The sequence below is a fragment of the Rhizobium phaseoli genome, from assembly GCF_010668805.1.
Taxonomy (GTDB): domain Bacteria; phylum Pseudomonadota; class Alphaproteobacteria; order Rhizobiales; family Rhizobiaceae; genus Rhizobium; species Rhizobium phaseoli_A.
Genome location: NZ_WUFT01000005.1, coordinates 168,926 through 224,734, shown reverse-complemented (window position 1 = coordinate 224,734; position 55,809 = coordinate 168,926). Strand labels below are relative to the sequence as shown.

Here is a 55,809-nt window from a genome sequence, read left to right as displayed (position 1 = left end):
CATCATGTTCATCCCTGCTTGCCGGAGGCGCCAGACGGCACATTTGGGCAAATGCCCGGCAAGCGAACGTGCGTTGCAACAAGCCGTGGTTAGCGCAGCCGAAGCCCCGGCGCAAGAGATTTACAGAGGCAATTCGACGCGTGGCGCGCGGACATTATCAAGCAGATGCAACGATGTCGCGACAAATCCGCCCAAGCCGTGTGAAGCTGCATGTCTGACCACTGGAAACTGCATGGCTTGATGAAGAGAATGGCGCGAGTGACGGGGCTCGAACCCGCGACCTCCGGCGTGACAGGCCGGCACTCTAACCGACTGAGCTACACCCGCGCATTGATCGGCCATTTGCGGCCGCGAGGATGAAGAAAACCGGACAAACGACAAATCGCTTTGCGTTTTTACAAGACTTGAAATGGCGCGAGTGACGGGGCTCGAACCCGCGACCTCCGGCGTGACAGGCCGGCACTCTAACCAACTGAGCTACACCCGCAATTCATTTCAAGCAGTCCGGATGCCTTCGCATCCTTACCAAAACGGCTGCCCGTTTCGATGAGCGGCTAACTACGGGGTTCGCCATTTAGTGTCAAGCAGGTTTGGAGACAAAACCATGACAGCCGTTGAATTGTTTTGGTAAGGTCGCGCGGAATGGAGGAAAAGCTGGCAAATCCGTTTCCTGCTGCAGCACCGAGGCCGGATCGAAGCCGCCGGGACAGTCGAAGCCTGCATGCCCCTCCCCTTTATCCACAGCCTTGCCGCGCCCACCTGCCCCGCAAGGAACAGGAGCGTTGCCAAAAAAATCAAAAAATCTTCACAAACGCTCTTGCGGTTTTGCCGCGATCCGCATAGATCACGGCCACCAACGCGGCAGGCCGATCCGGCTTCGCTCGCGATGGGCGATTAGCTCAGTTGGTAGAGCGCCTCGTTTACACCGAGGATGTCGGGAGTTCGAGTCTCTCATCGCCCACCATTTTTTCTTCCCATAAAGTGTCAAATAGCTGGCTGATGTTGAGGCTTCGCAGGTAGACGCCCGTATTGTTTCGTCACCTATCTGGAATGCCGATTGGCCACTGATCCAGGTGAAGCGCCCGGCAGCTTCGGATGCGGCGCGTCGCCTGAACCAGCACTCCACCAAAACGGACTACTCCCGGCCCGCCGTGCCACCTCCTATTGGGCGAATGGATGGGGGCCGGCAAAAGTGGGAGAATTCGCCGCCCGGAAATCTCCGCGCTTGAAGGCTTACAATGCCTGGAGGTGTGCCATGAGGACTCTCTGCTCCGCATTGACGCTGTGCATCGCGATCGCCCTTTGCACGCCAAGCGCCAGATATGTCAGCCTGCCCGGATACGCATTCAAGACGAATCCGAAATGCGAGCGCCACGAGCCGAAGACGCGATTCGACAGGAGGTGTGACTGGCCGAGAGTGGGCTTCAAGGACTTTACGCCCCCGCTGGTGACCGTGCTTGGGATCTGACGATTTTCAGCGTCTTTGCGAATCATCGCGGTCCACTCGCGCTTGCCAGCCCGACGGCATCCATTGCTTTTTGACTGCGACAGAGGGTCGAATGCCTTCGCTGTGAACTCCCCACCAGACTCTATATAGCCCTTCGGAATCCCGAAATTGGTCGCGGGATTGAAATCATTGCATGTTTTTTTCTGTCGGCGCCTCGCGAAGCGCCGCGGATTTCGGAATCCCGAAGCGGGGAATTTCGGGATCCCGAAGTGGCGTTCTGAAGCATGTCGCGCAAAAGTGCGCAGCGGTTTTGCGGCAGCGACATGCGCAAAACAAAGAACTAAAGCGCGAGAAGCGAAGCTGAAAGATCGCGAAGCGCTTTAGAAGCGTGACGGTTGGGGTTCATCGCCGACCATTCACCCCTTCGCCAGTTCTTTCTCCACCGCCGAAACCAGCCGCGAATCATCCGCCGTCACATCAGGCGCGAAGCGGGCGGCGACTTTGCCGTCGCGGCCGATCAGGAATTTTTCGAAATTCCAGAGAATATCGTCCTCGTCGCCACCTGCCAGGCCATGGGACTTCAGCCGTTCACGCATCGGGCCCTCGCCTGTCGTTTTCACGCCAGACTTCGTCAGTTGCCGGTAGAGCGGATGCTGGGCTTCGCCCTTGACCGAGATCTTCGAGAAGATCGGGAAGGTGACATCGTAGGTGCTGGTGCAGAAATCGAGAATCTCGGCGTCGGTGCCGGGCTCCTGGCCCTTGAAGTCGTTGGCGGGGAAAGCGGCAATGACGAAGCCGTGTTCGCGCTTTTCGCCATAGAGCTTTTCGAGCCCCTCATATTGAACAGTCAGCCCGCATTTCGAGGCGACATTGACGACCAGGAGCACGCGGCCCTTGTATTCGTTGAGCGCGGTTTCACGACCATCCACCGTTTTCACAGGAATATCCAACACGTTCGCCGTCACGGGAATCTCCAATTTTTATAGGAACATATTCGCCAAACTTAGCGATTTCGCCGCGGTTGTCATCGGCGTCCGAATCAATTCCGCGTCAGAAAACACCGGTGTGGCCGAATGCATGTCATCAGGACGTGTGCAGCGGTTTCGGGATACGACATGCATCAAAATAAAAAGCTAAAGCGCGTCGCGTGAATCAAATTCGACGCGATGCGCTTTAACAGCCCGTGCCGGGATTAGACCTCTCAGGCCGGGGATGTTTCCTTCACGTCGTCGAGCAGGAAGTGCACGACGATATAATCCGTCTTGAAATGGCGGCCGCTGTCCGACACGGAATCGACGCTGCCGCCGTCCTTCGGGTGCCAGGCGTGATAGTGCGGGTTGGTGGTGATCAGCGTGATAGCCTTGCCTTCCAGCGCTTCCTCACCAAGCCGAAAGCGCATCTCGGCCAGCGGCCAGATCCGCTCGTAATCCGCCATGCTGATGCGTGCCTTCAGCGCCTTGCGGTGCAGCGGTGCTTCGCCGGCCTCGGCCGGTGATTCCAACATCACCTCCTCGGCCCCTTTAATGATGGCGTTGAACTCTTCTGGCCACATGCGTCTCATAAAATCGCTCCTCCCGAGGCTCTCGTCAGTCCACAGGTGAAACTTAGCGATTTGTTCGAAAGAAGCAAATTCCCGTCATGCGGTTGTCATCGAGGTCCGCTGCTCCTACGTTCGCCGCAGACCGCATCAGGGCCGTCAGACGCCCGCAATCCCGAGATCAGAGATGAAGACACGTGAAGACAGGCAGGCGCTCCGGGCGAGCATGCCGCGCACTCCGCTCAGCGCCCATCATATGGAAAATGCCCGCCTGCTGCCGGATCGCGGCGAGCTGCTCTACCGCATCCCGAACGGCGGCATCGGCGTCGAGGTGGGTGCTGCCTTCGGCGAATATACGGCGGAGATCCTGGAAAAGAATCGCCCGGCGCAGCTCTATCTCATCGATCCCTGGTCGATGGATCGCTACAGCTCCGGGCTCGATGCGATCCATACGAATTTCGCAGCCGAAATCGAGGCCGGCCGGCTGCATCTGATGCAAGGCACATCGCTGGAAAAGCTCGCCGAGTTTGCCGACGATTTCCTCGACTGGGCCTATATCGATACCGACCACTCCTTCGAGCTCACCTGGCAGGAACTGCTGCTCTGCGAAAAGAAGGTGAAGCGGACGGGACGCATTGCCGGGCATGATTTCTGCACCGGCAATACGGTCAAGCCGATCGTCTATGGCGTCGTCGAGGCGGTCACCAAATTCTGCAAGGATTACGGCTGGCAATTCGAGTTCCTGACGGTCGAATCACACGCGCATTTTTCCTATTGCCTGAAGCGGCTCTAAGCGGGCTTACACCTCGCCGGAATATTGCGCGTCGCTGACCTTTTCCATCCAGTCGACGTGCTTGCCGTCCAGCGCCTCGTGAATGGCGATGTGCGTCATCGCCGTGTCCGCCGCAGCGCCGTGCCAATGTTTTTCGCCCGGCGAAAACCAGACCGTGTCGCCGGCGCGGATCTCGCTTATCCCACCGCCCCAGCTCTGAACGAGGCCCCTGCCAGAAGTCACGATCAGCGTCTGGCCGAGCGGATGCGTATGCCAGGCGGTGCGGGCGCCGGGTTCGAAGGTGACCGAGGTTGCCCGCATCCGGGCCGGTTCGGGCGTCTCCATCAGCGGATCCTGACGGACCGCGCCGGTGAAATAATCGGCAGGCGGCTTCATCGAGGGGCGAGAGCCGGCAGGTTTGATCTCCATGATCTTTCTTTTTCCATTCATTGCGGTTGAAGCCTTGTGGCGGAACGATATTTCATCGAGGCAACCAATCAAGGCCGGATCGGCAATTGCCGCATAGTTGTCCGCCTGATAGGCCAATATCTTTCATCACCTAAAGCGCGCCGCATTGAACTTGGTTCATGCGAAGCGCTTTAGCCCTTTGTTTTTATGCATGTCGTTGTCCCGGAACCGCTGCACACTTCCGGGCAACATGCATTGGGAGGATTTTTCATGAAACACCATGCTTTCGGCCGCATGCCTTTCACCGTCACCAATGTCGGCTTCGGCGCTTGGCAGATCGGCGGCTCCTGGGGCGATATCAGCGAGGCGGATGGACGCACGGCGCTCAACGCCGCACTCGATGCCGGCATGACCTTCATCGATACGGCTGACGTCTATGGCGACGGCCGCTCGGAAAAGATCATCGCCGACGTGCTGAAGGCGCGCGGCGGCCAGCGTCCGATGGTCGCCACCAAGGCCGGCCGCCGGCTCAACCCGCATGTCGCCGAAGGTTATACCAAGGTCAACCTCGAAGGCTTCATCGACCGCAGCCTTGAGAATCTTGCCGTCGACAGCCTTGACCTCGTGCAGTTGCACTGCCCGCCGCGTGAGGTGTTTTACCAGCCTGAGGTCTTCGAGAACCTGAACGCGCTGCAGACGGCCGGCAAGATCAAGGGTTACGGCGTCAGCGTCGAAAAGGCCGAGGACGGGCTGAAGGCGATCGAATATCCTGGCGTCGTCAGCATCCAGATCATCTACAATATTTTCCGCCAGCGTCCCGACCACCTGTTCTTCCAGGAAGCGCGCCGCAGGAACGTGGCGATCATTGCCCGCGTGCCGCTGGCAAGCGGCCTTCTCTCCGGCAAGATTACCCGGGATACCCACTTTGCCAGCGACGACCACCGCAATTTCAACCGAAACGGCGAAGCCTTCGATGTCGGCGAAACCTTTGCCGGCGTGCCCTTCGAGGTCGGCCTGCAAGCGGTGGAAGAGGTGCGCAAGCTGGTGCCTCAGGGCGCCACCATGGCGGCCTTTGCGCTGCGCTGGATCCTGATGGCTGAAGCCGTCACTGTCGTCATCCCCGGCGCCCGCAATGGCGAACAGGCCAAAGCCAATGCGGCTGCCGCCGATCTGGCGCCGCTTGCTGCCGATGTCATGGCCGCAACACGCGAGATCTACACGCGGCTGATCGCGCCGCATGTGCATCAGCGCTGGTAGGGTTGGAGCGTCGCTTTTTTTGTCAGGGCTGCGGCAAGTCGAGACCGGCCTTCCTTCGGCTGCCGCCACCAGACGGGTCGAGTCACGGTCTCAACCCGTCCCTCGCAAACGGGGCGATATGCCGCAACCTCTCCGTTCGCTGCCCACCTCTCGCATGGTACGTCCCCTTTCCCCGTTTTCCGGGGAGAGCGTCAGCGTACCTCATGCGGGTTTCCGCTCTCGTCGCATCTCGTTTCGCATGAGGAACAGCGAGGCGGATAGGATGAGAGCTGCACCGAGCCAGAGGTAGCCCGCCGGGGCATAACCGAAGAACAGCCAGCCGGCCAGTACATTCAGCGGCAGTTTCAGATCGTCGAAGGGCTGGACGTAGGCGGCGTCCGCTGCGGCATAGGCAAGTGTCAGGAAATACTGCGCGGCGGCGGTCAGCAGCCCCGCCAGTAAGAATAAGGCAAGCGTCGCACCCGTCGGCACTGCAAAGCCTGCCGCAAGCGCCAGCCCGCCGTTTATCGGCGTCAGCAGAACGAGCAGCCAGACGGTGATCGTCTCCGGTCGTTCGATGCCCGTCAGGCTCTTGGTGATCAGCGAGGAGGCGCCCCAGAGCAGTGCCGAAAGCACCGGGAGGAGTGCTGCCCAGCCAAAGCCGTCCGACCATGGTTGCAGGATGATCATCGCGCCGGTGAAACCGGCTGCGGTCGCCGCCCAGCGGGCCGGGCCGACGCGCTCACCCAGAAAAAGCCTGGCGCCGAGAATGATGAAGAAGGGCGAGGTCATCACCAGTGCGATCGCCTGCCAGATCGGCACCGCGGCAAGGCCGGCGACCCAGGCCTCGACGCCGAGCGCCGCAAGCACGACGCGCGCCAGGTGACGCCAGGGATAGTGCGTGCGCATCGCCGCCAGGCCGAGCCTGCGAAGGAACGGCAGCGAAAAGGCGAAGGCGAAGCCATATTGCCAGAAGGCTGCCGAGGCCGAGGGAAAGGCAAGTTTCATCGTCAGCCATTGGGTGACGACGTTGAGAAGCGAAAAGGCGATGCCGGCAAGGACCATCCAGAGTGCACCGACAACGGCGCGGGACGGCTCGACCGCAAGAGAATTCTGATTCATGTCTTTCATCCAGAACCTACAGCGCCGCGCGTCCTTTCAGACGCGCAAGGGACGCTGTAGCACTTTGAATTGCATAATTTCCTCCCTAAATCGATTCCGATTTAGGGAATTATGCAGGGACCAGCACAAATCAGGACGCATGAGGCCGGGCTTCGAACGACAAGGCAGATCCCCGCCCCTCGCACGGCCGACACTCATTCTCTTCCATCCGGACTTTAACCGTCGGCTCCGGAATCGCACCGGATCTGCTGACCCCTCCCAAGCGACAGCTTGGGAAAGCGCTCGCGGGCTCGGGCCGAGACCCTTACCGCCGGTGGGGAGTTTCACCCCGCCCTGAGAACAGAACTGTCGTAAATCAAAGCCTGCATGGCGGCAAGGGCGACAAAGCAAAGGGCCCAAAGCAAAAGGGGTCCGGCAAAGCCGAACCCCTTTCCAAATCCTGCACAGCCGGTCTCGTTTACGGCTGGCGGATAATCTCAGATCAGCCGTTGACGGCGTCTTTCAGGCCCTTGCCGGGCGTGAACTTCGGCACGTTGCGAGCCGGAATGTCGACTTCAGCGCCCGTCGATGGGTTGCGGCCCTTCGATGCGGCACGATGAGAAACGGTGAAGCTGCCGAACCCTGCAAGGCGGATGTCGCCCTTGTTCTTGAGTTCACCCTGGACAACGTCGAAAACCGCGTCAACAGCGGAAGCCGCGTCAGACTTCGTCAGTCCTGCCTTTTCGGCGACTGCGGACACGAGTTCATTCTTGTTCATGTTTCCACCCCTTTCTAAATGGTACGAAACGACTCAATATAAGCTAGGCGCCGAATAGGTATCATCAGGCCCGCCGGGAACCCAAAAGCCCTGCAAATCAAGGAAAAGCAAGCGTCTACATGACGTTTTCACAAAAAAGGCTGGCGTTTTCGCCAGCCTTTTTCCGTCTTTTCAGCCAATGGGGCATAAATGTGGCCGAGGCCACTCAATGCGCTATGGTGGCGCCCGTCTCATCGAGGCCTTCGACCGATGCGATGACCGGTGTTTCCACCGTGCCGTCCCATTCGATCGGCTCCGGCCGCCGGACCAGCGCATGCTTGATCACCTCGCCCATACGGGACACCGGGATGATTTCCATGCTGTTCTTCACGTTATCCGGAATCTCCGCCAGATCCTTGGCGTTTTCCTCCGGAATCAGCACTTTCTTGATGCCGCCGCGAAGCGCTGCGAGCAGCTTTTCCTTGAGACCGCCGATCGGCAGCACACGGCCGCGAAGGGTGATTTCACCGGTCATGGCCACGTGCCTGTTCACCGGGATACCGGTCATGATCGAGACGATCGCGGTCGCCATGGCGACGCCGGCCGAGGGGCCATCCTTTGGCGTCGCACCTTCCGGCACGTGCACGTGGATGTCGCTCTTGTCGAAGCGCGGCGGTTCGATGCCGAAATCGACAGCGCGCGAGCGGACATAGGAGGCCGCCGCCGAGATCGATTCCTTCATGACTTCCTTCAGATTGCCGGTGACCGTCATGCGGCCCTTGCCCGGCATCATCACGCCTTCAATGGTCAAAAGCTCGCCGCCCACTTCCGTCCAGGCAAGACCGGTGACAACGCCGACCTGATCCTCGCCTTCGGCTTCGCCATGGCGGAAGCGCGGGACGCCCAGATAGTCGGAGATGTTGGCAGCCGTCACATGAACGGACTTCGTCTTGCCCTTGATGATCTCGGTGACCGCCTTGCGGGCGAGCTTCATCAGTTCGCGTTCGAAGCTGCGGACGCCGGCTTCACGGGTGTAGTGCTGGCTGATGGACATCAGGGCGTCGTCGCTGACCGAGAATTCTTCCGGCTGCAACGCATGTTCCTTGATGGCCTTCGGCAGCAGATGCCGCTTGGCGATCTCACGCTTTTCATCTTCGGTGTAGCCGGCGATACGGATGATCTCCATGCGGTCCATCAGCGGCGCCGGGATATTCAGCGTATTCGCCGTCGTGATGAACATCACATCCGACAGGTCGTATTCGACTTCCAGATAATGGTCCATGAAGGTCGAGTTCTGTGCCGGATCGAGCACTTCGAGCAGGGCCGAAGACGGATCGCCGCGATAGTCCTGTCCGAGCTTGTCGATCTCGTCGAGCAGGAACAGCGGGTTGGACTTCTTCGCCTTCTTCATCGACTGGATGACCTTGCCGGGCATCGAGCCGATATAGGTGCGGCGATGACCGCGGATTTCGGCTTCGTCGCGAACGCCGCCCAGCGCCATGCGGACATACTCACGGCCGGTCGCCTTGGCGATAGACTGCGCGAGCGAGGTCTTGCCGACACCCGGAGGGCCAACGAGGCAGAGGATCGGGCCCTTGATCTTGGTGGCGCGAGCCTGCACGGCAAGATATTCGACGATGCGCTCCTTGACCTTGTCGAGACCGAAGTGATCGGCTTCGAGGATCTTCTCGGCATTGTTGAGATCGGCCTTGATCTTCGACTTCTTGCCCCAAGGAATGCCGAGCAGCCAGTCCAGATAATTGCGCACGACGGTGGCTTCGGCCGACATCGGGCTCATCTGGCGCAGCTTCTTCAGCTCCGCATCGGCCTTTTCACGGGCCTCCTTGGACAGCTTGGTCTTGGAGATGCGCTCTTCCAGCTCGCTCATCTCGTCGCGGCCTTCCTCGCCGTCGCCGAGTTCCTTCTGGATCGCCTTCATCTGTTCGTTCAGGTAGTATTCGCGCTGGGTCTTCTCCATCTGGCGCTTGACGCGCGAGCGGATGCGCTTTTCGACCTGCAGGACCGAAATCTCGCCTTCCATGAAGCCGAGGGCCTTTTCAAGGCGAGCCTTGACGCTGGTGGTTTCCAGCATCTCCTGCTTCTCGGTGATCTTGATCGACAGATGCGAGGCGACCGTATCGGCGAGCTTGGAATAGTCGTCGATCTGGCTGGCGGCACCAACCACTTCGGGCGAAATCTTCTTGTTGAGCTTCACATAGCTCTCGAATTCGGAGACGACCGAACGCGACAAGGCTTCCAGTTCGACCGGATCGTCATGCGGTTCCTCGAGCACGTGGCCGAGCGCCTCATAGAAATCCTCGCGGCTGGTATAGGTATCGATTTCGGCGCGGGCGCGGCCTTCGACCAGAACCTTGACGGTGCCGTCGGGCAGCTTCAACAGCTGCAACACGTTGGCCACGGTGCCGACCTTATGGATCGCTGACGGATCCGGATCGTCGTCGCTGGCATTGATCTGCGTCACCAGCATGATCTGCTTGTCGGAACCCATGACCTCTTCGAGCGCACGGATCGACTTTTCCCGTCCGACGAACAGCGGCACGATCATATGCGGGAAAACCACGATGTCGCGCAGGGGCAGAACAGGGTAGGCAGTGCTGCTCGCTACAGACGTTTTTTTCGTCATTTTTAAGTCCTTTCCATCGTCCCGTTGCCGGGCTCTCTGCGCGGCCGCTTGGGACCGGCCGGCACTCTCACTTGGTTCTACAAGTGGAGGTTCTGACTACGCTTTTCAAGCCACGCTAACGCCCGCGTTCCCCGGATGTGACAGCTTCATTACAACGGAACACCGACACTATGAAGCGCGTGGCTGGACCGGCGCTTACCACTTCCGACCCGGCTAAAATACAAACGCCGACAATAGGCTTACGGAATTACGGCATCATTGCCAAGCAGTCTTCCTTGCGCAACATCGGCCCCATCCCAACATCGGCAAAGGCAATTCCGGTTCCCACCGGCAAAATACTAACAGTGCCTCGGATGGTTTTTCAAATAGAAAGGGGCCTGCCAATGGCAAGCCCCCAAAATAATCGTGCGAAAGCGCAAAGGTTACGCCGAAGCGTTGGCCTTTTCTTCCTGACGATCGGCATAGATGTACAGCGGACGGGCCGAACCGCGCACCACTTCCTCGGAGATGACGACTTCGCGCACGCCTTCCAGCGTCGGCAGTTCGAACATCGTGTCGAGCAGGATCTTCTCCATGATCGAGCGAAGGCCGCGGGCGCCGGTCTTGCGGACGATCGCCTTGCGGGCGGTTTCGCGCAGGGCATCCTCGTGGAAGGTCAGTTCCACGTCTTCCATCTCGAACAGGCGCTGATACTGTTTGATCAACGCGTTCTTCGGCTCGGACAGGATCTGGATCAGCGCATCTTCATCGAGATCTTCGAGGGTCGCCAGAACCGGCAGACGGCCGATGAACTCCGGGATGAGGCCGAACTTGACCAGGTCTTCCGGCTCCAGTTCGCGCAGGACTTCGCCGACACGGCGGTCGTCCTGGGCCTTGACGGTGGCGCCGAAGCCGATCGAGGTCTTCTCGCCGCGGGCGGAGATGATCTTGTCGAGGCCGGCGAAGGCGCCGCCGCAGATGAACAGGATGTTCGTCGTGTCGACCTGCAGGAATTCCTGCTGCGGGTGCTTGCGGCCGCCCTGCGGCGGAACGGAAGCGACCGTGCCTTCCATGATCTTCAGCAGCGCTTGCTGCACGCCCTCACCCGAGACGTCGCGGGTGATCGACGGGTTGTCGGACTTGCGCGAAATTTTGTCGACTTCGTCGATGTAGACGATGCCGCGCTGCGCACGCTCGACATTGTAGTCGGCCGATTGCAGCAGCTTCAGAATGATGTTTTCGACATCCTCGCCGACATAGCCGGCCTCGGTCAGCGTCGTCGCATCGGCCATGGTGAAGGGAACGTCGATGATGCGGGCGAGCGTCTGGGCAAGATAGGTCTTGCCGCAGCCGGTCGGGCCGACGAGCATGATATTCGACTTCGCCAGCTCGACTTCGCCGTTCTTGGAGGCGTGCGCCAGGCGCTTGTAATGGTTGTGAACGGCGACCGACAGGATCTTCTTCGCCTGCCGCTGGCCGATGACATATTCGTCGAGGACCTTGATGATGTCCTGGGGCGTCGGAACGCCGTCGCGGGACTTGACCATCGAGGACTTGTTCTCCTCGCGGATGATGTCCATGCACAGTTCGACGCATTCATCGCAGATGAAGACGGTCGGTCCGGCAATCAGTTTCCGGACTTCGTGCTGGCTCTTTCCGCAGAACGAACAATAGAGTGTGTTCTTGGAGTCGCCGCCGTTGCTGCCGCTGACCTTGCTCATTTCACTTTCCTTCCAGCACGCCGCATTTCAAGGCGAAATCGCGGTCCACTCTATCAGCTCCTGGCGGCACTCCGTTTCCGGAGCCTTTGCCGAGAAGGGCTTCAGGGGCTACGAACCAGGCCCAACAATCATGTCCGGGTCCCGGCGGCAACGAATCCCCTTCGAATGCCGAATGCTATGTCATAAAAATTCAACATAGCATTAATAGTTACTATTAGCGTCTTCGTCGCCTGTTGAAAGCCCTTGTTCAATCACAAATGGGATAGAACTGTGGCGACGAAAACACCATCCCTATTAATTACTAGGCCTGTTCGCCTTCCATTTCGATGCGCGAGGTCAGAACCTTGTCGATCACGCCCCAAGTCTGGGCCTCGTCGGCATCCATGAAATGGTCACGATCGAGCGTCTTTTCAACTTCCTCGTAGGTGCGGCCGGTGTGCTTGACATAGACCTCGTTCAGGCGACGCTTCATCTTGAGGATGTCGCGGGCGTGGCGCTCGATATCCGAAGCCTGTCCCTGGAAGCCGCCCGAGGGCTGATGCACCATGATGCGGGAATTCGGCGTGGCGAAGCGCATGTCCTTGTGGCCGGCAGCCAGCAACAGCGAGCCCATGGAGGCGGCCTGGCCGATGCAGAGCGTCGAAACCGCGGGCTTGATGAACTGCATCGTGTCGTAGATCGCCATGCCGGCGGTGACGACGCCACCCGGCGAATTGATGTAGAGGGCGATTTCCTTCTTCGGGTTTTCGGCCTCGAGGAAGAGAAGCTGGGCGCAGACGAGCGTCGCCATATGGTCTTCGACGGCACCCGTCAGGAAGATGATGCGTTCCTTCAACAGGCGGGAATAGATGTCGTAGGAGCGTTCACCGCGGTTGGTCTGTTCCACGACCATCGGCACGAGGGCCATTGCGGTATCGACTGGGTTTCTCATGTGCGTCCTTTGTCAACGTCTCGCCGGCCCGCGCCGGGAATCAAAGAAAATGTCTATCCCTACATAGAGTGTCCCTGCCCTCCTCTTCAAGACACGCATGAGGATAACGTTAAGAAGGCGGGGCAAAGCGGCCTTAGCTGGTAGCCTCTTTCCCCCAAACGCCTGTTAACGGCGAGGCCCTGGCAGCCTCGCCCCCGGCTTTTCTCGACGACAGGATGAAGGAATGCTTACTTCATTCGAGAGCGCTCATAAACGTTTACCCTAGAGAAAGCCTACCGGCAGATATCAGCCCAAAAGCGTGCTGCGGCGCAACAGCATTAAGGAAGTGGCGAGCTTCATCAGCAAGGATACAGGCCAACAAATAGCGGCCGACAGATAAGGCCGACGGGCAAGGGGTTGCTGCCGTGTTCAATATTGCTACAGGTCTCGCCATCTGGTGTTCGGAGGCGATGACGCTCGCTCTGGTGCTGTTCGTCGCCTGGCGCCACAATGTCAGGAACGAGGCCTACCTCTATTGGGGCATCGGCTTTCTGCTGACCGGTATCGGCTTTGCGATGATCGCGCTGCGCGGCCAGGTGCCCAGCCTGTTGTCCATAGAGATCGGCAATGCCATCGCGCTGCTCGGCCAGAGCGCCTGGGTGGCGGGTTTTCTGGCGCTGGACCGAAAACGGATCGAATGGTGGGCGCTGCTGCCGCCGGCGATCTGGCTCGCCGGGGTCTTTCTGCCCTGGGTCAACAGCGATTATTCAAACCGGGTGGTGCTCTATAATCTCGCTTCGGCGACGGGTGCGACGGCGCTTGCCCTGGCGGTCGCCGCCGGCGACATGCGCCGCGAGCGTACCCGCGTCAAGCTGATGGGCGTGTTCGTCATCCAGGGCTGCCTGTGCTTCGGCTCGGCGCTGACGATGGCGCTGACGCTGCCGAGCGATATCGAAGCGACCAATCTCGGCGGCGCCTCGGCCATGGCAAGCGCCTTCCTGCTGACCATCGCCTTCGCGTTCACCTGCCGGCTGATCATGGAGCGCTCCGAACGGCATCTGCGCGCCCTCACCCTGACCGATTCGCTGACCGGCGTGCTCAACCGCCGCGGCCTGCTCGGCTATTTCAACGCCATCCAGGAAAAAGCTCATAACGACCAGCGCCAGGTCGCAGTGATGCTCTTCGATCTCGACCATTTCAAACGCGTCAACGACCGTTTCGGCCACCAGTCCGGCGATACCGTGCTGACCGAATTCGCGCGGATGGCCCGCCAGTATATTCCGAACCACATCTTCGGCCGTATGGGCGGCGAAGAATTCGCAGCCTTCGCCGCGGTCACGGACCAGACCGAAGCCGAGGCGATCGCCGAAGCGATCCGCACCGAATTCTGCCGTCTTCCCGTCAGCACCGGAGAGGCAATCGTTCCGGTCACGGTCAGCATCGGCATTGCGCTCGCCTCCTCGATCGAAGCCAATACCGACAAGCTGATCTCGGCCGCCGACCGGGCGCTCTACGCGGCAAAGGGCGCCGGCCGCAACTGCACCGTCACCTTCGGCGAGGCGGAGGCGGCAGCGCCGGCGCCGGCCACGCCGAGCAACACCGCCGGCGAACTCGTGCCGACGGTCGACGACCAGGTCGAGGCCCTGCGGCGCATGGGCACGCTGTCGCGGGCCGGCTAGTATCACACCGAAAACCGAAATCAATCCCCAGGGTTAGGCACAGCTTTTAAAGTGATTGACGCGCGCGGCTGGGCGCGCGTCAATTCCGGGCGTCTCGCCCTCACCCCGCATCTTTCCGAGGCCGGGCAAATCCGCTAAGCCTTCGGGCATGATGATACCACCCTTTCTCTCGATCGATCCGGCCAGCCGCCACGTCTCGCTGGACGCCCGCAACCCGGCCTTCTACGGCAACCCGAATGCCGCCTATGCCGCCCTCCACGCCCATTGCCCGACCTTTTACTGGAGCGAGCAGAAGCAGTGGTTCTTCACCGGTTACGACCATGTGAACGGGCTGCTGCGCGACCGCCGCTTCGGCCGGCAGATCCTGCATATCGCCAGCCGCGAGGAACTCGGCCTTGTCGAGCCGATGCCGCATCTTGCCAGTTTCGATCTCTCGGAACGTTATTCCCTGCTCGAACTCGAACCGCCGGAGCACACGCGGCTGCGCACCCTCGTCAACCGCGCCTTCGTCTCCCGCCATGTCGAGAAGATGAAGCCGGAGCTTGCCGAACTGGCCAACCGACTGATCGACGGCTTCGCCGACAAGGGTGAGGTCGAACTGCTTTCTGCCTTTGCCGACATCATCCCGGTGACGATGATCGCCAGGATGATCGGCATTCCGGAGGAGATGGGTCCACAGCTGCTTGCCTGGTCGCACGCCTATGTCCGCATGTACATGTTCGGCCGCACGCGCGAGCAGGAGGACGAGGCCGAACGGGCGGCGAAGGAATTTTCCGACTACGTTAAGACGGTGATTGCAGAGCGCCGGGCCGAGCCGCGCGACGACCTGCTGACCCACATGATCCACACTGAGCACAAGGGTCAGTATCTCACGGAGGAGGAGCTGATCTCGACGACGATCGTGCTGCTCAATGCCGGGCACGAGGCGACCGTGCACCAGATCGGCAACTCCGTGCGCATCATCCTCGACAGCGGCTCGGATCCTGCGGCGCTCTTCCGGGACGAGGCGACGACCGAGCGCACAGTCGAGGAAACCCTGCGCATCTGCGCGCCCGTCCACATCTTCCAGCGCTGGGCGCTCGAGCCAGCCGAAATCGACGGCATCGCCTTCCAGCGCGGCGACAAGGTCAGCCTCATCCTCGCTGCCGCCAATCTCGATCCGGCGAAATTCACCGATCCGCTCGCCTTCCGGCCCGATCGCAACGAGGCAGCCAACCTCTCCTTCGGCGCCGGCATCCATTTCTGCATCGGCGCGCCGCTGGCACGGCTGGAGCTCAACGTCGTGCTGCCGATCCTGTTCGAGCGGCTTGCCGGCCTGAAGTTGGCGAAGACGCCTGAAGTCAAGGACGTCTATCATTTCCACGGACTTGACCGGCTGGATTTGCGGTGGTGACCCACCGCTTCGCAGATCAGCCGTAACGGCCGGTGATATAGTCTTCAGTGCGCTTGACCTTCGGCGACTGGAAAATCTCAGCAGTCGGGCCGTATTCGATGAGCTCGCCAAGATACATGAAGGCGGTGTTGTCGGAGATGCGGCTTGCCTGCTGCATGTTGTGGGTGACGATGACGATGGTAAATTCGCCCTTCAGCTGAGCGATCAATTCTTCCACCTTGGCGGTGGAGATCGGATCGAGGGCCGAGGTCGGCTCGTCGAGGAGCAGGACTTCCGGGCGCAGCGCCACACCGCGAGCAATGCAGAGACGCTGCTGCTGGCCGCCGGAAAGACCGAGGCCGCTGCCCTTCAACTTGTCCTTGACCTCGTCCCACAGAGCGGCCTGACGCAGCGCCTGCTCGACGCGGATGTCCATGTCGGCCTTGTTGAGGCGCTCATGGTGGCGGATGCCGTAGGCGATATTGTCATAGATCGACATCGGGAACGGCACGGGCTTCTGGAACACCATGCCGACGCGGGCGCGCAGCTCGTTCATCGAGAAGCCCGGGTCGAGGATGTTCTTGCCGTCGAGTTTGATCGAGCCGGTGGCGCGAATCTTCGGATAGAGCATGTAGATGCGGTTCAGGATGCGCAGCAGCGTAGACTTGCCGCAGCCGGACGGACCGATCAGGGCCGAGACCCGGCGCTCAGGGAAGTTCAGGCTCACATCCTTGATCGCGTGGGTGTCACCGTAATAGAAATTGACTTTCTCAAGCGCGAACTTGTCTTTTGCCAGCGGCTTTCCCGACTTGGCAGCAGGATCGAACGTGTCTGCGGACTGAAGCATCATTTCCCACCTTTTCGGTTGAGGACGGAGCGCGATACAACGCTCAGGATCAAAACGACGGCGGTCATCACGAAGGCACCGGCCCAGGCGAGATTCTGCCATTGCTCATAGGGGCTCATAGCGAACTGGAAGATGACGACGGGAATATTCGCCATCGGCTGCGACATATCCAGGCTCCAATACTGGTTGTTCAGAGCTGTGAAGAGGAGCGGCGCGGTTTCTCCCGAAATGCGGGCGATCGCAAGGAGAATACCGGTCAGAATGCCGGTGGACGCGGCGCGATAGAGCACGTTGACCGTGACCTTCCAGCGCGGGATGCCGAGCGACAAGGCTGCCTCGCGCATGACATCGGGAACCAGCCGCAGCATCTCGTCGGTCGTGCGCACCACGACCGGCAGGAAGATGAAGGCGAGCGCGATGCCGCCGGCAAAGCCGGAGAAGCGGTATGTCGGGCGGACGACCAGCTGGTAGACGAACAGGCCGATGATGATGGACGGCGCCGAGAGCAGGATATCGTTGACGAAGCGGATTGCCTCGCCGAGCTTTTTGCCGCGGCTGAACTCCGACAGATAGGTGCCGGCGAGCACGCCGATCGGTGTGCCGATGACGACAGCCAGCACGACCATCAGCAGGCTGCCCATGAACGCGTTGGCGAGACCGCCGCCGTCTTCGCCGGGCGGCGGCGTCATTTCGGTGACGAGACTGGGGCTCAGCGCGGACAGACCGTGGATCAGCGTCGTCCAGAGAATCCAGGCCAGAAATACCAGGCCGAACACGGTCGCCAGGCCGCAAAACGTCAACGCAATCGCGCTGCCGATCTGGCGACGGCGGTAAAGGGAACCCGAATACGTGGCCATATTACTCCCCTCTCTGCTTTGCCATGCGCACCAGCATGAGCTTGGCGGCCGCCAGAACGATAAAGGTGACGACAAAGAGGATCAGGCCAAGAGCTGCGAGCGACGATCTGTAGAGGTCATCCGACGCCTCGGCAAACTCGTTGGCGAGGGTGGCGGCGATCGAGGTGCCGGGCTCCATCAGCGACACGGCGATATTATGAGTGTTGCCGAGCACGAAGGTCACCGCCATGGTTTCGCCGAGCGCACGGCCGAGACCGAGGAAGATGCCGCCGACGACGGCGGTGCGGGTGTGCGGGATGACGATGTCGCGCACCACTTCCCATTTGGTCGAACCAAGCGCATAGGCCGATTCCTTCAACTGCGCGGGCACGACCAAGAAGACGTCGCGCATGACCGAGGAAATGAAGGGGATGATCATGATCGCCAGCACGATTCCCGACGTCAGCATGCCGATGCCAAGCGGGGCGCCTGAAAACAGCACGCCGATCCCCGGGATCGGGCCCAGCCAGTCGATCAGAACCGGCTGAATATAATCCGACATGAAGGGAGCGAAAGTGAAGAGCCCCCACATGCCGTAAATGATCGAGGGGATGCCGGCGAGAAGCTCGACAGCGCCGCCGATCGGGCCGCGCATGGAGCGCGGCGCAACTTCGGTAATGAAAACGGCGATACCGAGGCTGACGGGGACGCCGATGATCATGGCGAGCGCCGAGGTGACCAGCGTGCCGTAGATCGGCACGAGCCCCGCAAACTGCTCGGCGACCGGATCCCATTCCGTGCCGGTGAGGAAGCCAAACCCGAAGGTCCGGAACGCCTGAAAACCACTCAATGCCATCGAAATCGTTGCGGCCAGCAGCGCTGCCAGAACGAACAGGCCGCAGCCCAACACTATCCAGTAAAAAATACGATCGCCGGTCGCACTGTGGCGACGCTTCACGCCCGTTCCGGAGGCGGGCAGCGATGCCAATGCTTCGCTCATATCAATATGCTCGACTGCTTTGAGGAAAGACATACGGGGCGGAAAGCCTCGCTTTCCACCCCGACCGCAGGTCTTGCAGATCAGCCCTTGAAGGAGGCCGTCCAGTAGTCCTCGATCTGCTTCACGAGGGTTTCCGGAAGCGGAACGTAATCGAGAGAAGAGGCTTCCTTCTGGCCGTTTTCGAGCGCCCATTTGAAGAAGGTGAAGGCTGCCTTGGAGCGCGCCGCATCCTTCGGGTCCTTGTACATGACCGCCCAGGTCGTAGCGGTCACCGGCCAGGCCTTTTCGCCCGGAGCGTTGGTCATGATCAGGTAGAAGTCCTGAGCCTTGGTCCATTCGGCGCTGGCAGCAGCGGCCGAGAAGCTTTCTGCATTCGGCTTAGGATACTGGCCGGCAGCGTTCTGGATCAGAACGTAGGGCAGCTTGTTCTGCAGGGCGTAGGCATATTCGACGTAGCCGATCGAATCCTTGACGCGGGTGACGTAAGCGGCAACGCCTTCGTTGCCCTTGCCGCCGATGCCGACCGGCCAGTTGACGGCGGTGCCTTCACCGACCTTGCTCTTCCAGTCTTCGTTGACCTTGGAGAAATAATTCGTCCAGTTGAACGAGGTGCCCGAACCGTCCGAACGGTGTACGACGGCGATCTGGCTGTCGGGCAGCTTCAGGCCCGGGTTCAGATCGGCGATGGTCTTGTCGTTCCACATGGTGACATTGCCGAGATAGATGTCGGCGAGAACCTTGCCGGTGAGTTTCAGTTCGCCCGACTTGATGCCCTTGACGTTGATAACAGGCACGATGCCGCCGACGACGAGCGGGAACTGGCCGAAACCGCCATCGGACAGTTCCTTGGGCTCGAGCGGCTTGTCGGATGCGCCGAAGTCAACCGTTGCTGCCTTGATCTGGGCGATACCGCCGCCCGAACCGATCGACTGGTAGTTCAGCTTGTCGCCGGTCTGCTTGTTGTAGTCGGCGGACCACTTGGACAGGACCGGATAGACGAAGGTGGAGCCGGCGCCGGTGATATCGGCAGCCGACGCCGAAACCGCCAGAGCGGCAACCAAGCCCGCGCCGAGGCAGGCCGAGAGGAGTTTCCTAGTGAGCATGTGAAGCGCTTCCCTAATGGATTTGAAGAACGACGAGACCAGCGCCACGGAGGGGGTATCCATTGGTCTCAAGCGCTGAAATTCTCATCCCATCAGGCGGGCTAGGCGCGTATTATTACAGTTTGATGACGGTTATGGAGGGTCGAAACCGAAGGCAGAGCCGCGCATCAAATGCCGAAGCCGCAGCCTTCCCGTTGAAACGCGGACTTAACAAAGCCTTAGCAAAAACATCGGGATAGATTGACGCATGGCTGTGGTCGATTGCCGCAGCATGCCCGAAAAGATCGCTTTTCAAATTTTCGAAATGCGGGGCCAACGCGTTGCAACGCCGGCAACGCCCATCAATCGCGCGTCAGGCGGCCGACTCTTCTTCCAGTTTGCTGGATATATCGCGTGCCGACATCGGTCTTCCCATCAGATAGCCTTGAAGCTGATCGCAGCCGGCCTCTCGCAAGATCGCCGCCTGGCGGCTGTTCTCGATGCCTTCGGCGGTCACGGGAATCTGCAGGGCGGTCGCCAGGGAAATGGTCGCGCGAAGGACGTCGGCGCCGTTGGCGCCTTCATCGAGAGCGGATACAAGCGAGCGATCGATCTTCATGCGATCGAACCCGAACTGCCGCAATGCGCCGATGCTGGCGTAGCCGCAGCCAAAGTCGTCGAGCGCGAACTTGATACCAACGCGCTTGAGCTGATCAATCGACCGCCGGGCCTGATCCGGATTTGTCATCAGAACACCTTCAGTGATTTCCAAGGTCAGGCGTTTTGGATCGAAATTGCGCTCCTGCAGGACCGAAATCACTTCGGCGGCAAATTCGGGATTGCAGAGCTGGATTGGCGAGACGTTCACCGACAATGCCAGATCGGGCCAGCTCTCGGCATGCTCGATCGATGTTCTCAGCATGTGGACGCCGAGCGCGTCGATGAGGCCGCACCGCTCGGCGAGAGGGATGAAAATCTCCGGGCTGATATTTCCCGTTGGCGTTCGCCAGCGTGCGAGTGCTTCAAGACCAGTGACAGCGCCTGTCGTGGCAGAGACGAGCGGCTGGAAAACCGCTTCGATCGCACCGCTGCTGATGGCGTACTTCAACAGGCCTTCCAGCTCGGCGACCCGTTGGCGTTCCTCGTCCAGTTCGGGGTCGTATTCGATCGCCTGGCCTCTGCCATTCGCCTTGGCACGATAGAGAGCCATGTCCGCTCTGCGGAGAAGCTCCAAGGGCTCGATGTCTCCGTCGCGCCCGGCAGCTCCGATGCTTGCTCCAACTTCGATCGTTCGTCCTTCGATTTTGAAGGGCTCGGCAAACAGTGCCAGAATGGTCTTTTCCATATCTTCTGAGGTAGCAGACCCAACATGCACCAGCGCGAATTCGTCACCTCCCAGCCTGGCCGCGGCGACGACCTCGGGGTGGCAGGCCATCAGCGCGTTCGAGACCAGTCGGATCAAATCGTCGCCGACCGCATGCCCCCAGGCATCGTTGACGGCCTTGAAGCCATCGAGGTCGACCAGATAGAGCCGGAGTGGCGAAGAGCCCGAACTTTCCAACTCTTCCAGCAGGCTCAGAAGTCCGTGTCTGTTCAACAGGCCGCTCAGGCTGTCATGGCCGGCTTCGAAAAGCGCTGTGTCCGCCAACTGGCGCAGGCGCCGTGCCTCGGACGCCCCGACCATCAGAACGCCGATCAGGAACAGCGCAAGAATGGCGACGGCGGCCGCAACATAGGGCGTGACCTGATGAAACACGGTGCTTCCCGGCGCCTTGCTCGGCCATACGAGGTAGCCGATGACGGCGCCTTTCATGTCGGTGATCGGGGTATTCAGAAATTCCGGCCTGGGCTTCGTCTCAAGGTGCAGGCCTTCGAGTTCATGTTCGTTCGAGAGCGCGTCGAGAACCGCGGGCGTAAATTCCTTATAAAAGCTCAGCACGCTGAGTTTCGGAAGCTCTCCGGAGGCTTCGAAGGGCTGGATTGCCTGCGATGCGAGAAGAGCGATACCGCTTTCGGTCTTGATGAAGTTGACCATTGGCGCCCGTTCGGGATCGGCAGATGCGTTGATCTGCCGATAGAAGCCTTCGCCGAAAAAGGCGCTAGGCTCGAAGGGCTTGCCCTTGGCATATGCGGAGACGATCGAAGACCGGTCAGGGCCAATGACGATCGCGCCGTCATAGAGCGCGTAATTCTCGCTGGTCTTTCCCCAATTTTCATAGGCCCAGTCGGCGGCAGCAGCAGATGAGGCCGCACCATAGGCATCGTCCCATACGGCATTGTCCGTCGTCGTCCCGCTCAGACGAGCCACAAAGGCTCCGATCGCCGCGCGGGCAGCGCGCGTGGCCCGCGCATCGTCGATCTCATTCGCCGACCGGGTCATCTTGACGACGACATGAGCCATCAGGCCGGTCAGGACGAGGGCGACGACAAGGAAACAGACCGTTGTCGCAATGATGGAAGAGGTCTGGGTGCGATCGTGCCTACCCGCAAGATTCGACGACATTCATATTCCGCAAGATTAATTGCAAGGCCATGTCTGTGGGGACGGCAGGAGACATCATGTCCGCTATGCGCTGCAGATAAGATATAGCATTTTGACGATGTAGGCTCGATTAACGGGATTGGTTAAAAGCGTTCTATCCGGCAAAGAAGCGCAGTCATTGGCAGAAAGACGGCCGTCATCGCCGCAAATCGGCACAGGCACGCCATTGGCAGCGCCGGTTAGCTGGCGCTGCTTAAACCTTGATCACATAATCCTTGCGAGTCGTTTCAACGACTTCCCACGTTCCCTTGAAGCCGGGTCTCAAGATCATCCGGTCGCCCGTCTTCAGATGAACCGGCTCAGCGCCCTCCTCGGTGACGATCGAATAGCCGGACAGCAGGCTGAAATATTCCCATTCCTCATAAACGATCCGCCATTTGCCCGGTGTCGCCTCCCAGATGCCGGAATAGAGGCCGCCTTCGGCCTCCTCCAGGTTCCAGGTGCGGAAATGCGGATCGCCCGAGATGATCCGGCCGGGCTCCGGGGCGCCGAACTCGGGCTCGACGCCGTCGATGCCGAAGGTGATGAAATTTGTCATCCTCGTCAGGACCTTTCCGATATCAGATCTTCGAGAGCGCCTGTTCGAGATCGGCGATGATGTCCTTGACGTCCTCGATGCCGACGGAAAGGCGGACCACGTCAGGCCCGGCGCCGGCGGCGATCTTCTGGTCGTCGCTCAACTGTCGGTGCGTTGTCGAGGCCGGATGGATGACGAGCGACCGGGTGTCGCCGATATTGGCAAGATGCGAGAAGAGCTCCAGCCCCTCGACCAGCGTCTTGCCAGCCTCATAGCCACCCTTGACGCCGAAGGTGAAGACGGAGCCGGCGCCCTTTGGCGAATAACGCTGCTGCAGGCCGTGGTTCGGGTCGTCGTCGAGGCCTGCATAATTCACCCAGGCGATCTTGCTGTGCGCCTTCAGCCACTTCGCGACGGCGATCGCATTGTCGCTGTGGCGCTGCATGCGAAGCGGCAGCGTCTCGATGCCGGTCAGGATCAGGAAGGCGTTGAAGGGCGAGATCGCCGGGCCAAGATCGCGCAGGCCGAGCACGCGGGCAGCGATGGCAAAGGCAAAATTGCCGAACGTCGCGTGCAGGACCATGCCGTTATATTCCGGCCGCGGGCTCGACAGCATCGGGTAGTTGCCGGATTTCGACCAGTCGAAGGTGCCCCCGTCGACGATGAGGCCGCCCATCGAATTGCCGTGGCCGCCGAGAAATTTGGTCAGCGAATGCACGACGATATCGGCGCCGTGCTCGATCGGGCGGATCAGATAGGGGGTTGCCATCGTATTGTCGACGATCAGCGGCAGGCCGTTGCGATGCGCGACCTCGGCAATGGCGGCGATATCGACGAAGGTGCCGCCCGGATTGGCCAGGCTTTCGATAAAGATGCCGCGCGTCTTGTCGTCGATCTGGCTTTCGAAGCTTGCCGGATCGGCGGGATCGGCCCAGCGTACCTGCCAGCCGAAATTCTCGAAGGCATGGCCGAACTGGTTGATCGAGCCGCCGTAGAGCCTGTTGGCGGCGATGAAATTCTCGCCGGGTCGCATGATGGTGTGGAAGACGATCACTTGTGCTGCATGGCCGGAGGCGACGGCAAGCGCCGCCGTGCCGCCCTCGAGCGCTGCGACGCGCTCCTCGAGCACGGCTTGCGTCGGGTTCATGATACGGCTGTAGATGTTGCCGAAGGCCTGCAGGCCGAAGAGGGCCGCGGCATGATCGGAATCATTGAAGACGAAGGCAGTGGTCTGATAGATCGGCGTTACCCGCGCGCCGGTTGCCGGGTCGGGCTGGGCGCCGGCATGGATCGCCAACGTGTTGAATCCCGGATCGTTCTTGGCCATGTCGTCCTCCACTTGTTGCTGACGGGCAGGATCATAGCCTGTCGCTTATGAAAGTTAATCGCGATCCATTTCAACCCATGGGCATTCGGTGGAAAATCCGTCTCAGCCGACCGCAACTCAAGCAATGAGCTGGCGATGAGGTCAGGCAATGAGACGGGGATACTCGATCGCCGGGCAGCGGTTCATCACCACTTTGATACCGGCCGCCTCCGCCTTTGCGGCGGCCGCATCGTCACGGACGTCAAGCTGGGCCCAGATGATCTGCGGCAACGGCCTCAGCGCCAGCGTCTCCTCGACCACCCCATCCAGATATTCGGCGGCGCGAAACACGTCGACCATGTCGATCGGCACCGGAATGTCGGCGAGCCGGGCATAAACGGTACGGCCCTGGATCTGTTTACCTGCCTGCCCCGGGTTGACGGGAATGACCTCGTAGCCGCGCGACAGCAGATAACCCATGACGCCGTTGCTCGGCCGGGCCGGATTGGGCGAAGCGCCGGTCAGCGCGATGGTCTTTACCGAATGCAGGATTCCGGCGAGATAATCATCCGTATAGGCGTCATGGTTCATGTTGCTTCTCCACTCCCGAAAGCCCAAGAGCATGATGCCGAAAAGTCTAGGCGGTTTTCGGACGGCATCAGGCCCAAATTTTTGATTTGGATCGGCCCGCAGTTTTTTGGTTACCGTGAAACCGGCTGCGTTTCTTTTCCGTATATATCAATCGAGTGCTCCCGGAGGATGATTCGATGAAAAAAATCGCTCTTGCTCTCATGCTCGTGCTCGCCGCATCGCCGGCGCTGGCGATCTCGCGCTACAATCCGCTCACCATGAGCGGCGCCAACGTGCGTGCCGCCATCCACAATCAGGGCGCAGTCATCTTCCGTTACCAGTCTCCCCGCGGCTTGCCGCTTTACGATCGCTATGTCCGCAACAGCAATTATTGTGATGCGACCGATTATGCCGAGTGGACGCATATCCCCTCGAAAGACAATCCCCGCTGCCAGGTGCTGAACTGCCAGAACATCGACAACCTTGACGGGATGCTGTTCGTTCCGCATTATCAACTCTGATGGTTTCGCTGTCCTGACAGTGGCAGGAACGCTATGTCTTTCGCGCTTGTGAAAGGCCGGGGCTCAATCCCGCGCTGCGACTTTTCAAAGAACGCACAATCAAAAGTTTTAAATTTTTGGTGTGTCAAAGTTGTAGAATAATATCTACATTTCAGCGGCATAGAATAGTCGGTCGCCTATTTCCCGCAGATGGTTTCCCCTTTTGTTCACGATAGTACCGCGCTCCGTTCCCGGGTCCATTAGAAACATCTCATAGTTGAAAGGATCGCGTGGATTGAACGCATGTCGCGCGCACGTAAAAATTGCCCCAACCGGCCGCGATTGTTTCCATGCTGAAAGAATGTTATTCGACATATGCACGCGTCTGCGACCGCTGCCCGTGTATTTCGTGCAAATCCCAGTTGTCTTTTCAGGAATTTGAAACGCCGAAGGCGAGGCGTTTTCGGCTCCCCTCATCTTTTCCGGATTTACTCCCTTGCCGCTCGACGTCATTCTGCTCGTTCTCTTCGGCGCACTGCTGCACGCGACATGGAACGCCATCGTCAAGGCGGGAAGCGACAAATCCCTCGACGCGGCATTGATCTCGGCCGGTGGCGCGGTTTCGGCACTGCCGTTCCTGGCATTCCTGCCGTTGCCGCAAGCCTCGGCCTGGCCGTTCATCGGCGCCTCGGCCATCCTGCAATTCGTCTATTTTCAGCTGGTGGCCGCCGCCTACCGGGCCGGTGATATCGGCCTCGTCTATCCTCTGATGCGTGGCTGCGCGCCGCTGCTGATCGCCGCGACAAGTGGTTTCATCCTCAAGGAAGATCTTTCCGGCGGCGCTCTTGCCGGCACGATGACGATTTGCGCCGGCGTGCTGACACTCGCTCTGGAGGCGCGGCGCGGCAGCAGCCACGCCGTCATGCTTTCGCTTCTCAATGCCTGCGTCATCGCCAGCTACACCTATGTCGATGGCATCGGCGCACGCCTTTCCGGCAATGCGATTTCCTACACGTTGTGGATGTCGCTACTGCCACCCGTCCTATTATTTTCCTGGGCGGTTTCGCAGCGCGGCACCTTGGCCGTGGCGCGTCATGTTCGTCGCAACTGGTGGCGCGGCCTCCTCGGTGGCGCCGGCTCGATCGCTTCCTACGGGCTGGCCCTCTGGGCGATGACGAAAGCCCCGGTCGCAACTGTCGCGGCGCTACGCGAAACCTCGATCCTCTTTGCGCTGGTGATCTCGGTTACCGTCTTCAAGGAGAAAGCCAGTGCCTGGCGCTATGTCGCCGGCGTCGTCATCGCGATCGGCGGGCTGGTTCTGAAACTGGCGTGATCATTTGAAACCAAATTTTCGAATTTGGTAATCCGTGCCACGATTATTCGCCCTTCCATTCCGGCGTGCGCTTGCCGAGAAAGGCGCTGATCCCCTCCTCGGCATCCTGCGTCAACATGCTGTCGACCATCACTTTGGTGGCATAGTCATAGGCTGCCTCCACCGGCAGTTCGAGCTGGCGGTTGAAGGCTTCCTTGCCGATCTTCAGCGTCAGTGGCGATTTGCTGGCGATGACAGCCGCATATTTGGAAACCACCTGCGCCAGATACTGCTTCGGCACGATACGATTGACGAGGCCGAAATCCTTGGCTGTGGAGGCATCAATCGTCTCGCCGGTCAAAAGCATCTCCATCGCCTGCTTGCGATGCGCGGCACGGGAAACGGCCACCATCGGCGTCGAGCAGAACAGGCCGATATTGACGCCCGGCGTGCAGAATGTGGACGTGTCCGTGCAGATCGCCAGATCACAGGAGGCGACGAGCTGGCAGCCGGCCGCCGTCGCCAGCCCGTCGACCTCGGCGATGACGGGCTTCGGCAGATGCGCGATCTTCAGCATCAGATCGGCGCAGGTCCGGAAAGACTTGTCGAAGAAGCCGATCCCCTGATCGTCATCGGCGCGATGGGCGGTCATTTCTTTGAGATCATGGCCGGCGGAGAAGACATTGCCGGTCGAGGCGATGACGACGACCCGGACATTCGAATCTGACCCGGCCGTCTCGAGCTCGGTCATCAGCCTCTCGAGCAGCGCAATCGAGAGCACATTGGCCGGCGGGTTGTTGAGCACGAGGCGCAATACGCCGTCGCGCAGTGAGCGGACCAGCAATCCATCCGCCTTGTTTGCGTCCGGGAAGGATACGATTTCGGCCATGATGCTGCTCCCTGCGTTCGATTGCCAGACGGAGGTATTGCCACAAGGCGCCGGCAATTTCGAGCAGGATCCGCGCTTTCCGCACAGGCCGCCGCAGTCAGCACCAGAACCAGGACTTTGCTGTCTCCGCCTTTGCCTGCGCACGGGTCAGACCGACATCGCAAAGCTCGTTGTCGGTAAGTTCCGACAGCGCGCGGCGGCTCCGTCGCTTTTCAAGACGATGCGCGACGGCTGCCAGCAGCCACCGGCCCCAGCGCGCCGTTCCGCGAGGTTTCGACTGAACGATATCGCGCGGCATTTCGAGTATCTCGCTCAATTCCAGGGCCATCTCTTTTTCCCTTTTTCGACGGATAGAAGATGCGCTGGATAATTTGGCGAAGGAAGCTTATGGATATTATGATATGCATAAGGGTTTCTTTGGTATGGCGCTCAACCTCGATCAACTCGCGACCTTCGTCAACGTCGCCGATCTCGGAAGCTTTACGGCGGCCGCCGACAAGGAGGGACTGACGCAACCGGCCGTCAGCCTGCAGGTGAAAGGGCTTGAGCAGCGGCTCGGCGTCCGGCTGATCGAGCGCATCGGGCGGCGGGCGCAGCCGACTGCGGCAGGCATCGACCTGCTCGTGCATGCACGACGCCTGCTCCAGGACGCGGGTGCAGCTGAGGAAGCAATGCTGCCCTACAGGGATGGCGCAAGCGGCCGCGTGCGCATCGGCAGCGGCGGCACGGCGTCGATCCACCTGCTTCCTCGCGTCATTGCCGCCGTCAGAAAATCCATGCCCGGCCTCGCAATTATCGTGCGCATCGGCGATGCCGACGACATCTTGCGCGATCTGGAGGCCAACGGCCTCGACATCGCCGTCGTTGCCCTGCCGGCTTCGGGGCGCAACTTCGAGATCGAACCATTCTACGAGGAGGAATTGCTGGCGGTCGCGCCCGCCGGCAGCCTCATGCCCGACGGCGGACCGGACGCCGCCTTCATGCGCGACAAGACACTGTTGCTTTATGAGGGCGGCAATACGCGGCGGGCAATCGATGCGTGGCTCTCCGAACCGGATAGCCGTATCCGACCGGCGATGGAGTTCGGCAGCATCGAGGCGATCAAGGAACTGGTGGCCGTCGGGCTCGGCTGGTCGATCCTGCCGGGACTGGCGCTGAGGCGCGACCGGGCCGCAGGCGTGACGACATCCTCGCTGCAACCGAAGCTCACGCGCCGCCTCGGCATGGTTATGCGCCGCGACAAACACCTGACACGCGGGCTTCGCGACATCATGAAGTGCCTGCGCGAGTTCAAAGGTTAGGGCTTTTTCAAACCCGGCGGGCATGAAAACCGCCCAGGCATAGCAGTCCTCCGCCCAACCAACGTGTGGTGCTATAATACCGCACGAATAAGTGATTGTTTTTGCTTGTATTTTTTTCACATCCCCGGAACGACCGATATTGACCCAATGTCACATTGCCTTTATACACCGCGCAGAACGCAGCCTGTCCGGGCTGCTTTCTTTTTGGCATGGCGCAAGCCTGCCAATTCAAGCAACAAGAAACGCCCTTCAAGCCTTCGGGCCAAGGGTCTCAAAAGAGAGTATTCACTATGGCAACCTTCTCCCAGAAGCCTGCAGAGGTGGAGAAGAAGTGGGTGATCATCGACGCCGAAGGGCTCGTCGTTGGCCGTCTCGCTTCCATCATCGCTATGCGCCTGCGCGGCAAGCACAAGGCAACCTTCACGCCTCACGTTGACGACGGCGACAACGTCATCGTCATCAATGCCGACAAGGTCGTTTTCACCGGCAAGAAGTATTCCGACAAGGTCTACTACTGGCACACCGGTTTTGCCGGCGGCATCAAGGAACGCACCGCGCGCCAGATCATCGAAGGCCGCTTCCCGGAGCGCGTGCTCGAAAAGGCCGTCGAACGCATGGTTCCGCGTGGCCCGCTCGGCCGTCGCCAGATGAAGAACCTGCGCGTTTACGCCGGCTCCGCCCATCCCCATGAAGCCCAGCAGCCGGTCGCCCTCGACGTTGCCGTGCTCAACAAAAAGAATGTAAGGAGCGCCTGATCATGGCTGACCTCTCCTCCCTGAAGGATCTCGGCACGGTTTCCGAAGCTGCGGCTCCGGCCCACGTCCGCAAGGTCGATTCGCTCGGCCGCTCCTACGCGACCGGCAAGCGCAAGAACGCCGTCGCCCGCGTATGGCTCAAGCCGGGCTCCGGCAAGATCATCGTCAACGGCAAGGAATTCGCGGAATATTTCGCGCGTCCGGTGCTGCAGATGATCCTGCGCCAGCCGATCGTTGCGGCTGCCCGTGACGGTCAGTTCGACATCGTTGCAACCGTTGCCGGCGGCGGCCTGTCGGGCCAGGCCGGTGCCGTTCGCCACGGCCTGTCCAAGGCGCTCACCTACTTCGAACCGGGCCTGCGCTCGGTGCTGAAAAAGGGCGGCTTCCTGACCCGCGACAGCCGCGTCGTCGAACGCAAGAAGTACGGCAAGGCAAAGGCCCGCCGCTCCTTCCAGTTCTCCAAGCGTTAATCGCTTCGGACAGACGGAATTACGAAGGCCGGGGAAACCCGGCCTTTTTTGTTGTGCAATCGACTTTTGAAAAAAGTCAGAACCACTGTCGCGCTGCGCATCGCTTGAGACCCAAAAGAATCTTGCGCAAAACTGTTCTGCGGTGACGGCGCGCGTAAAACAATCCAGAAGCAGCGAATCCGAATGATTGCGACGCGCTTCAGTTCTTTGTTTTATGCATGTGGCTAGCCCAGAACACTGCTCAGTTCCGGGGCGAAATGCATTAGAAGCCGCCAGAAGAGAGAGCGGCTACGCCGTTGCCATCCGCCACGTCGTCTCGCCTGAGAGCGACCAGGATTTCGTCGGCGACGGCTTCCGCACCTGTCGGGGTGAAATGCACCTTGTCGGAAATGAACGCCTTGCCTTCCCGTGCCAGGTCGCATCGCCCAGTCTCTATCCCGCAGAAAATCTTGGCCGGATCGACGCGCAGGACATGCCTATCTTTGGGATCGTCGAGAAAAGCGTAGGCGGGCGACGATTGCTGGATAAATTCATCCTGGGCGATCGTGATCGTCGGCGCTGCCGTACCCTTGTGCATCAGTTTCGCCACCTTGGCTGCGATCTCCGTGTCACCGCGCGGATGTGGATAGACGATAACGACGCGGATGCCGGCAGATGTCAGCGCGCCGACGGTTTTTTCGAAAGCTTCCCTTAGCCTCTGACTTACGTCTGATGTCGCGACTTCCTCGCCCTTGAACATGTAGCGCGATTGTTCGAAAAAGATCTTCCAGGAAGCGGCGAGAACGACCGTGTTCACCTTGCTCTTGACGAGATAGTCGATCGCCGCAGCGTTGAAGACACCGCAGTCACGCGCCTGGTGGGGGACCATCGAGACCTCGGCGACCGGCGCACAGAAGCTGTGTGTGATCTGCTGCAAGCCGATATTCATGCCGTCCAGGCGCGTGGCCAACGCCGGCGTCAGCGACGATGCCAGGGAATCACCGAGGATTGCGTAAGTCTGTGGGTGGTTGCCGTTGAATATGCAGTCCTTAATTGGCATCGCATCCCAACCCGACGAGCCTTCGAGAAGGCAGGTCTTGCTCCAATCATTGTCCGCCATGAATTCCTGGATTGGCGCCGGCAGACGCCATGGAATACCGCGCGTATCGTGGCCATAGATGCCGAAGGCGATGAAGGCGGCAAGTACTAGCGATACCGATGCGACCAGGCTGCGCGCGGACGGCAGCAATCGGCGCTCGCCCCTGCGGAACGGCTGCTCGACGAAACGCCACGAGACATAAGCGAGCACCAGAGAAAGACAGGTGAGAGCGCCCATCACGGTAAGCGTGGGCGGATCGATGCTGCGAATACGCGCAAAGGCAAAAAGCGGCTGGTGCCAGAGATAGGCGCTGTAGCTGATCTGCCCGATGATGGTGAAGACGCGGGTCGAAAGCAGTGCCGCCACCCAAGTTCCCTGTCGTGCATAGAGCAGCACGAGCATCGCGCCCACCACGGGAACCAGGGCGAGCGTGGAGGGAATGGGCGAGGTTTCGTCGAAACAGAAGACGGAGAAGGCGATCATGCCAAACCCAAGGAGGGACAACGGATCGTTGCCGCGCTTCCGCGCCTTCAACTGCATGAAGCTGCAGATCGATCCAGCCAGAAACTCCCAGGCCCGCGAGGGCAGGAAATAAAAATTGGCCGAGGGAAAGACGCGCGACCCCCACTCGCTGTAGGCAAGGCTGGTACAGGCAATCGCAACCAGGACTGCAAGGAGCCAGTTCGGCCTGCGCTTCCACATGGCCATGACGAGCAGCGGAAAGAACATGTAATATTGCTCTTCGACGGCCAGGCTCCAGATGTGGAGCAGCGGCACCTCTCCGGCCTCCGGCGCGAAATAGCCGCTCTTGAACCAGAACAGGAAATTGGCGCCGGAAAGACTGGTGGCGATCAAGCTGTCGGAGAAAGCGCGAAACTCCTCCGGCATGACCCACAGCCAGGCGAAGGGCAGACAGCACAGGACGACGAGAAACAAGGCCGGCAGGAGCCGGCGGGCGCGGCGCTCATAGAATGCCGCCAGCGAGAAGGTGCCGTTGCGCATCTCCTCAAGGAGGATCGAGGTGATCAAAAAGCCGCTGATCACGAAGAAGACGTCGACACCGATGAAGCCGCCGCTGAAGAAACTGAAGCCTGCATGAAACAGAATGACGGGCACCACCGCGGCCGCCCGCAGGCCGTCAATCTCTCTTCGGTAAATCACTTAAAATATTCCCAAAAATATAAAGTTTTGACGGCGATACGGAGCGAATCTGCAACCCGGCATTGCATAGGCAGTCGCGGAATTTTCTGCAAGTATTACTTTTAGAAAAAATTTGACTAAACCACCGCTTTTATCCGGATCATTGGCGCAGGAGGAAGGGCGCTCAGTTGCCGAGCCTTGTCTACGCTGCTAGTTATGGGCAAAAGGGCTTCGGGAATGAGGGGAGCAGCAGTCAGGGGCGCATGATGGGAACAACCAAATCCGCAGACAAATAGGCCGCAACAACTCTGCCCTGTTGTTGCGGCGTCTGTCCGGCCAAATCAGTTACTGATGAAGAGACAGACCGCCGCCGAATGAAATCATTTGAGCGGGTTCTTTCCCATGTCTTATTCCAAAATCCAGCGCTGGACCTATTCCGTGCCGGCAGCCTTGCTGCTGATGGCGCCTTTCGACACCCTGGCCTCGCTTGCCATGGATATCTATCTGCCGGTTGTGCCGGTCATGCCGGCGGCACTCGGCACCTCGCCGGCCGTTATTCAACTGACCCTCAGCCTCTACATGCTCGTGCTCGGTGCCGGGCAGATCGTCTTCGGCCCGATTTCCGATCGTGTCGGACGACGGCCCGTCCTGCTTGCAGGCGCAGCACTCTTTGCCGCTTCATCCTTCCTGCTTGCCGCCTCTTCCTCGGCGCCGCTCTTCGTGGTCATGAGATTGCTGCAGGCAGTCGGGGCGTCCGCGCTTATGGTCGCAACTTTCGCAACGGTTCGCGACGTCTACGCCGGGCGTCCCGAAAGCAGCACGATCTATGGCCTTCTCGGCTCCATCCTCTCCTTCGTGCCCGCATTAGGCCCGATCGCCGGAGCCTTGATCGCCAATCACTTCGGCTGGCGCGCCATCTTCCTCACCATCGGCCTGCTTTCGGTTGCCGCCCTTTTCAACGCCTTCATGCGGTGGCATGAAACCCGCCCCGCCGCCACAGCCAAGATCGCTCTCCGCCCGATCCTCACCAGTCTTCCCTTCTGGGTCTATACATCAGGCTTCAGCACGGCGATGGGTGCCTTCTTCGTCTTCTTCTCGACGGCACCCCGTATTCTGATCGGTAAAGCCGGTTTCTCAGGCATCGGCTTCAGCTTCGCCTTTGCCACGGTGGCGTTGGTGATGATCGTGACGGCACGGTTCGCCAAACGCTTCGTCTTGCGCTGGGGCATTGCAGGCAGCCTTGCCAGAGGCATGGCAATGCTGCTTTTCGGCGCCGTGCTGCTTGCCTTTGGCGAGCTGCTTCTGCAGCCCTCCCTCATCAGCTTCGTCGGGCCGATGTGGATCATCGCGATCGGTATCGTCCTTGCCACCGCGGTCACCGCCAACGGCGCGCTTGAGGCCTTTGGCGACATGGCCGGAACGGCAGTCGCGCTCTATTCCTGCGTCCAGAGCATCATCGTTAGCATTCCCGGAACCTTGTTCGTGCTTCTGCTCGGCGGCGACAGCGCCTGGCCGCTCGTGGGTTATGTCTGCGTGACCGCGCTGACGACGCTTTCTGGATTGTGGTCCCTGCGAAAACCGGCCTGATGGGCAGACCGGCAAGGACGGCCGCTCGATGATAACGAGCGGCCGTCATCCGAACGATTGCTTGAAATCTGTCCGCACCTCGCCTACCCCTTTCTGCGCGCGAGCGGATCGGCCAATTCCTTCGCGCAGATCCGCCATCCGACACTCCGGCGTCGGACGCGGCAATGGTTTTGCGACCGAAAAAGGAGCATGACTTGGCGAACAGATCGATTGACCACGCCTTCACGGCGACCAGCCTCACCTCCGCCGCCAGCGACCCGACCTTTGCCGGAGCGCTGTCCTTCATGCGCCGCCGCTTCACCAAGGAGCTCGCCGGCGTCGACGTTGCCGTCTGGGGTATTCCCTTCGATGCCGCGACTTCGAACAGGCCGGGCACGCGCTTCGGGCCGCAAGCGATCCGGCGCGCCTCGGCGATCTTCGACAATGATCCGCAATACCCCTTCAACCGCGATCTCTTCGCCGAGATGGCCGTCATCGACTACGGCGATTGCCTGCTCGACTACGGCAACCATCAGGATACGCCTGATGCCATCGAACGCCAGGCCAACGTCATCCTCTACAGCGGCGCCTTCCTGCTGACGCTCGGCGGCGACCACTACGTCACCTGGCCGCTGCTGAAGGCTCACGCGGCAAAACACGGGCCGCTCGCGCTTGTGCAGTTCGATGCCCACCAGGACACCTGGTTCGACGAAGACCGCCGCATCGACCACGGTTCCTTCGTGGCACGCGCCGTCCGCGAGGGCATCATCGATCCCGACCGCTCGATCCAGATCGGCATCCGCACCCATGCGCCGGAGGATTGCGGCGTCAATATTCTTTACGGTCATCAGGTCGAGGAAATGAGTGCCGGCGACATCGCCTCGGCGATCATCTCGCATACGCGCGGTGCTCCCGCCTATCTCACCTTCGATATCGATTGCCTCGATCCGGCCTTTGCGCCGGGCACCGGCACGCCGGTTGCCGGCGGCCCATCTAGCGCCAAGATCCTCTCGGTGCTGCAGCGCCTGCACCAGCTCGATATTCGCGGCGCCGATGTCGTCGAAGTGTCGCCGCCCTACGACCATGCCGATATCACCGCCATTGCGGGGGCAACGGTGGCGATGTATATGCTGGGGCTTCATGCCGAAAGACGCGCCATCGCCGTGTCACAAGGCTGACCTATCATCCTAAAGTGAATCCGGAAACCTTCTGAACCCATTGAAAGCGCAGGTTAACATGGCACCGAAAATCTTCATCGACGGCGAACACGGCACGACGGGTCTGCAGATCCGCACGCGCATGGCTGGCCGCCGCGATGTCGAGCTTCTGTCCATTCCAGAGGCCGAGCGGCGCAACGCCGCCATGCGCGAGGACATGCTGAACAGCGCCGATATCGCCATTCTCTGCCTGCCTGACGACGCGTCCAAGGAAGCGGTTCAGATGGTTTCCGCCAACAATAACGTCCGCGTCATCGACACCTCGACCGCCTTCCGCGTCAATTCCGGCTGGGCCTATGGCTTTGCCGAAATGGACAGCGCGCAGGCCGACAGGATCAAGGCGGCGCGTTTTGTCGCCAATCCCGGCTGCTACCCCACGGGCGCGATCGGCCTCATTCGGCCGCTGCGTGCCGCCGGCGTCCTGCCGGACGGTTATCCGGTGACGGTCAACGCGGTCTCCGGCTATACCGGCGGCGGCAAGCAGATGATCGCGCAGATGGAAAACCCGGATCACCCGGATGCGATCACCGCACCGCATTTCCTCTACGGCCTACCGCTGACCCACAAACATGTGCCTGAAATGACCGTGCACGGCCTGCTCGACCGCGCGCCGATCTTCTCGCCGTCGGTCGGCAAGTTCGCACAGGGCATGATCGTCCAGGTGCCGCTGCATCTCGGCGACCTCGCCGAAGGCACGACGATGGAGAGCATCCATGCAGCCCTCGTCGCCCATTATGCCGGCCAGGATATCGTCACCGTCGTGCCGCTCGTCGAAAGCAAGGCCCTGCCCCGCATCAACGCCGTCGAGCTCGAAGGCAAGGACACGATGAAGCTCTTCGTCTTCGGCACGCCGGGCACTTCGCAAGTCAATCTGGTGGCGCTGCTCGACAATCTCGGCAAGGGCGCCTCGGGTGCTGCCGTGCAGAACATGGACCTGATGCTCGCCTCCTGACCTCATGACGCTCGAAGTGCTCATCGCCGGCGTGCATGCATGGTTTGCCGCCGCCCTGCCCGACCATGGCATCTATGCGCTGATGGCGTTCGCGTTCGTCGCCGGTCTCGCCCGCGGCTTTTCGGGCTTCGGCGCCGCATTGATCTTCATTCCGCTCGCCGGCGCGATCGTCGGGCCGAAGCTGGTTTCGCCGATCCTGCTGGTCATCGACGGCATCGCGACAGTCGGGATGATCCCGCCCGCGTGGCGTGGCGCCAACCGACCCGAGGTCTTCGTCATGGCGGCGGGTGCGGCCCTCGGCGTACCGGCCGGCACGGCGATGCTGGCGCTGCTCGACCCGATGCTGCTGCGCTGGAGCATCACCATCATCGCCATCGCTTTGCTCGCGCTTCTCGCATCGGGATGGCGCTACCACGGCGCGCCTTCGGCACCGCTCAGCAGCGGCATCGGCCTGATCGCCGGGCTTTTCAGCGGCGCCGCGCAGCTTGGCGGGCCGCCTGTCGTCGCCTACTGGCTTGGCGGCAAGAGCGACTTCGCCCGCGTCAGGGCGAATGTCGTTCTCTATTTCTCGATCTCGTCCGTCTTCAGTGCCATCAGCTATTATATCGGCGGACTGTTCGTGCCCGCCGTCTTCGCACTGACCGCCGTCATCCTGCCGAGTTATGCGGTCGGGCTCTACTGCGGCTCGAAACTGTTCGGGCTCGCCGAGGAGCGGACCTTCCGCATCGCCTGCTATATCCTGATCGCCGCCGCCGCGATCATCGGCATGCCACTGCTCGATGGCGTGCTGCGTTAAACGCCTGACGCTACGGCTTCAGTCGTGTTCCGCGATTGCCGTCGCGGGCGGATATTCGCCGTAAAAACCACGCCAGTTGGCGACGGCGAAACCGAAAACCACCAGGGCGCCGGCCTGATGCAGCAGGCCCCAGTGAAGCGGCACCTGCATCAACAGGGTGGCGATGCCGATCGTGGCCTGTAGCGTCACCAGCGCAAAGAGCACGACGGCGCGGCGGGCATGGGTGGTCCATGATGCGGCGCGCAGCGCGATCACCATGTTGATCAAGGTCAATGCGAAGAGCGTATAGGCGCCGATGCGGTGGATGAACTGCACCGTCTTCGGGTTCTCGAAGGCATTGATCCAGAAGGGCTGCTGGATCAACAGATCCGACGGGATGACGGCGCCATCCATCAGCGGCCAGGTATTGTAGGAAAAACCGGCGTCGAGCCCCGCCACCAGCGCGCCGAGATAGATCTGGAACAGTGCGAAAATGGCGATCGCGGCGGCAAAACCGCGCGAGCTTCGCGCCGGCGCCGGATCATTGGAATGTCTGGAAAGCCCGCGCATGATCCACATGCAGCCGGCAAAGATCAGGCAGGCCATGACGAGATGCGTCGCCAGCCTGTACTGGCTGACGTCGGTGCGGACGGACAGGCCAGACGACACCATCCACCAGCCGATAAAACCCTGCAGGCCGCCAAGCGCAAGGATGCCGACAAGCGGCCAGCGCAGACGCTTTTCGATCCGTCCCGTCAGCCAGAAAAAGATGAGCGGCAGCGCGAAGATCACACCGATGCCGCGGGCAATCAGCCGGTGCGCCCATTCCCACCAGAAAATGCCCTTGAACTCGTCGACGGTCATCGAGCTGTTCAACTGCTGAAACTCGGGAATGCGCTGGTAGAGGCGAAATTCCTCCTCCCATTCGGCAGCCGACAGCGGCGGGATGACGCCGTGGATCGGCTTCCACTCGGTGATCGACAGGCCGGAATTGGTCAGCCGCGTGGCGCCGCCGACGAGCACGAGACAGAAGAGCGCCAAAAGCACGAAACCAAGCCAGAAGCGCAAGGCGCGGCGGTCGCGATCCTGTTTGCGCACTTCGCTCAGGATCGCCTGTTCCGTGGTCGGGTTTGCGACAGCCATGATGTCTCCTTCTATCCGGCAGTTGATTTGCCCCACCGGCTCATGCAAAACAAGCCCCGAACCTTTGCGGCATGCCGTCGCGCCGGTTTCGACCTGTCCCTGCCGAGAGATAATTGATGCCCATCCGCCTCCGCAAATTCATCGGCACGATCCTCATCATCGTGCTCGTGCTGGCCTATGCGCTGGTGGCGAACACAATCGCGGTGGCAACGCTCGGCGACGCGCCCTGGTGGGGACACCTGCTTTATTTCCTGCTCACCGGCCTGCTCTGGGTCTTGCCGGCGATGGTGATCATCAAATGGATGGCCGGACCGCCGCAGCAATAGGCCATTAACGGCCGAATAACCGTGATCGGCGGAAAACCTCGCCTATCGCGTGCGAGTAAACCAAATATACGTCCTGCATACCTACCTTCCCGTTCAGCATTCTTGACCGGAGAAAACCGTGCAGACGCAAAAGCTCGATGTTCATGAACAGCCGTCGGAGGACGGGACGCTGGCCGAAACGGCCATTTCGCGCCTGCGCCAGCTGAGCACGAAACTCGCCATGGCCGAAGTCGATATCGAAGTCTTCGACGCAATGCAGCCGTTGGAGGATGACTGGCGGGCGCTGGAGCGCGATAACCTCCAGTCACTCCATCAGAGCTATGACTGGTGTGCCGCCTGGGTGAGCGCCTTTCAGCGGCCACTGGCGATCCTCAAAGCCACTTATGCCGGTCAGACGGCATTCATTCTGCCGGTTGAAATCGTCAAGTCGCGAGGGCTTGCGACCGCGAAGTTCATCGCCGCCGAACACAGCAATATCAATACCGGCCTGTTCTCCGAGAGCTTTGCAGAGGCCGGCGGGACCATCGATCCCAGCAAATTTGCCGGCCAGCTTCAACAGGCGCTCAGGGGTCGAGCCGATCTGCTGCTGTTGCAGAACATTCCGTTCGAATGGCGCGGGCGACAGACTCCGCTTGCGGGGCTGCCGATGGTGCAGAACCAGAATCATGCGTATCAGCTGCCGTTGTTGCCCGCTTTCGAGGAGACGCTGAAGCAGCTCAACGCCAAGAACCGGCGCAAGAAATTCCGTGTTCAGTCGAAACGTCTCGAGGCGGCTGGCGGCGTCGAATACGTTGTCCCCGAGACATCTAGAGAACAGCACCGTCTGCTCGATATCTTCTTCCGCCTGAAGAGCGCCCGCTTCGCCAGCCTCGGCCTGCCCGACGTCTTCGCCGACAAGGAGACGCAGGCCTTTTTGCACGGTCTCATCGACAAGCGGGATGACGACAGGCAATATTTCGGGCTGCAGATGCATGTGCTGCGGCTCAAGGGTGAGAATGAGGGCCACATCGCCGCGATTTCAGGGATTTCGCGCAAGGGCGACCACATCATCTGCCAGTTCGGCGCGATCGACGAAGAGGTCGTTCCGGATACCAGCCCCGGCGAATTCCTCTATTGGCAGACCATTTCGGGATTGCATGGCAAGGGCGTGGCGCTGTTCGATTTCGGCCTTGGCGACCAGACTTACAAGCGTTCCTGGGCGCCTGTGGAGACCGCGCATTACGACGTGGTGCTGCCGGTCTCGCCGTTCGGCGTTCTCGCCGGCGCCGCGCACCGGATCGTCACCCGCGGCAAGGCCCATATCAAGGCCCGCCCGAAGCTCTATAAATTCACGCAAAGCATCCGCGCACGCATCGGCTAAGCGGTCTTTGTCTTACGCCTGTCGTTGTCGCAAAACCGCGGCGCACTTTTGCGCGACATGCGGTCTTTGCTTTACGCATGTCGTTGCCGCAAAACCGCGGCGCACTTTTGCGCGACATGCGTTAGGCAGCCTGACCGAGCCTCTGCTCGCCCGCTTCACCATCCGACATCAACACCACGCGCTCGTAGCCCGCAGCCTGGAATTCCGTCATCAGGGCAACGAAGATCGTCTCCTCGACTTCCGGCAGGGAGAGAATGATCTCGACGTCGCGGCTGCGCGTCAGTCGCGAGACGCCGGCGACGTCGGCCGAACCGCATTCGACCACCACGAGGTCGTAGGCGGCGGCAAGCGCATCAAGCAGCAGCGACAGCCGGTCCACACCGCGCATGGCGCGACGAACGTCACTCTGGCCCTGGGGAATGAGATGGGCATCGGAAAGGTGGTCGCCGTGGATCGTGTCGCCGAAGGCGGCCTCGCCGCACAGCAGATCAGTGACGCCAAGAGCGGCCTGGTCCTCGGCCATCAATTCTGTGGGATGACCGGAACCGGTCATATCGATCAGGATGACGCGGCGCCCGGCGTCGGCGAGCATGCGGGTCAGCAAAACCGTTGCCGCCGAGCCATTGTGACCGGTCGGGGATATTGCGATTGCCAGCGGCGCCCGGCTGCCGGTGAGATAATCCGCAACCGAGGCGATTGAGAATTCGTTCTCGTCCTCCGGCGCCGCCTCGGCAGCCTTGACGTCCTCGACCGGATCTTCGTCGGCGACCACGGCGAGCATACTCGGCTGGACGGGCTTTCTGACCACAGCGACAACAGGAGCGGCCTGCGGGGTAACGCTCTCCTCGACGAGCGTTTCGGCCTCGATCGTCACACGGGGCGCATCGACGGCACGCAGCGCCCGGCCGCTGAAAAGTTCGGCCAGCATGGTGACGATGGCGCTCAAGATTAATGTCGCGACAGTTGCGACGACGACGATCGGCATCACCTTCGGGAAATAGGGATCGACCGGTTCGATGGCTTTGGAAACGATGCGGGCATCGGCTGGGCTCGAATTGCTGTCGGCGCGCGAGGCAGCCTCGCGGTAGCGCACCAGATAGGTTTCGAGCAGCTGCCGCTGGGCGGTCGCCTCGCGCTCCAGCGCATTAAGACCGACCTCGTCTTCACCGGCGCGAGCGCTATTGGCCTGCACCGTATCCGACTGGCGCTCAAGCTCGCTGGCTCTCAGATCCGCGACCTTGGATTCGTTGTCGATGCTCGCCAGAATCTTCTGGGTCTCCTGGCGGATCTGGGTCCGGATATCGGAGAGCTGGGCGCGCAGGCTTTTCAGCCGCGGATGATTGTTGAGAAGGCTGGTCTGCAGGTCTGAAATCTGCGACTGCAGGCCGGATTCCGTCGCTTTCAGCCGCTGGATCGCCTGGGACGACATGATGTCAGGCAGCGTGTCGGAGGCCTCGCCCGAAGATAGCGCATTGCGCACCGCCTGCGCCCTCGCCTCGGCATTGGCCTTGTCGCCGCGCACGCGGGTCAGCTCGGCCGAGATATCGTTCAGCTGCTGGGCCGGAAAGGTGGTGGTGCCGTTGGTCTGCAGCAGCCCATGCGAGGTGCGGTATTCGGCAACCTTCTTCTCGGCCTCGCCGACCTTGCCACGCAGGCCCTCGATCTCCGGCTCCAGCCAGCGCGTCGCTTCGGAATTGGAATCGAGCTTGGCGCCGCTCTGCGTCGAAAGATAGACATTGGCCATGGCATTCGGAATGGCGGCGGCGAGCTTCGGGTCCTTCGAGGTGAAACTGATGCCGATAACGCGTGAACCCGGCACCTGGTAGACCTGCAGGCGTTCGACGAAGGCATCGATCACGCGTTCTTCCGGCGGATTTTCCAGCGGGTTCTTCTTCAGATGCAGCTTCACCAGGATGCTGCTCATCGCCGAGCCGTTGGCGGCATCGTCGAATTCCGGCAGGTTATAGAGCTTCAGGTCGTTGATGACCTTCTTGAGAAGATCGGCCGATTGCAGCAGCTGCACTTGGCTGGCGATGTTCAGCTCGTCCATCAGCGGACCGGCGCTGGCATCGTTGGCCTGCTGGGTGCTGGCGAAGGCCGGCGCGCGGGGTTCGATCAGAATGCGTGTTTCGCTGCGGAATTGCGGCGACATGATCTTGGCGCCGGTAAAGGCGACGCCCGCCCCCACAAGGGTAATTGCCAGAATCCGCAGACGGCGCGCCCAGACGGCGCGGACCAACTGGCCGAGGTCGATGTCCACATCCTGATCACGCGCTACGCCGGACATGCTCTTACTCCACAACAAAGGTGCCGCAAGCGTAAACGACCATGGTAACTCAACGGTTAATGGGAATCTTGCCAGGTCATGAGCGGTAGCAGATGAAGGAAACCAGGAAATTGCAGGCGGCCTTTACCGGGCATTAACCCTAACGGATCGATAACGGCTCTACCGAGTTCATTTTCTGTGAGCATAAACGGATGTCTGTCGTCCAGCCCAAGATCCTTTTGGCCCTGAGCCTTGCAGCCATGACGGCAGCATTGGGCGGCTGCACGACGTACAAGCCGGCGCCGAAGGCCTTCAACGAGGCGACCATCCAGCCCTATACGCTGGACAGCGGCGATCGGTTGCGCGTTACCGTCTTCGACCAGCAGAGCCTGACCAACACCTATACGGTGGACCAGGCCGGCTATATCGCCTTCCCCCTCATCGGCCAGGTCCCTGCCCGCGGCCGAACTCTGCAGCAGCTCTCGGGGCAAATCGCCCAGAAACTGCAGCAGGGCTATCTTCGCGATCCCGACGTCACCATCGATGTCGATCGCTACCGTTCGATCTTTCTCATGGGTGAAGTCGGCCAACCCGGTCAGTATGCCTATGTCCCCGGCATGACGGTGCAGAATGCCATCGCGATCGCCGGCGGCTTTACCAGCCGCGCCAACCAGAGCATGGTCGACGTCACCCGCAAGATCAACGGACGGGTGCTGACCGGCCGTATCAACATATCGGGGCCGATTATCGCCGGCGACACGATCTATGTTCGCGAACGGCTCTTCTGAACGATGGCAGAACAGCAGCCGCTCCGCATCCTCCATTGCTTCAGGTCGCCGATCGGCGGAATTTTCCGACATGTCCGCGACCTCGTCGAGGAGCACAGCAAGGCTGGTCATGAAATCGGCATCCTCTGCGACAGCTCGACTGGCGGCGAATACGAGGACAGCCTGTTCGACGATATCCGTCCCTATCTCTCGCTTGGCCTGACACGCGTGCCGATCCGGCGCTCGATCAGCCCGTCGGATATTGCGACGATGTGGGATACATACAAGAAAATCAAAAGTTTGCGGCCGGATGTGCTGCACGGACACGGCGCCAAGGGCGGCGTGCTCGCGCGACTTGCCGGCTCAGCGTTGCGGGTGAACAGGTATCGCGTAGCCCGCCTCTACACTGCGCATGGTGGAAGCCTGCATTATTCGCGTTCCTCGTTCAGTGGACAGTTCGTCCTCAGGATGGAGCGCCTGCAGGAATATTTCACCGATGCGCTGGTCTTCATCTGCGAATACGAGCGCGACACCTATGCGCGCAAAGTGGGTAAGCCGCGGACGAAGACGAGACTGATCTATAACGGTATCGCCGAGCGCGATTTCGAGCCGATCCCGACCCGCTCGGATGCTGTGCATTTCATCTATGTGGGAATGCTCCGGGACCTCAAGGGTCCCGATCTGTTTGTCGATGCCTTCGCCAAGACCGAACGGCTGCTCGGCAGGCCGCTGTCGGCCCTGATGATCGGCGACGGGCCGGATCGCGATCGCTACCGCGAGATGATGGTCGAGCGCGGCCTCGGCAAGCGCATCGGCATGCTGCCGGCGATGCGGGTCCACGAAGCCTTCTCCATGGCGCAGAACCTCGTCGTTCCCTCGCGCGCCGAAGCCATGCCCTATATCGTGCTCGAAGGGCTCGGCGCCGGCAAGACGATCATCGCCAGCCGTGTCGGCGGCATTCCCGAGGTACTCGGCGCCGACAGCGCAGCTCTTGTGGAGGCCGGGAATTCCGACGATCTCGCCCGCGTCATGGCGGAAACGCTGAGCACACCCGACTGGCACGCCAGGACGATGCCGAAGCCCGAGGCGGTGAAGGCGGTGTTTTCCTCCGCCGTCATGGCACGCGATGTCCTGAAATTGTACCATGAACTCGTCGGTGCCGCCGACCGTCAAGCAATGCCCGCCGCCTCGTAAATATTTCTTAGGGGCTTTCTGGTATTTCGCTTGGTGACAACGAGCGAAAAAGCCCCATGAACAAGCTGGAAAAAGGCGATCAATTCGACGTGGAAGCCCTGCGCAAGCAGGTCTCCGACATCGAGGTGCGCGGCGACGCGGGTCAGGAAAAACCTTCCGGCCCGACCGAAATCAATCCCTATGCCCGGCAGATCGCCGAACAGTTCCGCGATGGAACCAATTCCCCTGTCATCATCATCGGGCAATTACGGCTGCTGGAGTTCCTGGCGCTCCTAGTGATCGCCCTGATCGTCCATTATTTCTGGCCCGGCGACGGCACCGATTCAACACTGGTACGGGCGGGCATGGCAGCGATCGCTTCGGCCTTGACCGTCATCGGCCTCCAGCTTGCCGACACCTACACCATCCCAGCACTTCGGGCCAAGCTACGGCTGATCCCGCGCATTCTGGCGTCGTGGACGATCGCGCTTCTCCTGGCTGTCGGCCTGTTCGCTCTGGTTCGCGGCAGCACATGGGCGATGGTCGTCGACGCCTACATGCCCTGGTTTGCAGCCGGCGCGCTCTTCCTTGCGGCAGAGCGTTTCCTCGTCGCCTACGGCATCCGCAACTGGGCGCGCAACGGCATCATGGAGCGCCGCGCTGTCATCGTCGGCGGCGGCGAGCCGGCCAAGGATTTGATCCGCATCCTCGAACAGCAGGATGACAACGACATCCGCATCTGCGGCATCTTCGACGATCGCGGCGAAAAGCGCTCGCCGATCATGGTCGCCGGCTATCCGAAGCTCGGCACCGTGGCCGAACTCGTCGAATTCGTGCGGCTGACGCGCATCGACATGCTGATCATCGCTCTGCCGCTTTCGGCGGAGGCGCGTATCTACGACCTTTTGAAGAAGCTCTGGGTTCTGCCGGTCGATATCCGCCTTGCCGCGCATGCCAACCGGCTGCGCTTCCGGCCGCGCGCCTATTCGCATGTCGGCTCGGTGCCGATGCTCGACATTTTCAAGATGCCGATCCGCGACTGGGATTCCGTCGCCAAGCGCGGCTTCGACATCTTCTTCACGCTCGTCGCGCTAGCGCTGCTCTGGCCGCTGATGGTGGCCACGGCGATCGCCATCAAGGCGACTTCAGAAGGCCCGGTTTTCTTCATGCAGAAGCGCCACGGCTTCAACAATGAAATCATCAACGTCTTCAAATTCCGCTCGATGTACACCAACATGTCCGACCCTACCGGCAAGGCTGCGGTCACCAAGGGCGATCCGCGTGTCACCCGTGTCGGCCGCTTCATCCGCAAGACATCGATCGACGAATTGCCACAGCTTTTCAACGTGTTGAGGGGCGAGCTTTCGCTGGTCGGGCCGCGCCCGCATGCGGTTCTCGCCCAAGCCCGCGACCGCGCCTTCGGCGATGTCGTCGAGGGTTATTTCGCCCGCCACCGCGTCAAGCCCGGCGTCACCGGCTGGGCCCAGATCAACGGCTGGCGCGGCGAAGTGGACAATGACGAGAAGATCAAGTTCCGCACGGCCTACGACCTCTATTATATCGAGAACTGGTCGCTCTGGTTCGATCTCAAGATCCTGTTCCTGACGCCGATCCGGTTGCTCAATACGGAAAACGCCTATTGAGCGCGATGGAGGCGACATATCCCCGTGTCGCCCAGCCGCAGCGGATGACGCTGCGCCTGATCGGCTCGGCCTTCGTCGCCTTCGGCGTCTTCCTCTCCGGTTTCGTGATCGACGAACCGGCACCCTACGAACTCTGGATGGCCGGGTTGGTTGGCCTCTGGTTCATCCTGGGCCTGAGGATTTCGCGCGGCGTGGCGCCGCTGCTTGCGCTGCTGCTCACCTTCAATATCGGCGGCATGCTGTCGCTGACGCAGATGAAGGATCTGGCGACAGGGCCGATGTATATTGCGGTGTCGACCTTCCTGGCGCTGACGGCGGTTTTCTATGCCGCGATCATCGAGGACAGCCACAAGCGGCTGCCGCTGATCTTCAACGCCTGGACCTTCGCTGCCGTCGTCACCTCAGCGCTCGGCATACTCGGCTATTTCCATGCCTTTCCGGGCGCGGAAATCTTCACGCTCTATGACCGCGCCAAGGGCGCCTTCCAGGACCCGAACGTCTTCGGCCCCTTCCTGGTGCCGCCATCACTCTATCTCGTGCACGGCATCCTGGTGGGCGACCTGAAGAAATCGCCGCTGAAGGCTGCCGCCCTGCTCGTGCTTGCGCTCGGCATCTTCCTGTCCTTTTCCCGCGCCGCCTGGGGTCTGTTCGCGCTCGGCGTGGGGCTCTTGATCTTCATCATGCTGCTCAAGGAGCGCAGCGGCGCCTTTCGCCTCAGGGTGCTGGTGCTGTCGCTGGCGGCGATCATCATGCTGGTGGCCTCGCTGCTGGTGGCGCTGCAGATCCCGAAGGTCGCCGAGCTATTTTCGGCGCGCGCCCAGTTGGTGCAGCAATATGACGGCGAGCATCTCGGCCGTTTCGAGCGCCACCGCATCGGCTTCACCATGATGATGGAGCGCCCGCTCGGCATCGGGCCGCTGGTGTTCGGCACAATGTTTCCCGAGGACGAGCACAATATCTGGCTGAAATCGCTGACCACCTATGGCTGGCTCGGCTTCGTCAGCTATGTCGGCATGCTCATCTGGACGCTTGCGCTCGGCTTCCGATACCTGCTGCTCGACCGCCCGTGGCAACCCTTCCTGATGATTGCCTGGATCTCGGTCCTCGGCCATGCGACGATCGGCAACGTCATCGATATCGACCATTGGCGCCATGTCTATCTGCTGCTCGGCACCGTCTGGGGCTGTGCGGCGCTTGAGGTGCGCCACAAGCGCGGCCTGAGGTCATAGCGCCGATAACATCGCTGTCTATTTCGTCGCGCCTGCCGTCAAGCCGGCGATAAACCGCCGCTGGAAAATCAGATACGTCAGAATGAGCGGGAAAATCACAATCACCGCGCCGGCGGTCAGAACCGGCGTGTTGACAGTGTAACGCCCTTGGAAAAACAGCATGCCGAGGGGCAGCGTCCGATAGGCGTCGTCATTGACCAGAATGAACGGAATGAGAAACTCGTTCCAGGTCCAGATGAACAGGAACAGCGCCAGCGTCGACATTGCCGGTATCATCAACGGGATAACGATCTTGCGAAGGATATGAAAGCGTCCGGCGCCGTCGAGGACCGCCGCCTCGAGAACTTCCTCCGGCAATTGTTGCATCGCACTGGCGAGGAAGATGGTTGAGAACGGTATCGACATGGCGATCTGCGGAATAATAAGCGCCGCATAGGTATTGATCAGCCCAAGATATCGCATTTCATAATAAAGCGGGATGATGAAGGCCTCAGCCGGCACCATCATGCCGAGCGTCAGGATTGCGAACAGCGTGCGCCGGAGCGGGAATGATAGGTAGGCGAAGGCAAAACCGGTCAGCAGGCCTAGAAAGACGCTGACTGCAACGACGGGTATGACAACGATGATCGAATTCCAGAAGTAGATGTTGAAATGTCCGGCATTCCAGGCATCGACATAGTTTTCGAAATGCGGGTAAGCCGGCAATGCGAAAGCACCCCTGAGAACGTCAGCCTTGCTCTTAATCGACGTCAGCAGCAGAAGCAGGAACGGCGTGATCGTTACGAAAGCAAGAAGCCAAAGGAGAAGGCGAAGGAAGAGCGCGGCGGGGATGTTGGACGAACGGCTCATCAAGCCACTCCTTTACTTCTAGAGCCGACCAGCCGGTGAATTGCATAGTTGATTGCGAATGTCAGCAACGCGCCGACAATGGCGATGGCCGCCGCAGCGCCGAACCGATTGAGCTCGAAGCCGAGCTGATACATGTAGATATTCGGCACGAGCGTCGCGTTTGCCGGTCCGCCGCGGGTCATTGTAAAAATCAGGTCGAAGCTTTTGATCGACGCTATCACCGTCAGAAGCAAAACCACCCTTATCTCCGGCATGAGAAGCGGCAGCGTTATCCAGAAAAATGTCTTTCGCGCCGAAGCGCCATCGACCTTGGCAGCATCGAATAGCGACGGGTCGATGCGCTGAATTCCGGTAAGGAAGATGACCATGCAGAAACCAAAGAAATACCATGTGGCAACGATCCCGACCGCGGGAAGCACAAAATTGAAATCTCCGAGCCAAGGTAATGCGAACCTGCCCAATCCTATCGCTCTCAGAAACTGATTGAACGGTCCGAATGCAGGATTGTAGAGCCATGCCCAGATGATGCCCAACACGGCAGTCGGCATGATATAGGGCAGAAACAGGAACGTTCTGAGCGCGAGTTGTTCGCGCTGCTTCAGATTCCAGACGCAGGCAGCAAGCGTTATCCCGAGCACGAGCGGCAGGACACAGTAGAAGATCATGAGCTCGGCGTTGTTACGCAAGGCGATGTAAAAACGACTGTCGGAAAAGAGATCGGCATAATTGCCGAGGCCAACCCACCTCGGCATGCTCAAGCCGTCCCAACTGGTCAGGCTCAATCCCAAAGCCGCGACAATAGGTCCAAAGACAAACGCAGCGTAAAGCAGCAATCCAGGCAATAAATAGATGAAATTGGTATGTTGCGTTCCATCAAGTGCGGAGCGTTTCATCCAGTACTCCATGAAGCCAAGGCTCTGGTCATCGCGCAGCAAGGCGTGAGCTCGCAGCGCTCATTTCAACGTGGCGAACGGGACGCCGGTTGGACCGCCGAACTGGCGGCCGTGACCACCGAACTGGCGGTCGTGACCACCGAGCTGGCGGTCGTGACCACCGAACTGGCGATCACGACCAGCGTCCGTACTCCTTATTTCTTATCCTTCAAGTACGCCTGATAATCCTTGTCCATGGCATCGACAAACGCTTCGGGCGTGATCTTGCCGGACAGAAGAAGTGGCGTGTTGTCGTCTATCGTCTTCAGCATCGTCGGGCTTGACCAATCGGGGTAATGGCCGAGTGCATCGTTGGCATTGAGTGTTTTCCACATCTCGATGCCCGAGGTCAGGAGCGGCGTGAGCTTGGGCTTTGCATCCGCCGGGAGCGATGTTGCGGGAAGGTAGCCGGCATTGGCCCAGCTTTCAGCGGCCTTTTCCGAAACCATGTAGTCGATATACTCGCCGGCCAGGTCCTGCTTTGCCTTGTCTTTGGCAAGGCTCGTTATCGCCCAGGCAAGATCCACGCCGCCGACGCTCATGGGCTTGGAAATGCCCTTCGGAGCGGGAATGGCCATGAAGCCGATATCCGGATTATTTTGCATGTCGCCGAAATACCAGGTTCCGGAGATCAGGAACGCGCCCTGCCCTGATATGAAGAGCTGGACTGCGTCGTCACCCGAGATGCCCTCGAAACCGGGATAGAAATAGCCGCCCTGCGCCCAACTCTGCACGAGTTTGGCGGAGTCGATATTGCCCTTGGTGTTCCAGGAACCGCCCTTGCCGTAAATCAGGTCATCAAGTTCGCCGCGATTGGCCGCGTCGATATGCGCCTGGTCGATGGCACCGATCATGTGCAGGGCGAGATGCTGCTTTGCCGAGCCCATCATGAAGGGCGCGACGCCTTTTTCCTTCAGCTTATCAAGATCAGCCAAAAGCTCCTCGAAGGTCTGCGGCAGTTTAACGCCTGCGTCGTCGAGGATCTTCTTGTTGTAATAGAGGCCAACGATCTCGCCGAGACCCGATATGCCGTAGGTCTTGCCGACCCCGAATTTCGGCCCATCCCAGCGGTCTCGAGCAAGCACGGAATCCGACTGCCGCTTATCCCAGCTATATTTCTTGATGTACTCGTCAACCGGCAGGAGCAAACCTTCCTTGATCATCGCGCCCATGTCGCCGGCGCCTTGGTTGACCTTGGTGATGACAGGGCCATCCCCTGCCGAAACCGCAAGCTTCAGCGTCAGCTTCATGTCATCGAAGGTGCGGGCGGTGCGTTTGATCGTTACACCGGGATGGGCGGCTTCGAACTCCTTGTTCAGTTGCTCGATAACCGCGCTCTGGCCTTCGAAGGTTTGGTCATCCCACACAGCCAGATCGTCGGCGCGGGCCGCGGAAAGGCCGAAACTCATAAGCGCCGCGCCTGCAAGCGCGACAGCTGCTTTCAATCGGTATGCCGGCAGTATGCTGATCGATTTCACGGTTCTATTCATCTGCTCCACCTCACTTGGTTTATTCTCCACTCCCCATCCGAGCCTTGCGCCTGGCACCGGCCGAACGTTTCCTTCCAGACCTTTGCCGGGCCTGCGAATCTGAGGTAATCGTCAATGCATGAGTCTCTCTCGCGACCGACAATGACGAAGCGCCACGCAGGAGGTGGCAAAGGTATGGACAGCAATTGCTTCATCCGCCCGGCGATCGAAGCGGATGTCGAAGCTCTCTTCGACATCTGCCTGAAAACCGCCAATGGCGGCGAGGATGCCAGCGCGCTTTATAGCGACCCGCATCTGCCCGGTTACATCTGGTCGGTACCCTATCTCAAGTTTGCCAGAGACCTGGCCTTTGTTCTCGTTCAGGGCGACCGGCCGGTCGGCTATGTCGTCGGAGCGTCCGATACCAGCGGGTTCGACAAGGACCTGGCGACACACTGGTGGCCGTTCGTCCGCCGAGAGATCGCCGGACTGACACCCAGCCATCCGCGCGACACCGACGTGATCGAGCGAATTCAAAATCCGCGCAGCGGAACGACGTGGCTCCAAGACGATTATCCCGCGCATCTTCACATCAACATTCTTCCCGGACTTCAGGCAGGCGGCTGGGGGCGCAGGATGATCAGCACCGAACTTCAGGCGCTTCGCAATCACGGGGTCAAGGCTGTGCATCTCGGGGTCGATCCAAATAACGAACGCGCCAGAGGCTTCTACCGTCATCTTGGTTTTTCCGAACTCGAACGAGACGGCTCCGTCGCTTTTGCCATGCGGATCGATGAAGTATCCGGCTAGAACCGACGGTGCCGTCATGCTCATGAGATTGGCTCCGCATTTGCGGCGTCAAGCCCGTACTTTAAAACAACCGCCGCCGGCATGGCACTCCAGCCCTGAAGCAGGGAGCCGCGCCCGTAAGGCGGCGAGAAATATTCCACCGCACCGATCCAGCCATTCTCGAGGCAGGTTTCCCACCAGCGTGTCAGCGCATAACGCGCACCGCCAAGTCCGTGGCGAAGGCGTTCTTCGGCATAGGCGCCATCCCAATAGGGCCAGTCCGAGCCGTTATGGTAGCGGTAGGGAAAAGCCGTCTTGGATCGCAGATCGCTTGGCCGTTTGAATGGCGGATAGGCGCACATCACACCCCAGCTTCCATAGGGCTGCTCCTGATTGTTGCGCGTTTCGAGTCTCGTTTCAAATGCTCTCAGCACGCCAACCGCCTTCTGCCCGGAAATCGCAGCAAATCGCGACAAGGTCAGGCTGTCGAGAGCCAGATGATCCTCAACAAAAGCGCCAGGCGTTCCATAGTCGACATATCCGCCCGTTGTCGGCACATAGAGCTTGGCTTCGATTTCTTCGCGGGCAAGATTTACGGTCTTGCGGGCGCGTTCGGCAAGCGTCGGATCGAGGCTGTCTCCAAGCCTTGCCACCGCGTCCATGGCGCCGACGAAAAGACCCAGATCGTAAGAGACCAGACCCTCGCGATAGACGTTGTCGGCCCAGTCCCGGTCGTTGCGCGGCTTCAGCGGCAGAACGCTGCCGGGACCGGCCATGCTGAGATAGCGCTCCACGATTGCCTTGACGATCGGCCAGTGCCGTTGCACCTCGGCTGTATCTTTCGTTGCGCTGAAATAGTCGTCAATGAAAAGAATGAAGAAGAGGGGGCTGTCGAAGTGGTCGCTCCACCAATCTTGCGGACGGTTGTGGTACTCCGGAACCGCCCTCTTGTAGGTTTTGGGATTGGCCTTGCTGTCGGCGACAAAGCGCTGCCAGGCCTCTGACTGCGCAGGCCCGGTCAAGATTACGCCGCTTGGAGCTTCTCCATCCGGCTGGATCCCCCTGGCAAGCAGCCTGATCTCGTCGCGCACCGCCTCCGGCGCAAGCGTCAGAAGAGGCTGCATCGTCCAATAGCCATCGCGGTAATAGGTCCGCGCCGGAGCACTATAGGCTTGTCCCGCGGCAAGACCAGCGAAGGCGCCGTTTTCATCACGCCGGATGCTGGAAAGGGCGGCATGTATCCCCTGGCTGACCATGCTGCGCATCAGCGCGTCGGCGTCGGGCGTCAGATCACAACGTGCAACATATTCAGCGGCTTCCGCAATGATGGCCTGGCTGGTGAGGTTGAGAGCGTTCTCGGCTTCGCCTCTCGATGCGCCGACGGCAATCCGAAGATCCAAGCCGAGAGCGTCCACGATGAGCACACCCCAGTCCATTTCGAAAGTCCGCCGATGATCGGTCCGAGTGAGCCTCGCGCTTGCGCCTTGCTCATCCGGCTCATGCCACCAGGCGCAACGGCGCGCCGGATATACGCCCCGAAGGCGCACGCCTCTGATCAACATTACCGGCAGCGACTGCGCGACGAATACGCCGCCATGTTCGCAGACCATTCGGTTCGGGGCATAGGTATACGGCCCCGCGACGGCAGAAAATCTCACACGCCCCAGACTGCCGGCGCCCCAGAGAGCAAGATCAGCGTATCCATCCGGATGAACATCCGCCTGAAGGCGTGGCGCCATTACAGGCAATAAAACGCCCTCTTCGGCGAAAAGCTGTCCATCAGTCGAGGGCTCTATCATTGGCAATCCCCGCAATTGATCCCAGCCTACAGGTCGCCTTTCGTTTGTCAAGGACATAGACAAAGAGAGAGCTGTGGTGTACTGGAAACTCGTAGAGATGATCCGATAGAGCTTCAGATTTCGCTTTTTGCGATATTGGAAAGCCAATATCGCGTTAATTAAGTATGTGCTCCGAACTAATTGCAACGAGTTGGCCGGATAGCAATGACCTCTTCTGTCGTACGGACTCCGATCGCACGAAAAATTTCAACCAATGCCGTGATCCGCACCGTGTTGGCGAGCGGGTCGATCTCCCGCGCCGACATTGCCAAGCTGACCGGCTTGTCAAAACAGACCATTTCCGATGTCGTGCGCGACCTTGAAGAGGATGGATGGCTGAAGCCGATCGGACAGACCGATGGTCGACCGGGCCGGAATGCGATCATCTATGAAATCAATGCACGGGCAGGACTGGCCGTCTCCATCGATCTCGGTGGCACCAAGATTGCTGCGGCGATCTGCGATCTGCTGGGCAACGTCGTCGCCGAAACCAACGTGGCCACCGACCCACGGGGCGGAATGCATCTCGTCAATCAGTTCAGCGATGTGATCTTTGAACTGGCGCTTGCTGCCAGAACGACCGCCGACAAGCTCCGTCTCGTCGTTCTGGGCACTCCCGGCGTGCTCGATCCCGCCACCGGCCATATCAATGTGGCACCGAACATTCCCGGCGTCGACGCCATAAATCTGCGGCAAGTCTTCAGCGACAGGATGGGCGTGCCGGTGATCGTCGAAAACGATGTCAACCTGGCGGCGCAAGGGGAGCGATGGCGGGGACACGGTGTCGAGACCGGCAATTTTGCTTTCATCGCTCTCGGAACCGGCGTCGGCATGGGCATTATCGCCAATGGCGCTCTGCTGCGCGGCGCGCGTGGCGCGGCCGGTGAAATCGCCTATCTCCCGATCGGCGGAGACGCTTTCGATCCTGGCGGGTTTACGCTTGGAACATTTGAGAGCGCGGTCGGCAGCGTCGCGATGCTTCGTCGCTACATGGGTTTCGGCGGGCGCAATGCATCCACCGTGGCCGACCTCTTCGCAGCCTTCAATGCGGGAGAGACAAGCGCTGCGGCGGCAATTGAAGAGACGGCAAGGCTGGTGGCAGTCGCCATTGCGGCCATCGGCGCAACGCTTGATCCTGAACTGGTGATCACCGGCGGCAGCATCGGCGCAAGACCGGAGCTTGTAAATGCGATCCGGGGTTTCCTGCCGCGTTGCACGCCTTATCCGCCGCGTATCGAAATCAGCCGCTTTGGCAACCGCGCCGCGCTGATGGGAGGAATGGGGGTCGCGGTCGAGCGCATGCACGACGATCTATTTGGTGTAAAATTGAAGGACGCATGATCGGCTCGCGCCACTTGAGAACTGCGGTGAATGCGCTAGATTTGCGGCATGATAACAGCAACACAGATACGCGGCGCGCGCGCGATGATCGGAATGAGTATCGAAGAACTCGCCGCCGCAAGTGGCTTGCCGGTCGAGACCGTAGCGGCGCTGGAAAATGGCGAATTTGCGGGCGAACCGCACGCGCTGTTTGATGTTCGCAGCACGCTTGAGGCGCAGGGCATCATCTTCCTCTCCAGCGGTAACCAGGATGAAGGCGGCCCCGGCATTCGGTTGCGCGCACGGACGTCCAGCGACGACGGCATCCGGCCGGAGAACCTCAACGCCGCCAATGACGATTAGCGAAGGGCACCGAAACGGCACGGTTTTCGGACAGATCGTGCTCTAACTCTTTAATTTAAATGGGCCTTCAGACTTAGCCGACCTGGGCTCTTCTAAAGCGCGTCGCAGTTATTCCGGGAACCGCTGCAGACCTCCCGGCGACATGCATTAATGGAACCAAACAGGCGTTCGGCCGTTTCCGCTGTCCCAAAGGATATGGAGGGGCAGTCATTTGAACCGCAGCAATGGTCTCTACGTCATCATCGGCGTTCTCGTCATCGCCGTTATCGGCCTCGGCGCTTATATCTATCGCGAGGAGAGCAAGCCGCAGGGAATCGAGATGAGCATCGGTAAGAACGGTGTCTCGATCGAGCAGAACTGAGCGTCAGAGATAGGTCTTGGCCAGATCGGCGAGCTTGCCGCCGTCCTTGACGCCCTGCCTGTAGAGCTGAATGATGACCGCACCGATTCGCTCGGCTTCGGGCGTCGTCCTGACGAGGCCGCGGTCCTCGCAGACCTTGGCGAGCACTTGCGAAAGCAGATCGAGATCTTCCGAAAACAACGGCAAATCATGCGGATGGATTGATGATCGTAACATCACGCCGCATTCCTCCGAGGGCAAACGCATTCACGCTTGCATTGCCGGCCGCCCTCCGCAACCAGCAAAATGATTATGCGCGACGGCTTGAACTTTAGCAACTACGCAAATTTCCACGGAACAAAATCAGGAACAAATTTTTGCCCCGCGCGTTTTGACCGCGCCAAGTACAAGAGTTAGCGCATGATGTCGTCCGAAAACCGCTCACACGTCTCGGCATCATGCTCTACCAGCAGAAATCAGTGAGTGCAGACGTTGAGTGAAATTCGCTTTCCCTCCCCCATCCGGGTCTTTGCCCCAAATAGCAGCCTGATCGTTTCCACCGTCTGGGAAGCCGTCGAATATCTCAAACAATGGCCGAGCAAGCGTGGGCGCCATTATCGCATTGCGCGCCAGCATTGCCTGGATGCACTCGACGGGCTGCGAAGCCCCGGCGCAGCGCAGGCTTCCTTCATTACTGCAGTGAAGACGGCGGGATTGTTGCTCTGAGATTAGCCGGTGTGGCGGCCAGCGGCGGCGAACTGGGGGTGAATGGAGCCTTCCATGATCACCTTGGCGGTTACCTCGATCACACGCTCCTCGGCAATTTCCGCAAGCGCGAGTGCGACATCGCCCTCCGACCAGCCGGCTTTCACGGCCTCGTCTGTCAGGGCCTGGAACGCATTGGCGAGGGCTTGCCTGCAAGTTAGATTCTGCTTCATATCCGCCATGCGCTCGCATCAGGCTCGTTGTGACAGGGACGCTGTTAATCTACACGTATTTGCACGAATGCGAAGAGCTTTCGTATTTTTTAAATTCAAATTGGATAATTCGAATTTAACTTGTGTATAATCTTAGCAAAACACAAACTTCAAGGCCCATCCAACTGAGTTATCTCTCACGAATCCGAATTATTTATTTCATAAACACACCCGTTAAGGGTATTTTCCGCATTGTTTACTTTAAATAGCTATAAGTCCGCTGTCGAATTAGCGATTTTTTTGACCGGCGATGGGACAAGCTGAATTACGGGACGTGCTCTGCATCTCTTTGCCACCCTGTCGATCGACCGTCCCTGAGATGAAGGCGACCCTGGTTTGAACGGCCGATCAACAGCTGGGGATCTGCGTCATGATCGGCACCGCAAATCGACCGGCGCACCAGCTGCCGGGAGCGCCCTTCGGCGCTAATCACGTTAATACCACAACGACACCACACTGCCGTCAAAGTCCGCCGTACCATTGGGTTGCGTATTATTGTGTTGGCGGGCCCACACCTTCAGGAGTTAAAATGTCTATCGAACTAGACGCGACGACCTATGTACACGCCAAGCCGGCGACCGCCCATTCTTACATTTTGCCGGCCGTTGTCGATGTTCTCGAGAACAGTTTCCAGCAGGCAAACGAAACGTCGGTCTTCGACCTCGGCTGTGGTGCCGGCGGTGCTGCGGCCGTGCTTGCGGGAAAGGGCTATGATGTCATCGGTGTCGATCCATCCAAGGATGGAATTGCCAAAGCGAGAACGGCCCACCCCAATCTTCCGTTGGAAATCGGCTCCGGTTACGAAGA

55 protein-coding genes, 3 tRNA genes and 1 riboswitch (2 of these 59 only partly in view) are annotated in these 55,809 nt (G+C 60.1%); of the genes, 28 read left to right on the top strand and 30 right to left on the bottom strand.

All coding sequences use genetic code 11. The features are described 5' to 3' along the window. The 3 genes from GR197_RS09955 to GR197_RS09945 form a co-directional block, all read right to left on the bottom strand. Positions 1-3 carry the start of an NADH-quinone oxidoreductase subunit A gene (locus tag GR197_RS09955; protein ID WP_007626195.1) on the bottom strand. It extends 363 nt beyond the left edge of the window, so the window shows 3 of its 366 coding nt (coding positions 1-3); its start codon is at positions 1-3; its stop codon lies beyond the left edge, outside the window. A gap of 247 nt (positions 4-250) precedes the next feature. Next, positions 251-327 (bottom strand) — tRNA-Asp (locus GR197_RS09950). 83 nt (positions 328-410) lie between these two features. Next, positions 411-487 (bottom strand) — tRNA-Asp (locus GR197_RS09945). Positions 488-888: 401 nt separating this feature from the next. Here GR197_RS09945 and GR197_RS09940 point away from each other — a divergent pair. Continuing rightward, positions 889-964 (top strand) — tRNA-Val (locus GR197_RS09940). 291 nt (positions 965-1,255) lie between these two features. After that, positions 1,256-1,468: a hypothetical protein gene (locus GR197_RS32735; RefSeq protein WP_164008945.1), complete on the top strand. Its 213-nt coding sequence runs from the start codon at positions 1,256-1,258 to the stop codon at positions 1,466-1,468. A gap of 395 nt (positions 1,469-1,863) precedes the next feature. Here the strand turns inward: GR197_RS32735 and GR197_RS09930 are convergent, their stop codons facing one another. Together GR197_RS09930 and GR197_RS09925 are read right to left on the bottom strand one after the other, a co-directional pair. Next, positions 1,864-2,412, bottom strand: a complete 549-nt coding sequence (locus tag GR197_RS09930) for a glutathione peroxidase (protein WP_164008943.1) — start codon at positions 2,410-2,412, stop codon at positions 1,864-1,866. 236 nt (positions 2,413-2,648) lie between these two features. Then, entirely contained in the window at positions 2,649-3,008 is a 360-nt protein-coding gene (locus GR197_RS09925) for a hypothetical protein (RefSeq protein ID WP_164008941.1), read from the bottom strand. Between the two features lie 163 nt (positions 3,009-3,171). On the opposite strand from GR197_RS09925, the gene GR197_RS09920 reads away from it, so the two are divergent. After that, positions 3,172-3,777: a class I SAM-dependent methyltransferase gene (locus GR197_RS09920; RefSeq protein WP_164008940.1), complete on the top strand. Its 606-nt coding sequence runs from the start codon at positions 3,172-3,174 to the stop codon at positions 3,775-3,777. Positions 3,778-3,783: 6 nt separating this feature from the next. On the opposite strand, the gene GR197_RS09915 is transcribed toward GR197_RS09920, so the two are convergent. Next, positions 3,784-4,206: a (R)-mandelonitrile lyase gene (locus GR197_RS09915; RefSeq protein ID WP_204330134.1), complete on the bottom strand. Its 423-nt coding sequence runs from the start codon at positions 4,204-4,206 to the stop codon at positions 3,784-3,786. A gap of 228 nt (positions 4,207-4,434) precedes the next feature. Between GR197_RS09915 and GR197_RS09910 the strand changes: the two genes are divergently transcribed. Then, complete coding sequence (locus GR197_RS09910; protein WP_164008936.1) at positions 4,435-5,421, top strand: aldo/keto reductase; 987 nt, start codon at positions 4,435-4,437, stop codon at positions 5,419-5,421. A gap of 201 nt (positions 5,422-5,622) precedes the next feature. Here GR197_RS09910 and ribN read toward each other — a convergent pair whose 3' ends face one another. The 5 genes from ribN to clpP form a co-directional block, all read right to left on the bottom strand. Then, the gene (gene ribN, locus GR197_RS09905) at positions 5,623-6,531 is read right to left on the bottom strand and encodes a riboflavin transporter RibN (protein ID WP_432444199.1); all 909 of its coding nucleotides are present in this window, start codon (positions 6,529-6,531) and stop codon (positions 5,623-5,625) included. Between the two features lie 183 nt (positions 6,532-6,714). Further along, a riboswitch (FMN riboswitch) is annotated at positions 6,715-6,867 on the bottom strand. A 136-nt stretch (positions 6,868-7,003) separates the two neighbouring features. Next, positions 7,004-7,279: a DNA-binding protein HupB gene (gene hupB / locus GR197_RS09900; protein WP_003573937.1), complete on the bottom strand. Its 276-nt coding sequence runs from the start codon at positions 7,277-7,279 to the stop codon at positions 7,004-7,006. Positions 7,280-7,484: 205 nt separating this feature from the next. Next, positions 7,485-9,902: an endopeptidase La gene (lon, locus tag GR197_RS09895; protein ID WP_164008932.1), complete on the bottom strand. Its 2,418-nt coding sequence runs from the start codon at positions 9,900-9,902 to the stop codon at positions 7,485-7,487. A gap of 422 nt (positions 9,903-10,324) precedes the next feature. Next, positions 10,325-11,602: an ATP-dependent Clp protease ATP-binding subunit ClpX gene (gene clpX / locus GR197_RS09890; RefSeq protein WP_007626206.1), complete on the bottom strand. Its 1,278-nt coding sequence runs from the start codon at positions 11,600-11,602 to the stop codon at positions 10,325-10,327. Between the two features lie 301 nt (positions 11,603-11,903). Further along, complete coding sequence (clpP, locus tag GR197_RS09885) at positions 11,904-12,533, bottom strand: ATP-dependent Clp endopeptidase proteolytic subunit ClpP (RefSeq protein WP_007626207.1); 630 nt, start codon at positions 12,531-12,533, stop codon at positions 11,904-11,906. Positions 12,534-12,937: 404 nt separating this feature from the next. On the opposite strand from clpP, the gene GR197_RS09880 reads away from it, so the two are divergent. Both GR197_RS09880 and GR197_RS09875 read left to right on the top strand, forming a co-directional pair. Next, the gene (locus tag GR197_RS09880) at positions 12,938-14,191 is read left to right on the top strand and encodes a diguanylate cyclase (protein WP_164008931.1); all 1,254 of its coding nucleotides are present in this window, start codon (positions 12,938-12,940) and stop codon (positions 14,189-14,191) included. 148 nt (positions 14,192-14,339) lie between these two features. Further along, positions 14,340-15,584 (top strand): cytochrome P450, encoded by a 1,245-nt coding sequence (locus tag GR197_RS09875; protein ID WP_164008929.1) that lies wholly within the window; start codon positions 14,340-14,342, stop codon positions 15,582-15,584. Between the two features lie 16 nt (positions 15,585-15,600). Here the strand turns inward: GR197_RS09875 and pstB are convergent, their stop codons facing one another. The 8 genes from pstB to GR197_RS09835 all read right to left on the bottom strand — a co-directional run bounded on the left by pstB (position 15,601) and on the right by GR197_RS09835 (position 24,284). Then, positions 15,601-16,410, bottom strand: a complete 810-nt coding sequence (pstB, locus tag GR197_RS09870) for a phosphate ABC transporter ATP-binding protein PstB (protein WP_164008927.1) — start codon at positions 16,408-16,410, stop codon at positions 15,601-15,603. Next, positions 16,410-17,267: a phosphate ABC transporter permease PstA gene (gene pstA, locus GR197_RS09865; protein WP_164008925.1), complete on the bottom strand. Its 858-nt coding sequence runs from the start codon at positions 17,265-17,267 to the stop codon at positions 16,410-16,412. The genes pstB and pstA overlap by 1 nt, the downstream gene beginning before the upstream one ends. A gap of 1 nt (position 17,268) precedes the next feature. Beyond that, positions 17,269-18,246 (bottom strand): phosphate ABC transporter permease subunit PstC, encoded by a 978-nt coding sequence (gene pstC, locus GR197_RS09860; protein WP_164008923.1) that lies wholly within the window; start codon positions 18,244-18,246, stop codon positions 17,269-17,271. 80 nt (positions 18,247-18,326) lie between these two features. Beyond that, a complete protein-coding gene (gene pstS, locus GR197_RS09855) occupies positions 18,327-19,349 on the bottom strand; it encodes a phosphate ABC transporter substrate-binding protein PstS (RefSeq protein ID WP_164008921.1) in 1,023 nt (340 codons plus the stop codon). A 352-nt stretch (positions 19,350-19,701) separates the two neighbouring features. Continuing rightward, complete coding sequence (locus GR197_RS09850; RefSeq protein ID WP_164008919.1) at positions 19,702-21,831, bottom strand: bifunctional diguanylate cyclase/phosphodiesterase; 2,130 nt, start codon at positions 21,829-21,831, stop codon at positions 19,702-19,704. A 232-nt stretch (positions 21,832-22,063) separates the two neighbouring features. Continuing rightward, positions 22,064-22,408: a cupin domain-containing protein gene (locus GR197_RS09845; protein ID WP_164008917.1), complete on the bottom strand. Its 345-nt coding sequence runs from the start codon at positions 22,406-22,408 to the stop codon at positions 22,064-22,066. A gap of 22 nt (positions 22,409-22,430) precedes the next feature. Continuing rightward, positions 22,431-23,714, bottom strand: coding sequence for an O-acetylhomoserine aminocarboxypropyltransferase (locus GR197_RS09840; protein ID WP_164008916.1), 1,284 nt, complete (start codon positions 23,712-23,714; stop codon positions 22,431-22,433). Positions 23,715-23,855: 141 nt separating this feature from the next. Next, entirely contained in the window at positions 23,856-24,284 is a 429-nt protein-coding gene (locus GR197_RS09835; protein WP_164008914.1) for a CoA-binding protein, read from the bottom strand. A gap of 176 nt (positions 24,285-24,460) precedes the next feature. On the opposite strand from GR197_RS09835, the gene GR197_RS09830 reads away from it, so the two are divergent. Next, positions 24,461-24,784, top strand: coding sequence for a hypothetical protein (locus tag GR197_RS09830; RefSeq protein ID WP_164008912.1), 324 nt, complete (start codon positions 24,461-24,463; stop codon positions 24,782-24,784). Positions 24,785-25,259: 475 nt separating this feature from the next. Continuing rightward, positions 25,260-26,096 carry an EamA family transporter gene (locus tag GR197_RS09825; protein ID WP_164008910.1) on the top strand — a complete coding sequence of 279 codons (837 nt, stop codon included), beginning with the start codon at positions 25,260-25,262 and terminating at the stop codon, positions 26,094-26,096. Between the two features lie 43 nt (positions 26,097-26,139). On the opposite strand, the gene GR197_RS09820 is transcribed toward GR197_RS09825, so the two are convergent. Beyond that, positions 26,140-26,964: an enoyl-CoA hydratase gene (locus tag GR197_RS09820; protein ID WP_164008908.1), complete on the bottom strand. Its 825-nt coding sequence runs from the start codon at positions 26,962-26,964 to the stop codon at positions 26,140-26,142. Between the two features lie 97 nt (positions 26,965-27,061). Then, positions 27,062-27,292, bottom strand: coding sequence for a DUF1127 domain-containing protein (locus GR197_RS09815; protein WP_164008906.1), 231 nt, complete (start codon positions 27,290-27,292; stop codon positions 27,062-27,064). A gap of 73 nt (positions 27,293-27,365) precedes the next feature. Here GR197_RS09815 and GR197_RS09810 point away from each other — a divergent pair, with 73 nt between their 5' ends. From GR197_RS09810 to rpsI, 3 genes are all read left to right on the top strand, one after another. Beyond that, the gene (locus GR197_RS09810; RefSeq protein WP_204330133.1) at positions 27,366-28,265 is read left to right on the top strand and encodes a LysR family transcriptional regulator; all 900 of its coding nucleotides are present in this window, start codon (positions 27,366-27,368) and stop codon (positions 28,263-28,265) included. Between the two features lie 290 nt (positions 28,266-28,555). Continuing rightward, positions 28,556-29,020, top strand: coding sequence for a 50S ribosomal protein L13 (gene rplM, locus GR197_RS09805; RefSeq protein WP_164008904.1), 465 nt, complete (start codon positions 28,556-28,558; stop codon positions 29,018-29,020). 2 nt (positions 29,021-29,022) lie between these two features. After that, positions 29,023-29,490, top strand: coding sequence for a 30S ribosomal protein S9 (gene rpsI / locus GR197_RS09800; RefSeq protein ID WP_164008902.1), 468 nt, complete (start codon positions 29,023-29,025; stop codon positions 29,488-29,490). 262 nt (positions 29,491-29,752) lie between these two features. Here rpsI and GR197_RS32730 read toward each other — a convergent pair whose 3' ends face one another. Next, positions 29,753-31,729, bottom strand: coding sequence for an SGNH hydrolase domain-containing protein (locus GR197_RS32730; protein WP_164008900.1), 1,977 nt, complete (start codon positions 31,727-31,729; stop codon positions 29,753-29,755). A 381-nt stretch (positions 31,730-32,110) separates the two neighbouring features. Here GR197_RS32730 and cml point away from each other — a divergent pair, with 381 nt between their 5' ends. The 4 genes from cml to GR197_RS09775 all read left to right on the top strand — a co-directional run bounded on the left by cml (position 32,111) and on the right by GR197_RS09775 (position 36,239). Next, complete coding sequence (gene cml, locus GR197_RS09790) at positions 32,111-33,295, top strand: CmlA/FloR family chloramphenicol efflux MFS transporter (RefSeq protein ID WP_164008898.1); 1,185 nt, start codon at positions 32,111-32,113, stop codon at positions 33,293-33,295. A gap of 194 nt (positions 33,296-33,489) precedes the next feature. Further along, entirely contained in the window at positions 33,490-34,452 is a 963-nt protein-coding gene (speB, locus tag GR197_RS09785; RefSeq protein ID WP_164008896.1) for an agmatinase, read from the top strand. Between the two features lie 58 nt (positions 34,453-34,510). Beyond that, positions 34,511-35,443 carry an N-acetyl-gamma-glutamyl-phosphate reductase gene (gene argC, locus GR197_RS09780; protein WP_164008894.1) on the top strand — a complete coding sequence of 311 codons (933 nt, stop codon included), beginning with the start codon at positions 34,511-34,513 and terminating at the stop codon, positions 35,441-35,443. A gap of 4 nt (positions 35,444-35,447) precedes the next feature. Continuing rightward, positions 35,448-36,239, top strand: coding sequence for a sulfite exporter TauE/SafE family protein (locus tag GR197_RS09775; protein WP_164008893.1), 792 nt, complete (start codon positions 35,448-35,450; stop codon positions 36,237-36,239). An 18-nt stretch (positions 36,240-36,257) separates the two neighbouring features. On the opposite strand, the gene GR197_RS09770 is transcribed toward GR197_RS09775, so the two are convergent. Next, on the bottom strand, positions 36,258-37,361 hold the full coding sequence (locus GR197_RS09770; RefSeq protein ID WP_164008891.1) for a COX15/CtaA family protein: 1,104 nt from the start codon (positions 37,359-37,361) through the stop codon (positions 36,258-36,260). Positions 37,362-37,477: 116 nt separating this feature from the next. Between GR197_RS09770 and GR197_RS09765 the strand changes: the two genes are divergently transcribed. Continuing rightward, the gene (locus tag GR197_RS09765) at positions 37,478-37,687 is read left to right on the top strand and encodes a DUF2842 domain-containing protein (protein ID WP_164008888.1); all 210 of its coding nucleotides are present in this window, start codon (positions 37,478-37,480) and stop codon (positions 37,685-37,687) included. A 118-nt stretch (positions 37,688-37,805) separates the two neighbouring features. Next, positions 37,806-39,047 (top strand): GNAT family N-acetyltransferase, encoded by a 1,242-nt coding sequence (locus GR197_RS09760; protein WP_164008886.1) that lies wholly within the window; start codon positions 37,806-37,808, stop codon positions 39,045-39,047. A gap of 121 nt (positions 39,048-39,168) precedes the next feature. Here GR197_RS09760 and GR197_RS09755 read toward each other — a convergent pair whose 3' ends face one another. Then, positions 39,169-41,334, bottom strand: a complete 2,166-nt coding sequence (locus tag GR197_RS09755) for a GumC family protein (RefSeq protein ID WP_164008884.1) — start codon at positions 41,332-41,334, stop codon at positions 39,169-39,171. Between the two features lie 191 nt (positions 41,335-41,525). On the opposite strand from GR197_RS09755, the gene GR197_RS09750 reads away from it, so the two are divergent. From GR197_RS09750 to GR197_RS09735, 4 genes are read left to right on the top strand one after another with little or no spacing between them, the layout of a single operon-like run. Next, a complete protein-coding gene (locus tag GR197_RS09750; protein WP_164008882.1) occupies positions 41,526-42,101 on the top strand; it encodes a polysaccharide biosynthesis/export family protein in 576 nt (191 codons plus the stop codon). 3 nt (positions 42,102-42,104) lie between these two features. Further along, the gene (locus tag GR197_RS09745) at positions 42,105-43,274 is read left to right on the top strand and encodes a glycosyltransferase family 4 protein (protein ID WP_164008880.1); all 1,170 of its coding nucleotides are present in this window, start codon (positions 42,105-42,107) and stop codon (positions 43,272-43,274) included. A gap of 56 nt (positions 43,275-43,330) precedes the next feature. After that, positions 43,331-44,896 carry an undecaprenyl-phosphate glucose phosphotransferase gene (locus tag GR197_RS09740; protein ID WP_164008879.1) on the top strand — a complete coding sequence of 522 codons (1,566 nt, stop codon included), beginning with the start codon at positions 43,331-43,333 and terminating at the stop codon, positions 44,894-44,896. Continuing rightward, complete coding sequence (locus tag GR197_RS09735) at positions 44,893-46,125, top strand: O-antigen ligase family protein (RefSeq protein ID WP_164008877.1); 1,233 nt, start codon at positions 44,893-44,895, stop codon at positions 46,123-46,125. The genes GR197_RS09740 and GR197_RS09735 overlap by 4 nt, the downstream gene beginning before the upstream one ends. Before the next feature lie 18 nt (positions 46,126-46,143). Here GR197_RS09735 and GR197_RS09730 read toward each other — a convergent pair whose 3' ends face one another. Both GR197_RS09730 and GR197_RS09725 read right to left on the bottom strand, forming a co-directional pair. Continuing rightward, positions 46,144-46,974: a carbohydrate ABC transporter permease gene (locus GR197_RS09730; RefSeq protein WP_164008875.1), complete on the bottom strand. Its 831-nt coding sequence runs from the start codon at positions 46,972-46,974 to the stop codon at positions 46,144-46,146. Then, on the bottom strand, positions 46,974-47,867 hold the full coding sequence (locus GR197_RS09725; protein WP_164008873.1) for a carbohydrate ABC transporter permease: 894 nt from the start codon (positions 47,865-47,867) through the stop codon (positions 46,974-46,976). Before GR197_RS09725 ends, GR197_RS09730 begins: the two co-directional genes overlap by 1 nt. On the opposite strand from GR197_RS09725, the gene GR197_RS09720 reads away from it, so the two are divergent. Then, positions 47,835-48,089, top strand: coding sequence for a hypothetical protein (locus tag GR197_RS09720; RefSeq protein WP_164008872.1), 255 nt, complete (start codon positions 47,835-47,837; stop codon positions 48,087-48,089). The two genes, GR197_RS09725 and GR197_RS09720, sit on opposite strands and share 33 nt — an antisense overlap. Here GR197_RS09720 and GR197_RS09715 read toward each other — a convergent pair. Beyond that, positions 48,062-49,396, bottom strand: coding sequence for an extracellular solute-binding protein (locus tag GR197_RS09715; protein WP_164008870.1), 1,335 nt, complete (start codon positions 49,394-49,396; stop codon positions 48,062-48,064). The genes GR197_RS09720 and GR197_RS09715 overlap by 28 nt on opposite strands. 174 nt (positions 49,397-49,570) lie before the next feature. Between GR197_RS09715 and GR197_RS09710 the strand changes: the two genes are divergently transcribed. Further along, positions 49,571-50,185, top strand: a complete 615-nt coding sequence (locus GR197_RS09710) for a GNAT family N-acetyltransferase (protein WP_164008868.1) — start codon at positions 49,571-49,573, stop codon at positions 50,183-50,185. A gap of 20 nt (positions 50,186-50,205) precedes the next feature. On the opposite strand, the gene GR197_RS09705 is transcribed toward GR197_RS09710, so the two are convergent. After that, positions 50,206-51,963 carry a glycogen debranching protein gene (locus tag GR197_RS09705; RefSeq protein ID WP_164008866.1) on the bottom strand — a complete coding sequence of 586 codons (1,758 nt, stop codon included), beginning with the start codon at positions 51,961-51,963 and terminating at the stop codon, positions 50,206-50,208. A 198-nt stretch (positions 51,964-52,161) separates the two neighbouring features. On the opposite strand from GR197_RS09705, the gene GR197_RS09700 reads away from it, so the two are divergent. The 3 genes from GR197_RS09700 to GR197_RS31935 all read left to right on the top strand — a co-directional run bounded on the left by GR197_RS09700 (position 52,162) and on the right by GR197_RS31935 (position 54,046). Next, complete coding sequence (locus tag GR197_RS09700; RefSeq protein ID WP_164009121.1) at positions 52,162-53,343, top strand: ROK family protein; 1,182 nt, start codon at positions 52,162-52,164, stop codon at positions 53,341-53,343. A 48-nt stretch (positions 53,344-53,391) separates the two neighbouring features. Further along, on the top strand, positions 53,392-53,685 hold the full coding sequence (locus tag GR197_RS09695; protein ID WP_164008864.1) for a helix-turn-helix domain-containing protein: 294 nt from the start codon (positions 53,392-53,394) through the stop codon (positions 53,683-53,685). Positions 53,686-53,896: 211 nt separating this feature from the next. Further along, a complete protein-coding gene (locus GR197_RS31935; protein WP_204330131.1) occupies positions 53,897-54,046 on the top strand; it encodes a hypothetical protein in 150 nt (49 codons plus the stop codon). 3 nt (positions 54,047-54,049) lie between these two features. Here GR197_RS31935 and GR197_RS09690 read toward each other — a convergent pair whose 3' ends face one another. Continuing rightward, a complete protein-coding gene (locus GR197_RS09690; protein ID WP_164008862.1) occupies positions 54,050-54,262 on the bottom strand; it encodes a hypothetical protein in 213 nt (70 codons plus the stop codon). Between the two features lie 255 nt (positions 54,263-54,517). On the opposite strand from GR197_RS09690, the gene GR197_RS09685 reads away from it, so the two are divergent. Next, complete coding sequence (locus GR197_RS09685; protein ID WP_164009119.1) at positions 54,518-54,751, top strand: DUF982 domain-containing protein; 234 nt, start codon at positions 54,518-54,520, stop codon at positions 54,749-54,751. A gap of 2 nt (positions 54,752-54,753) precedes the next feature. On the opposite strand, the gene GR197_RS09680 is transcribed toward GR197_RS09685, so the two are convergent. Beyond that, positions 54,754-54,972, bottom strand: coding sequence for a hypothetical protein (locus tag GR197_RS09680; RefSeq protein ID WP_164008860.1), 219 nt, complete (start codon positions 54,970-54,972; stop codon positions 54,754-54,756). 559 nt (positions 54,973-55,531) lie between these two features. Between GR197_RS09680 and GR197_RS09675 the strand changes: the two genes are divergently transcribed. Further along, on the top strand, positions 55,532-55,809 hold the start of the coding sequence (locus GR197_RS09675; protein ID WP_164009117.1) for a class I SAM-dependent methyltransferase. 355 nt of this gene lie beyond the right edge of the window; only the first 278 of its 633 coding nucleotides appear in the window; it begins with the start codon at positions 55,532-55,534; the stop codon falls past the right edge of the window.

What these genes read in the sequence shown, in the direction of transcription:
- cml (WP_164008898.1), top strand. Translation starts at nt 32,111, where the DNA reads ATGTCTTATTCCAAAATCCAGCGCTGGACCTATTCCGTGCCGGCAGCC.
- GR197_RS09910 (WP_164008936.1), top strand. Translation starts at nt 4,435, where the DNA reads ATGAAACACCATGCTTTCGGCCGCATGCCTTTCACCGTCACCAATGTC.
- GR197_RS09835 (WP_164008914.1), bottom strand. Translation starts at nt 24,284, where the DNA reads ATGAACCATGACGCCTATACGGATGATTATCTCGCCGGAATCCTGCAT.
- GR197_RS09920 (WP_164008940.1), top strand. Translation starts at nt 3,172, where the DNA reads ATGAAGACACGTGAAGACAGGCAGGCGCTCCGGGCGAGCATGCCGCGC.
- GR197_RS09740 (WP_164008879.1), top strand. Translation starts at nt 43,331, where the DNA reads ATGAACAAGCTGGAAAAAGGCGATCAATTCGACGTGGAAGCCCTGCGC.
- GR197_RS09810 (WP_204330133.1), top strand. Translation starts at nt 27,366, where the DNA reads ATGCATAAGGGTTTCTTTGGTATGGCGCTCAACCTCGATCAACTCGCG.
- GR197_RS09715 (WP_164008870.1), bottom strand. Translation starts at nt 49,396, where the DNA reads ATGAATAGAACCGTGAAATCGATCAGCATACTGCCGGCATACCGATTG.
- GR197_RS09915 (WP_204330134.1), bottom strand. Translation starts at nt 4,206, where the DNA reads ATGAATGGAAAAAGAAAGATCATGGAGATCAAACCTGCCGGCTCTCGC.
- GR197_RS09730 (WP_164008875.1), bottom strand. Translation starts at nt 46,974, where the DNA reads ATGAGCCGTTCGTCCAACATCCCCGCCGCGCTCTTCCTTCGCCTTCTC.
- GR197_RS09745 (WP_164008880.1), top strand. Translation starts at nt 42,105, where the DNA reads ATGGCAGAACAGCAGCCGCTCCGCATCCTCCATTGCTTCAGGTCGCCG.
- GR197_RS09765 (WP_164008888.1), top strand. Translation starts at nt 37,478, where the DNA reads ATGCCCATCCGCCTCCGCAAATTCATCGGCACGATCCTCATCATCGTG.
- pstS (WP_164008921.1), bottom strand. Translation starts at nt 19,349, where the DNA reads ATGCTCACTAGGAAACTCCTCTCGGCCTGCCTCGGCGCGGGCTTGGTT.
- GR197_RS09690 (WP_164008862.1), bottom strand. Translation starts at nt 54,262, where the DNA reads ATGTTACGATCATCAATCCATCCGCATGATTTGCCGTTGTTTTCGGAA.
- GR197_RS09845 (WP_164008917.1), bottom strand. Translation starts at nt 22,408, where the DNA reads ATGACAAATTTCATCACCTTCGGCATCGACGGCGTCGAGCCCGAGTTC.
- ribN (WP_432444199.1), bottom strand. Translation starts at nt 6,531, where the DNA reads ATGAAAGACATGAATCAGAATTCTCTTGCGGTCGAGCCGTCCCGCGCC.
- argC (WP_164008894.1), top strand. Translation starts at nt 34,511, where the DNA reads ATGGCACCGAAAATCTTCATCGACGGCGAACACGGCACGACGGGTCTG.
- GR197_RS09830 (WP_164008912.1), top strand. Translation starts at nt 24,461, where the DNA reads ATGAAAAAAATCGCTCTTGCTCTCATGCTCGTGCTCGCCGCATCGCCG.
- pstB (WP_164008927.1), bottom strand. Translation starts at nt 16,410, where the DNA reads ATGCTTCAGTCCGCAGACACGTTCGATCCTGCTGCCAAGTCGGGAAAG.
- GR197_RS09705 (WP_164008866.1), bottom strand. Translation starts at nt 51,963, where the DNA reads ATGATAGAGCCCTCGACTGATGGACAGCTTTTCGCCGAAGAGGGCGTT.
- GR197_RS09720 (WP_164008872.1), top strand. Translation starts at nt 47,835, where the DNA reads ATGTTGCGTTCCATCAAGTGCGGAGCGTTTCATCCAGTACTCCATGAA.
- GR197_RS09680 (WP_164008860.1), bottom strand. Translation starts at nt 54,972, where the DNA reads ATGGCGGATATGAAGCAGAATCTAACTTGCAGGCAAGCCCTCGCCAAT.
- GR197_RS09755 (WP_164008884.1), bottom strand. Translation starts at nt 41,334, where the DNA reads ATGTCCGGCGTAGCGCGTGATCAGGATGTGGACATCGACCTCGGCCAG.
- lon (WP_164008932.1), bottom strand. Translation starts at nt 9,902, where the DNA reads ATGACGAAAAAAACGTCTGTAGCGAGCAGCACTGCCTACCCTGTTCTG.
- GR197_RS09820 (WP_164008908.1), bottom strand. Translation starts at nt 26,964, where the DNA reads ATGGCCGAAATCGTATCCTTCCCGGACGCAAACAAGGCGGATGGATTG.
- GR197_RS09775 (WP_164008893.1), top strand. Translation starts at nt 35,448, where the DNA reads ATGACGCTCGAAGTGCTCATCGCCGGCGTGCATGCATGGTTTGCCGCC.
- clpX (WP_007626206.1), bottom strand. Translation starts at nt 11,602, where the DNA reads ATGAGCAAGGTCAGCGGCAGCAACGGCGGCGACTCCAAGAACACACTC.
- GR197_RS09710 (WP_164008868.1), top strand. Translation starts at nt 49,571, where the DNA reads ATGGACAGCAATTGCTTCATCCGCCCGGCGATCGAAGCGGATGTCGAA.
- pstC (WP_164008923.1), bottom strand. Translation starts at nt 18,246, where the DNA reads ATGAGCGAAGCATTGGCATCGCTGCCCGCCTCCGGAACGGGCGTGAAG.
- GR197_RS09725 (WP_164008873.1), bottom strand. Translation starts at nt 47,867, where the DNA reads ATGAAACGCTCCGCACTTGATGGAACGCAACATACCAATTTCATCTAT.
- rplM (WP_164008904.1), top strand. Translation starts at nt 28,556, where the DNA reads ATGGCAACCTTCTCCCAGAAGCCTGCAGAGGTGGAGAAGAAGTGGGTG.
- rpsI (WP_164008902.1), top strand. Translation starts at nt 29,023, where the DNA reads ATGGCTGACCTCTCCTCCCTGAAGGATCTCGGCACGGTTTCCGAAGCT.
- GR197_RS09875 (WP_164008929.1), top strand. Translation starts at nt 14,340, where the DNA reads ATGATGATACCACCCTTTCTCTCGATCGATCCGGCCAGCCGCCACGTC.
- GR197_RS09925 (WP_164008941.1), bottom strand. Translation starts at nt 3,008, where the DNA reads ATGAGACGCATGTGGCCAGAAGAGTTCAACGCCATCATTAAAGGGGCC.
- GR197_RS09770 (WP_164008891.1), bottom strand. Translation starts at nt 37,361, where the DNA reads ATGGCTGTCGCAAACCCGACCACGGAACAGGCGATCCTGAGCGAAGTG.
- GR197_RS09815 (WP_164008906.1), bottom strand. Translation starts at nt 27,292, where the DNA reads ATGGCCCTGGAATTGAGCGAGATACTCGAAATGCCGCGCGATATCGTT.
- GR197_RS09850 (WP_164008919.1), bottom strand. Translation starts at nt 21,831, where the DNA reads ATGTCGTCGAATCTTGCGGGTAGGCACGATCGCACCCAGACCTCTTCC.
- GR197_RS09695 (WP_164008864.1), top strand. Translation starts at nt 53,392, where the DNA reads ATGATAACAGCAACACAGATACGCGGCGCGCGCGCGATGATCGGAATG.
- hupB (WP_003573937.1), bottom strand. Translation starts at nt 7,279, where the DNA reads ATGAACAAGAATGAACTCGTGTCCGCAGTCGCCGAAAAGGCAGGACTG.
- pstA (WP_164008925.1), bottom strand. Translation starts at nt 17,267, where the DNA reads ATGGCCACGTATTCGGGTTCCCTTTACCGCCGTCGCCAGATCGGCAGC.
- GR197_RS32735 (WP_164008945.1), top strand. Translation starts at nt 1,256, where the DNA reads ATGAGGACTCTCTGCTCCGCATTGACGCTGTGCATCGCGATCGCCCTT.
- GR197_RS09750 (WP_164008882.1), top strand. Translation starts at nt 41,526, where the DNA reads ATGTCTGTCGTCCAGCCCAAGATCCTTTTGGCCCTGAGCCTTGCAGCC.
- clpP (WP_007626207.1), bottom strand. Translation starts at nt 12,533, where the DNA reads ATGAGAAACCCAGTCGATACCGCAATGGCCCTCGTGCCGATGGTCGTG.
- GR197_RS09840 (WP_164008916.1), bottom strand. Translation starts at nt 23,714, where the DNA reads ATGGCCAAGAACGATCCGGGATTCAACACGTTGGCGATCCATGCCGGC.